The following is a 50,002-nucleotide window of genomic DNA, read 5'->3' on the forward strand; positions in this document are numbered from 1 at the left end:
GCGTGCTGAAACGCGTGCTCGCCGGCGGCCCCGGCGCGGCCGACCAGGGCACGGCGCATGAAGCAGACAACGTTCGACCGGTCGGGCAGATCCGCTGGGCCGTTTAAATCCGGGCGGCACCGGCCGCCCGTTCTGAGACTCTTTTCTTCGGAGCGATCAACCCGATGAGCATCACTGCAATCAACGTGCGTAACCAGTTCAAAGGCAAGGTAAAGGAGATCATCCGCGGGCCGGTCGTGTCCGAGGTCGACGTCGAGACGCCGTTCGGCATCGTCACGTCGGTGATCACGACCCGTTCGGTCGACGAGCTCGAACTGAAGGTCGGCGCGGAAGTCGTCGCGCTCGTGAAATCGACCGAAGTATCGATCGCGCGTCTCTGAGCGCGCGTTTCCTGCGCTGGTGCGGCGTCGGCGGGCAGCATGCCCGTTGGCGTCGCCCGGCATCCCGCAGCGCGTTTGCCGCGGTATTCGGCGTCCGGACGAAGTGCTAGGATGGAGCGACACCGATGCCGGAGGCCAACGCATGACCCCCATCCTTTCCCCCGAAGCCATCGAGGCGCTGAAGTGGATCGACCAGTTCGGCGAAAGCCGGCCGGTTCCTGCCGCGTTCGACGACGTCGTCTACGCGTTGCTGAACGAGGGGCTGATCTATCAGGCGGCGGCCGACCGGGTTGACCTGACGGCCGATGGCAAATCCTTTTTGTCCAACGAATACGATTGAGCGTACGGCGCCGGCTGCGCGGGCGGCCTGGCGCTGCGTTGCCCCGGAGCGTGCGATGGAACCGAAAGGCAGCGACCTCGGCGATTTCAGCGAGCCGTACCGCGGCTTCGAGATCGAGGTGAAGACCGAGCAGGTCTGGGACGGCGAGCATGCGCATTACCGCGTGTTGCAGGGCAATGCCGTGCGGATCGACTGGCGGCTCGTCAAGGTCGACGGGATGCTGCTGACCGAACGACGCGTGATCGAGCGGGTGCTCGACGAGGCGCGGCGGGCGGTCGATGCGGAACTGGGCGAGGGGTAGCCCGGGTGCCGGGCAGGTGTCGCCCGTGTTGCGGTAAAATGTCGGGTTGTTTCCGCGCCGCCTGGCCTGTTGCCCGAAATTCATGTCCGTACCGTCCTCGCTTCCTCCCCGCCGCGTATCCGTCGCGCCCATGCTCGACTGGACCGATCGCCATTGCCGGTCGTTCCACCGTACGCTGACGCGTGATACGTGGCTGTATACGGAGATGATCACGACGGGCGCGCTGCTGTTCGGCGATGCCCAGCGGCATCTCGCTTTCACGCCTAACGAATCTCCGGTCGCGCTGCAACTCGGCGGCAGCGAACGCGACGATCTCGCGCGCGCCGCGAAGCTCGGCGAGCAGTGGGGCTACGACGAAATCAACCTGAATTGCGGATGTCCGTCCGAGCGCGTGCAGCGCGGCGCGTTCGGTGCTTGCCTGATGAACGAGCCGCAGCTCGTCGCCGACTGCGTGAAGGCGATGCGCGATGCGGTGTCGGTGCCGGTTACGATCAAGCACCGGATCGGTGTCGACGCGGTCGAGGACTATGCATTCGTGCGCGACTTCGTCGGCACGGTGGCCGAGGCCGGTTGCGAAACGTTCGTCGTGCATGCGCGCAACGCGATCCTGAAGGGGCTGTCGCCGAAGGAGAATCGCGAGATTCCGCCGCTCAAGTACGACTATGCGTATCAGTTGAAGCGCGATTTCCCGTCGCTGGAGATCGTCATCAACGGCGGCATCAAGACGCTCGACGAGGTCGCGCAGCATCTCGAGCATGTCGATGGCGTGATGCTCGGCCGCGAGGCGTATCACAACCCGTACGTGCTTGCGGAGGTCGATGCGCGCTTCTACGGATCGACCGCAGCGGCGCCGACGCGCGAAGCGGCCGAGGCGCAATTGATCGAATACTGCGCAGCCGAACTGAAGCGCGGGACCTACCTCGGCGCGATCGTGCGGCACGCGCTCGGACTGTATCGCGGCATGCCCGGCGCGCGCGGCTGGCGTCGTGTGCTGTCCGACAACAAGAAGCTCGCGCGCGGCGATCTGGGCGTGTTCGACGAGGCACGCGCGTATCTGAACGACGCCGACGAATTTTTCGAAAAAAAGGCTTTGCAAGATTCAAAAGACTTCGTATAATCTTGCTTCTTCGCTGCTGAAACAAAACAGCGGAGAAACAAAGCGGTATCAGTGGTGGCTGTAGCTCAGTTGGTAGAGTCCAGGATTGTGATTCCTGTCGTCGTGGGTTCGAGTCCCATCAGCCACCCCAAAGAATGCATTAACAAAACAGGCGCTTAGGCGCCTGTTTTGCTTTGCGGGGGACAACTCGGGGACACTAGTGTCGATTCGAGCCTCGCCATCTCTAGAGCGTTCTGCTCGCCATCCATCCATTTCGCGTACGTTGTCAGAAACATCTCGATGCTGTGTCCGAGCTGTTTCGCGCAAAAGGCTGGGGTCATTCCGGCCATCAGCATTGCTGTCGCGTAGCTATGTCGCATGTTGTAAGGGCGGCGATAGCGAATTCCGAGTCGTTTCAAAATGGGCGTCCAGAAACTGCGTCGGAATGCGCGCTCATCTTCCCATCGCGTGCTGTACCTCGGATCGTGGAAAATTGCGGTGCCAGCAATCTGAGTGAATGAGCGCTGACGGGTCAACGCGCCAAGCGCCCGGCTGTTCAAGCGGACGGTGCGCGCGACTGCCGTCTTCGTTCGATCCTTGTGCTCGCCGCGCACAAGCGCTTCCGCAACCAAGATTGTCCCGCTCTGCAGATCCACGTTCCGCCACTGTAGGCCGAAAATTTCGGACGTGCGTAGGCCGGTCCAGAACCAGAACTCGATGAGGTTGTGGACTTGCCCGGCGTAAGCGCGTTCAGCTTCACCGATGACCTTTTCCGACTCGTCGCGAGAAAATGGATCGGGCGGGGGCTTCTGGTGCTTGGCGCGAGGCACATCCGCGGCGGGATTCTCAGTCAGCACGTTGTCGGACACTGCAAGGTCGAGCGCCTTTCTCAGTACCGAAACATAGTTGTTGATCGTTTTTCCACTCAGGTCAGGCCGGCCCGCAATCGCTGTCAAGACGTGACTCAACTTCAGTTTGCGAAGTGGAGTCGGCCCGAGCGGACTTTGATTCTTGTCACAGGCCGCGGCTTTCCAAAATCGGATAGCGCTTTCGTATCCGTCTTTCGTCGAGAGTTCGATTCTCTGAGCGGCGAGCCACGTATCGAGCCAACTGCCGACAGTGAGAGCGCTCGGGGCTCCGCTGGTCGGAAAATACTCGACCAGGGTGAACGTTCCGAGTCGGATCCGATCGACAATCTCAGCAATCAGGCGGTGGGCGTACTTCACGTTTGCTGGAGTTGGGGGCATCGGCTTGCCGTTCAGCATCAATGTTTGCCGCTCTCTCTTGCCGTCGAGCGTGAAGTTCAGTCGGATGGACGTCGTGCGAATCTCTACGCCGCCGCTTGTTCTACCCATAGTTGATACCCCTTGATGGAAATGAAGATTCCGCCGTCAGGCGAGCGCCGGTACTCGCGACCGTCGAGCCACTTTCCGTCTTCGATCTTTCGACGGATGGCTTTCTCACTGAGGCCCGTAATCACGGCGGCGAGCGCCACCGTGACGTAGGGGGCGGGCGCAATCAGAGTAGGTGAGTCGATCATGCTACGATCCCTCTGTCTCAAATAAGCGTTGAACCAATGCAGAAGAAATTTGTGATGCGCGGGTACGAGATGAACTGCGAGCCGCGCGTGACCGACGACGGCAAGTACGCCGCCCAGGTCGAGGTAACGAAATTGGGTTTCAGCCGGGAGGCGGCGTTTCGCCAGCTCGGCGAGTTCGCTACGGAAGCCGAAGCGGTCGAGTATGCGAAGAACTTCTCGGTAGAGTGGCTCAGCCGATACGGCTAATCGACAGCTCAGCGACCAACAGCGAAAAGCTCGAGGGAGAGTGCCATGTCACACGGAATCGAATTCGTTCGGAAATGGGACACGACTGGCGACCCAGTTCGCTTTCGCGTTCGGCTTGATGGTAACGATTACGATGGCAGGATCTCTCACAATGCCCTTCTGTATCTGTCTGGCGACGATCCGCTTTCGGTTGACTACAACAGAGCTTTCTCCGAAAACCTGCAGCGGATTCTCGAAATTGCGGGGCGAGTGATACAAAAGAATGCGGCTGATGTAGTTGAATTCAGGATCTCGGAAAGCGACGTCCGGCGCTAGCTCGCATCGCTTTCGGCAAATGGGATGCTCTGCCATGACGAATTCGTTCGGTTGGACATATCTCCGTCGCGACAGCGATTTGGTCTTCCATCACCAGATCGGCAGTAAAACCTTTCAGGTGCAAGTCACTCATGAATGCCTGGGTGATGTGTTCGGCTCGGACGGCACGAGGGAGGGCGACGAAAAGGCGCTATCGACCAATATGTCTCAGATTGCTCGAATAGCGACAGCGAAAGCGCTCGCAGGAGCCGAATCGCCTCTCTTGGTCACGAACTCCGACTTTTGAGGACTCGCTGACGTAATCGGTGATCTTCAGGAGTGTCGCCTCCGTGGGCGCGGGCGGCGTCGATGGTTCGGGCCAGTGCGTTGATGTCGGAATCGTCCAGAGCGCAAGTGCGGTCAGCTTCAACGACCTGCGCTGCGGCTGCGATGAGTGCCGTCACCTTGTCGCCCAGCTGCTGCGCTTCTCTCGCATTGGCAGGTGAGTCGGCCTTCGCGGGAGCTTGCGGGGCGCGGTAGACTACCCGAGTGAGCGTCGCATTGCTCTTGGTCTTCTCGTAGATGGGCTGCCGCGCCTTCCGCACCCGTCTCATTGCCACTGGTGACGCGTGTGTCGACAATGGTCTCGCGGTCAGGGTGAGCACCACTGTCCGCTGCCTCGCTCGCCAGTTCGGGAGCAGGGCTCTTTTCGTTGATGGTCATGATGGTGGTCTCTCAGTAGGTCAGGCCGGAATCTCGGTGAAGTCGAAGAGCTTCAGCTGTTCCGCGCTGAACGCTTCGCAACTCTCGGAGCAGCCGCTATCGGCGTCGGCATCCTTGGGCAGTCGGCGCCTAACGAGCTGCTCTCGAAGGAGGGCACTACGTTCGACGCGTCGGATTCAGAGTGTTTTGGGAATGTGCCGACGCTGACTCGCTGGGCGCGATAGTGTCGAACTCATCGGAGAACGCGGAAGCCGCTGTATCATCAGCTGACCAACAACATCGGGGAAAGACATGGGGAAGCAAGCGACTTCAGCGATTTATTTTGAGCGAGCTCTGTTCGTGATCGCGCCCAGAAATCATGGGAAGAGTACGACGCTCCGCTCTCTCTTCCTCGATCAAAGACTTGGTCGAAATGGGAAGATCCCCGACGAGCTGAAACTAAACGACGATTACTACCTCAGCAACGAGCGACGCCTCTATCTACGGCTGACCTCGCCGCATGAAGCAGACGAGAATCTCGATCACTTTCTGAGCAAGAGCAGTGAGAAAATGCGAGGCCGGGGGCGTTGGAACTTCGCTGGGCCGCTGCATCCCGCCGCGTATAAGAGCATGCCCGACGCTGTCACAACTGTTGACGCGTTCGTCAATTTCTTTCAACCAGAGCGCGTGCGTGTCGCACTGCTTTCCCCGAACCATCAAGGTACTAATGATCTCGAGTGGGACGGAGGTGGAGATCTATCCTCAGATCTGCTCGGTATCGACGGGGTTGAGGTAGTTCGGATCGATGTGCGGCAACGTAACAAGAACGGTCTGCTGTTGGCTGACTTCTTCGACTTCACTTGACGAGATTTGCTGTCGACCCGTGTTTCCCGGGCGGTTGTCTGCTTGCCCGAGCATTGCGAAAGACAACCCATGACCATAGGGCTCCGCCGGCCACTTTGGCGACGAACTGCAGCGCTGCAATCACCGGAAAAATCGCCCCGAAGGCAACAAGCGGGAAGATGATGGAGTCGACAGCGGCACCCGCAACGTTCGCGCCGTTCGCCCGTGTAAGGATCGGAAAGCGACGTGCTAGCTGGAACACAATTGCGCTTGCTACTGCCGCGGCACCGAACGCCGCAAGCGACGCCAATGCGATTTCTTTGGACGCGGGATTGAGCACATAGCTGACTAGGCCTGCCGTTGCTATCAAGGCAAACATCCGCGTCCACAGGGCGCGGCCTCGCCAGTCGAGGTGGAGGCGATCTCGAATCGCGAGATCGAGTCCGATAAGCAAAAACGCAATGATCGGTGTAGCAGCTGGCCCAAAATGGGCGACCAGTAGGTTCGCAACTGCGACCGCCGCGATATAGATCAAAACGTACATAGTTCCTCTGCAGTGAAGAGAGCGCGTTGTGTCGGTTCGGAGCAGCAGTTTATCCTGTCGCTCCAGACCTTGGCTTCGCGCCAGTCATTCGCATTGCGGCCCTGCTTGCGGGCGGCAAAACTCCAAGCCATTGAATCAGCCGTGTACAGCAACTCGCGCACGATCCATGACGATAGCGCCGTCGATTTCAGTCCGAAGCCGTGCAGCCGAAGGTCCGGCCGTATGGTCTTGATCGCCATCAACACTCGTTCGATCGCGCGCGGATCTCCGTTGCGCTTGCACACGGAGCCGACTCCAGCCCATGCGCCATGCTTCAGGCGTCTGCCGTACATCTCGATGTGTCGAACATAGTCCTCGCACGTGTAGCCTTGCAGCACAGGAAGGATGTAGACACCACGGACATCGCACTGTGTCAGGGTATCGTAGCGCTCGATCGTGAGCTGCTGGTGCTGCTCAATCGTCATGCCTGTAATTTTCAGCATGTGTGCTTCGCACATGTAGTCCTGGGCGACTGCCGCGAGTAGGGTGCCATTCATCGCCCATCGTCTGATTTGCTCGGCATATGCGCTAACCGGGTCGACATAGCCGCCGTGCTTGAGAATGGTCGTAAACGCGCCGCTGTCCATAATCCAGTCGCCGACCACGAATCCTGACTTGCGGTTCCGGAGTCGGTTGACGCTGATGAACGCAGCTTCGAAATGCCGAGCATCGGAGGGCTGGTGCAGCCCTGTAAAGAATCGCATGGCAAGAAATGAGCAGAAAAGAAGCGGACGCTATACAAGCCGCCCACAAGAAAAAGCCACGCATCCGAGGCACCGGAATTTGCGCGGCTTGGGGTAGGGTGGTCGTGCTACGATTTCTGGTACGGCGTGAGAGCGCTTCACGAAATTGAAAACCACTACGGGGATTTTTATGCGCTGGTTTACCTATGAGTTACCGCCTGTCGACTTTGGATGGGAGCATGTGCAGACCGTCGAAGAGACGCTGCTCAAGATTGCGGCCGACGACGCAAAAGTCAGGCTGGCAGGCGATGATCTCGAAGACCACTTAACAGTGGATCATTTCCTCCTAGCCTGGTCTAGTGCCAAAGGAGCTGCAGAAGATCACGGTTGGGAGGGTGATTTCCGTCATGATCCGGTGGTGTTCTGGGTCCCGACGACAGACGATTTCTGTTTCGGTTTCGCGTTTAAGCAAGACAACAACGGAACTACGTTCGTGGTGTCGCCATGTGAGCTGCCGCACTTGAATCGACGCTAACCTCCGTCGAGCGCCGGGAGGTTGACGAAGGGATCTGTGCGGCCCTGTTACTCTTCGCGGCGCACATCTGCCGGTGGGCGGCACTGGAGAGGGCCGCGTCCAATCAGATCTGTACCAAGGCCAGGTGGCCAGTCCCGGACGGTACAAACACAGACGAACCAGGCGCAACGATAGCTGCTCATTCAGCGAGCTACGATTCACGCCAAAACAAGCGATGGTGCGATGGAAAATTGGCGGTTAGTAGTGGGCGTACTCCTCGGTCTCGGCGGAGCAGTCCTGATTGCGTTGTTTGGTGCAACCACTGCAGGGACGAAGCCATATGATCCCTCGCTCATGGCTTCCTGGGTTCAGGCGGTTGGCTCCGTTGCAGCAATTGTCGGCGCATACTGGTTCGTGCAAATCTCAGCAAGAGATCAGCGGCGACTGGCTACAAAGGTTCGGGACAGAGAATTGAGCGAACGGCGTTCGTCAATTCAAGCTGTACTTGACGAAGTCTACATAAAATTCATGGAACTTCGCCGATGGTACGAGCTTGAGAACGGCACCTTTCCTCTTGAACTGTCATTCCTATCAGTCGATGAACTTGCGAGCGCGGCGAGCCTATTGGACGACGTACCTTTATTTGACTTCGACTCTGGTGAGTTGGTGAAAGCGATACTTGAGTTGAGGCGCGCATGTCGAACTACAATTGGCTTGTTAGAGCGTCAGGCGCGAAACTTTCGCGATCCGGATGAGGATGAAAGATATCCCGGGCACGTATGTATCGCAGATCAAGTCAATGACGAGGTCGATTACATCGAGACTGTTTATTTCGCCGCGCTAAAGGTGACCGGGGCGGCAGCCGTCGATCGCCCCGCATTGATTCGCGCATTTATGTGGCGGGCTCCAGAAAGCGAGAGCTGACTCTCAGTGATGCCAAGCCGCACTCATGTGCAGTAGGTGCTAGCGCAGCTTGCCGATTCGTCCCAGTGCTGGGTGGTGGCGAGGACCAGTACCGCGACAATGAGCACGCCGAGGCTTTTGAGCCACAGGATCAGAAGCGCTTTCACGACCACACTCCCATCAGCGCTTCGATCGGGGGAGCGACGGCGCCAGCAAGGATGTAGAGTGCGCCGAGCGCGATGAGCGGAACCCACCTCGGTGTCGTTCGCGATACAAGCGATCGCTTGTTTTGGTGAAATGCGGGATGCAGGCTGTTCATTGGTCTTAGAAGTTGTTGTTCGGTCTCGTCAGTGCGCGCCCCACGCGCAGAGAACCGGGCGGAACTAATGCGTGGCCGCCCGTCCTGTCGACCTGCTATGCGAGAGCGCTTTCGCTCCACCGGCATTCCATCGTCAGTGGGCCCAGTACGACATGTCGACGTCGGCGGCCTCTTCGGGCGATTCATCGCCATCGCGATTGACGAAGGTGCCTTCCGCGAGATGGCGAGCAACTGTTTCATCACATCCGCCACGCGAGATGTAGCGTTGTGCACAGCGGTTGAGCCATTCATGTTGATTGAGCACGTGAATCTCCTTGGTGATTGCCCGCCGTAGCAGGCGCGGTTGTTCAGGCGGCGATTGCGCGCGCTGCCGAGAGCAAATCCTCAAGCTCGCGTTCATAGGCGCTCGCGATGCTCAGGTGGTCTCGATTCTGCGCGATCAACACGCGCAGCGTGGCTTGCCTCTCGGCAAATGCGCCCATCAAGATCGCTGCACGCAACGCGGTGCGTTGGTCTGTCGATACCATGATCGTTTCCATCGTCGTTCCCTTTCGTGTTGCGTTGGTCTTCTTTCTGATTAGGAATCCGAAAATAAGGCAACGCTCAACGAATGACACTGGAATTCAATGCCGTCCGATCAACGCTGTCGAAACTCTCAAGGGCGCGCACTCGGCAGGGTGCTGCGCTGGGTTGGTGGGTGCGGAGAATCCGCGACCGAACGCGCGCTCTTGAGAATTTGGTGGGTGTTTCCTTGCGATAATGGATGCGCCGGTCTGAGAGACGGCATCCAAGAACCACCGTTACAAGGAATCACCTATGAGTGAACCGAAAGAAGACAGCACGGCAACGAAGATCCTTGTCGAACTCATCCGAGGCGGATCGGTAAAGCTTCCGCACGTGGACAGCCCGACAAATACTCAAGTAGCGGCAAAACGTGGCGAGGAGGCTGCCGCGTATCTCGTCGCGCTCCACAACGGCCTCAAGGGCATCGTTTGAAGTAGGCCTGCTGCCCTTCAAGATCACCGATGCGCTCTCATTGAAAGCGCATCGGTCATGTGGTGTCGGGCGCTACCCCGTTTCTCGGCTACACCGTTGAGCCGGCCGGTTGCTCCCTGTACTGCGGTCCCGGCGTGCTAGCACTCTTAAAGATCGACCGCCTGAGCGGTGGTGCAGAGGTCATCGCTGCAATGGACGTACTTTAGCGAAACGCGAAATACATGTCTATAGCGAAACGCGAAATTTACAGTGGGAATTTTGTAACAGCGGACAGGGCTCAGCGGCGGGTTAAGTCGGGGATGCTTGGGCAGGGGGGGCGGGTACGGGCATGAAAAAAGCCCCGCTCAGAGGCGGGGCTTGCGCGAACTGCCGTGAGGCCTACTCTGCGTGATTGGGGGCCCCAACGGTGGTGCCGTCGGCGTAGACGACCACGGTCGGGCGAAGCTCGGTTGAGAATTTCCCCTCTTCCAGGCCCATCAGCTTCTTGTCGTCGTCGTCGAACTTGTTGAGCTTTCTCGATCCGGTCCAAGTAACCTGGCTTCCAGGCGCGATAGATTCTTCGATGGTCAGCGTAGTCTTGCCGACGACCTCGCCAAACGTGTTCTTGATGATCAGATCGCCTTTGACGCCTTTAATCGGCTTGTCGCCGGCATTCTTTATTCCGATCTCGACTTGAAAGCGGTCGTCGTATTGGCCGTTCATGAAGTCGGCCGGAACAAATTTTTGACCGAGGAATGCGAGGACAACCGTCTTGCCGAGTTTGGCGGCCGCCGCTGCTTTTTCGTCTTCGATCTGCTTCCTCAAACGCTCTTGCTCGGCGGCTTCTGCTGCCTTCTGCGCTACGAATTTTTTCTGATCGTCGATAGCTTGGCCGACGGTCAGGCCCACCGGCATTGGCTTTCCTCCAAACGCCTCGCCGATCTTGACTCGTGCAAGGTACGTCGCGAGCAATTGCTTGTCGTCGTCGCTAAGGTTCTTCACCTTTTCAGTAAACTCGCCATCGATCTTGGAAAGATCTGTTGGAATGACCGTGTCGGTCGGCTTCGAACATCCGGCGAGTGCTACGGATGCAATCGCCACGAGTGCCAACATACGTACGGATTTCATTATTCCCCCGGTTTAGGTCGTGTAGAAATTTTTGGAAATGATACTACATCGATGATTGCGATCTCCCCGGAGAGGCGCCCGCGATATATGGAGGGAATTGCACTCGCGAGCCATCCCATCTTTCAGATATTAATCATCGGAAACCCCATGGGACTGAGGGTCGGTGGCCGCGCGGAATAGGATGTGCCGCCAGACGGTTCTTCCTCGGGCCAACGAACTTGATGTGTCCCCATTAAGTGTCCTCTGAATTTGGTTGAAAGCCACCCGTAGGGACCGCTACACTACTGTATATATATACAGTATTTAAGACATGGAACAGCGGGGTATGTGTGAGTCGAGAGGCGAGGGCAAATGGACTGCGGTGCCGAGTGGGGGATCTTGTGAGGGTGACGGCATCCAGCAACCCTGAATTGATCGGGGCGATTGCACTCGTGCAAAAACTAAGGAAGGACGGTCGATGGAACGTTTTGCTCGACAGGCTGGCGTTCGGGGTTGCCGCACCGAGCGGGCGGCAGGTGCTAACGGACGAATTCTGTTTTCGCGATGGGTCACTCGATCCCATCGCGAACATCCGCGATGTCAGTACGCGATTTCAGTCGCCGGACGGACGGTCGTCGTTGTCCGCATTGTGAGATTCGGGCGGTCGGGAAAGGAGCCCTTTAATGAAGGCTTCGACTTGCGCGCGCCCCATTGCATCGAGCTGGTCCCATCCCTCGGGTCCGCTATTGCTAGTCGTTGCGACGGCACGATGATCTATGTCGAGCCATCCCAGCGGTTTGCCGGCTGCCTGCTCGATGCGGCGAGCGGTGTCTTTGCGCATGCCGCGTCGCTTGCCAGTCTGGGAATCCTTCGCACCTTCGCGCAGATTCGTGAACTGAGCCGGGCTCATGTTCAGTTTGTTCGCCGCGGCGGTCGCGCTTCCGCACTCCTTCTCCAGCAGCTTGAGGTTATCCCGTCGGATTTCGTCGATGTCCTTCATGGGGCGCATTCAATAGCAAATCGCTAAAGTCGTACATGCGCGAAACGCTATAGACAATACTTTCGCGTTTCGCTAAAGTCTCGCCATGGATCTGAGAACCTATCTTGATGGCGAGCGTGGTCGGCTCGTGAAACTAGCCGAGGCGATTGGGGCGCACACGTCCGATCTCAGCGCATGGGCGAACCGGAAACGGCCGGTGCCGATTCCTTTCGGCTGGCCGATCGAAATTGCGACGTTGGGCGTTGTCGGCAGGCTTGATCTGTTTTCGGCCGATGTCATCCGCAAGGTCTGGCCGGACCTTGCCCAACCGAAGGAGATCGCATGAAGCGACTGTACGCACGTCTGGCCCTCTGGCTGATCCGGCCGGCGCTTCGCCTCGATTGGGAGGTGGAGCACGGCCAAGGAGTTATCGACGTTTCATCGCTTGGATCAAACGCCTCGCATGCGGGGAAAGGCGCTCCTTCCAAGTGAGCGGGTCTTCCGCGTTTCGATTGATCGATTCTCGAGCCTGGATGTTTTGTTCGAACGCTTTCAAAAACGCCTCCGATTGTGGCTTGGTTTGTAGGCTGAGCGCGGTGAGCAATGCGATTTCCAGTGTGTCGACCTTTGCACTCAGGTCCGCCAAGGCGCCGCTTTCGGGAATCATATTCATGGTGATGCGAACCCCGTTGTGTGGTGGTTGAAGAGGTCAGAGGCTTCGATTCTCGCATAGCGGTGGTTCGCATCCAGTTGTGATGTACGCAGTCTAGGGAAAGTGGTGTTCCGGGGCATTCCCGGATGTTTGAATAACGGGGAATAGCAATGAACGTAGTAGCACAACCGATTTCGTTTTCTGGCTCGCGCAGCACGCCGATTGTCGAGCGCCTGTTGCGCGAGGCGATGGCGGATCCGAAGGCTAAGGCCGCGATCCTTGAAGCGACTGGCTGGGATGCATCGATGCCGTCGAAGGTGCTGAGCAACGGCGCCGGCATCACGCTTGAGCACCTGAATACCGTTTTTACGGCGCTCGGCCTGGTCGTGACGACGAAGGGCTACATGGACTATCTGGCGAAGGGGAACGTGATCGGCAGCAACTGCCATTGCGCGCGAGAAGGGTTCGGGGAGTGCGGCGGCCGCTGATCTAGCGGGTGGACCTAGGCAAAAGCGTTTTTGACGGAGAGTGCTTCTGCCTAGGTTTAGCAATCCTAAAAAATTCAAATTTATGGAAACCAACCAGATCAACCATTCGGCCGATACGCGCCAGCGGCATCCGGTCCTGTCCGGCGAGGTGCAGCGCATCGTGCGCGACACCAATCAACACCCGACGTACCCGCGCATGTGCCTGCAATGCGGCGCGTTCGAATCCCTCGACGGCTCCGTGCCGTGCGGCCACTGAGGATCCACAAATGGCAAAGAATTCTATCGACGCATACGGCGCCGCCGGTAAGAGCAATGTCCTGTTCTTCGATCCGGACGCGCTGACGCTGATTACCGATCCGGCGCATCCGCTGTTCGACCGGCGCGCGCTGCTGCCCTTCGACGAGGCAATGGTGCGCAACATTCGCCATCGAGGGGTCCTCGAAACGATCCTGGTCCACAAAGATCCGGAATCGGGCGACGTGATCATCGTTGACGGCCGGCGTCGCGTGATCGCTGCGCGCGAGGCGAACCGCCGCTTGCGTGACGAGGGGCTTCCGCCAGTCATGGTTCCGGCTCTGCCGAAGCGCGGGAAGCAAGCTGAACTGGCCGGGATGATGGTCGCGACGAACGAACATCGCGAGCACGACAGTCCAATCAACCGGGCCGAGAAAATGCAGCGCCTGCGAGATCTCGGGTACTCCGACGAGCAGATCGCCGCGGAATTCCGCATCGAGCCGCCGACAGTCGCGTCGTCGCTGCGGCTGCTTGACTGCACGGCAGCCGTGCGTGATGCGCTCGAGGCCGACCAGATCACGGTGTCGAACGCCCTGAAGCTGGCGAAGCTGCCGCCGGACCAGCAGCGCGAGAAGGTGAAAGAGGTAATCGCGGCGGCCGAGGGCAAGCAAGGGCATGAGCGCTCGCGCGCGCAGAAAGCCGCGCTGACTGGCAACGCTGCTCCGCGGATGCGTACCCGCAAGCAGATCGCCGCTGAGCTGGAGAAGGTGACCGGCGAGCGCGCGGACGCGCTCCGGTGGGTGCTCGGCGTCAGTGGCGATGCGCTGTCCGTCGAAGCGGCTGATCCCCGCCAGTTGTCGATCGACGAGGCTTCATGAGCATCAAGGTCCAAACGATGGTGTGGGACCGCTATCCGGGCGAGGACCATGAGCTGTTGCTCGCCCTGAAGCTTGCCGACTTCTGCGACGACAACGGCGAGCACATCTTCCCGAGCATCGAAACGATGGCCGAAAAGACGCGTCGTTCGGCGCGCGCCGTGCAGTACCAGATCAAGAGCATGGTCGAACGTGGATGGCTGATCCTGGTCGCGAACGCGAGCGGCGGTCGTGGCCGCGCCTGCGAGTACCGCATCAATCCTGAATGGATAAACGGTGCAGAGCTTGCACCCATTTCCGCTGGCTCAAAGGGTGCAAAGGTTGCACCCAATCAAAAGGGTGCAACGGGCAGCAAAAAGGGTGCAACGGACGACGGAAAGGGTGCAATGGGTTTCGCAAAAGGGTGCAATGGGTTGCACCCGATTCACCATGAACCACCACAGGAACCATCAGAGAACCACCAAGGCGCTCGGCGAGCGCCGCGAGTTGCGTTGCATGCCGAGATTCAGGCGATGGAATTGCCCGACTGGCTGGCGTTCGAGGATTGGGACATGTGGTGCGAGCAGCGTGAGGCGAAGCACAAAGACGCGCCTTGGACTCGCCCGGCCGCAACCGTATCGATCCGGAAGCTGACGAAGCTGCGTTCGCTGGGGCAGGACCCGAAGGCATGCATCGAAGAAGCTGTGCTGCGTGGCTGGACGGGCCTGTTTCCGCTGAAAGGCGACGTGGCCGCTACATCGTCGGGCTCCGGCACCACTGTCGCGCCGGATTGGTGGAAGACGGCGTCGGGCATTCGCGAGCGCGGCAAGCAGCTCGGTATCGATGAAAAGCCGAATCAGGTGTTCGAGCAGTTCAAGGCGCGCGTGTTCAAGGTGGCTGGTCCGGGCGAATGGATGGAAGACATGTTGCGGACGGTCAGCCGCGAAAGCGAAGAGCGCTACGAAGCGCTGTACGCGTTTTTCAATGACATTCCGCGCGATCAGGGCGCGCAGCAGGCAGCGGAATGACGGTCGGCGAATGTCGCGAGCGGTTCATGGCGGCAGTGCGGGACGCTCGGGCCGGACGGAATGGCAAGGCGCACGCGCTCATCGCATCAGTGCGCGAACGCTTTGGGGATGCGGCGGCCGAGACGGCGCGCCGTGAATTGAGGAAATACGTGGATAGCGACAGAAAGGCATGACGAAACGAACAACCTGGCCGATGCGGATCGACGGGGGCGCGAAAACGGTCGGAACGGCACGTGTGCGTGAGGAATCGCGGACAAGGATGACCGCGGCGCAGAAGGGAATTTTCGATGTGACGGGTAACCGGCCGCAGGTCGGCGCCGGGTTCGACGACATTGGCGACGGGATCGATGCGCCGCCTGTGCTGACGCCGGCTTACCGCCAGTCCGACGCCAAGACGCGCATGCAGGCACTCGGACGCCTGAAGACTGGCGAGATGAACAAGACCGAGCAGCGCTACGCCGAGCACCTCGAGACTCGGAAACAGGCTGGCGAGATCGCCTGGTATCGCTTCGAGGGCATCAAGTTCAGGCTCGCCGACAACACGTTCTACACGCCGGACTTTGCCGTGATGTTGGGGAACGGCCAGCTCGAAGCGCATGAGGTTAAGGGCCACTGGCAGGACGACGCGCGAGTGAAGGTCAAGGTGGCTGCGGATCAGTACCCGGTGAAGTTCATCGCAGTGAAGGCTGCGCCGGCAAAGTCCGGCGGCGGCTGGCAAACGGAGGAATTCTGATGGCTGACGAAAAGGTGGGAAAGGTAGGGCCGATCTCGAAACAGATCATCGAGTGCGTAAAGGCGAATCCCGGCGCACATGCGAGCGAGGTTGCGCGCTTGCTCGGCATGAGCCAAGGAGGCGGTCCACGCGAGACGATTCGAAATTTGATTTCGAGCGGGTATCTCGTCCGGGGCAAACAGAAGGTCGTTCCGGGCTCCAAGGGCCACGCTGTCTCCCCGCTTCACTACACCGGAAAGCCGTTCGAGATCGGCTACGACTCCACGGGCTCGGAACGGTGGCAGCGGATCCAGCAACGTATCGCGGCAGATATCGAGCGAGAAAGGCGCCTTGCCGAATCCGCAGTATGGGCTGGGAAGGCAATTCGCGCGATGGTCGACGTCGGGCGAGCGTCGGCATGAAGCGGGCAGGGTTCGGGCCGCGAAAGAAGCCTATGGCGCGCGGATCGTGGTCACGGAAGAGCTCGCCGCTACCGGAGCTGGCCCCGCAGCAGGTGGCGAAGAGACGTCGCCTGAGACGACCGACCGTAGCTGAAGGCCTGAAGTATCTGGAGGCCTGTCGCGGCGAGCCGTGTTACCTGCGCGTGCCGGGTCTTTGTCGGCTGAATCCAATCGACGAAACCGTGGTGCCGTGTCACTCGAACCAGTCACGACACGGCAAGGCCGGCAGCCTGAAGGCGAAAAACGAATTCACGGTTCCAGGCTGCGGCGCGTGTCACGCATGGATCGATCAGAACCGCGTCGGCACGCCGAAGCAGGTCAAGTTCGATGTGTGGGATCGGTCATATGAGCAATGGGCGCCGGTTCGCGCTCGAAAGATGGGAGAAACAAATTGCCAGTGAGGATGTGGGTGCATATCCCGCAGGGGATGCGTAGTACGCCGCGTAAGCGCGGCATGGGGGCAATGATCGTCAGCGAGATCACGCGAAAGATCGACGCGACGGTGTTTCGACTGGCGCGCATCCCGACCGTAAAGCGGCAATTGGTGACGGCGGTCGAGGCGGATGTGTTCGTTCCGGAAATGTACCGAGCGCAGATCGCGAAGGGCGATCCCCGCTGGGTCGCTCCCGGCGTGTTCCGCACGAGGGTCTATTGGGTCGACAACCAGAAATCGCGTGTGCTCGGACAGTTCCTTGCGAGCGGTGCGCACGTAATGGATTTGAGGGGCGAGGCATGAGCGAGATCACGATTCACACGAAGCGCACCGATACAACAACGCATCGCACTGTGCTCAACGCCGACGAGATCAAGCGGATCGTCACGCAACGAGTGTGTGAAGCGGCCGACGTGGAGCCGAAACAAGCTGGTGTGAGTGTCGGTGTCCAGTTGTCGAGCCGGATGGGCAACTACGGATCGGAATACGAGGCAATCGTCACCGTGACGGTCGACCATGCTCAGCAATCGGGGGCGGGAGAGGCATGAGCGCACACGCATGCATCTTCTATAGCGACGTGCCCGAGCGACTCGTCATATCGGCGATTCGTCATCGCGACGGGGTGACTGGTGCGGATCTCGTTGCGTTCGATGAGTGCCCGTTCAGCGGTGAGATCACGGAGACGGAGCATGGCACGCAGATTTCGTTTCCGTGGCCGCGCAACAGGACGATGCGACATGCCGTAGGCGACTGGCTCACGCACTACGGCATCAGTTTCGCGGTCGTCATGTGACGAAAGCGCTACAAGAGAATTCCAATCGGATGTTGCTATGACCGCAAAGAACCTAGATGAACGGCTGGAAAACTGGGCCAAGGCTCAACGGTACTGGACCCGAGGCGGATCGTGCCTTGGATCGGCTGAGGGGCGGTATCGTCCTGAGGGCGGCAATGTGAGGTCGGTCGATGCGATGTTGATCGACGAGCTGGACGCAGACAAAGTCGAGCGCGCATGGAGCCGGCTGATGCCTTTCGATCGTGACATTTTGCGCATGCATTACATCCTCAATATGGATCCGCGCGTGATTTGCCGGAAACTTCGCATCCCGCATCGACCGACGAGCACGTTCAACATGGCACTTGCTCATGGGAAGTCAGAGATTGGAAAGGTGCTGGACCGCGGGGAAGAAATGCGAAACGCTTACAAGTATCGAGAGCGCCAGTTTGGGTAAGCTGTATGGCTTCTTAGTGAACGCGACACTTGATAATTGCGACTCCCACTGTGCGTCGACAGATGTGCTGTCAATTCTGAGATAATCGAGTGCCTGGCAATCGCGCCGGGCACACCCAAAACCGAAGAAGAGCGGGAGACCAAATGCTTGACGTAAAGGCCGTTGAACGTGTAATCAATGGGAATGATGGCGATGTGCAGATCATTTCGAACTTTCTTGATGCAGCAACTGACCGGGTACGGATCGCAGCTAGAAAGATTGAAGAAATCGCGACCTTGAAGCAGCCGCTGACGATGGAGCGTCTGAACGAAGCTCGTGATTGCGCTTTGGATATGATTGCGGTCTGGAGTGAGTGGAAGCGTCTCGGCAAATTGATGCAGCAGACTGGAAGCAATGGCTTTATCCACCGTCAGGCCAATGTCGATAGGGAATATCAGGCAGCCATGACTTCGTACAAAGATCTCAAGGAATGGGGATCAGAAGTCTAACTGCCTCTTCGGGTGCCGCAACGACATGTTGAATCTTGGTCTTGTAAACTATGTGTTTGTCGTGTACAGTGCTCACCAGATGACCGATACCGCTTAAGTGCGAGACCTCTCCCAGTGGGGGAGAGGTGCGTCGGTAGAAAAGCCCGCCATTGAGCGGGCTTTTTTTATGCCATTACGCGTTCGGCAAGTACCAGCTAGACAACCCCTCCGTGCTGACAATCCAACTTGACTTACCAGTCGAGTTTGCTGCTGCGCGAGCTGCGTCTCTGACAGTTTCAGTAGTTGCGTTTCCTACATAACTGTACGTCGCGGAAGGCAGATTGTAGGTCACTCCATCTCCGCCAACGATCGTCCGCTTAAATCCTTTTGCGGCCATGTGCGTATGCAGAGCTTCATAGTCATCTGAGGTTGCGCTATGCAGTTCAACTCTCGTAACAAAGTTCGTCATTGTTCAAATCTCCCGTAGCGTTGTTGCCGGCTTACCCCGGCTCAATGATTCTACGATAGCTCTCAGCATTCACCATGACTACGATCCGGGCCGAAACTCTGGCTCGACAGACGGCCGACATGGCGTTGTGCACTGCGCGTTCGAGCACGTCTTAAGCGTGCACAGCCATTTCGTGCTCGGCAGCGAGCGCGAGGAATGCGGAGCGTGACAGCTTACGTGCGCGGGCGACCGCATCGATTTGCTGCACGAGCCGTTCGGGCAGGCTGATATTAAGGCGAACTGCCTTGGAGTTGATCTTCGACAGGTCAATATCGAAGATCATCCAGACGCCGCCTTCGTATTCGGGATTGCGCGCCAGCGATTCCAGCGGCGACGGAGCTGGCACCGGGCCATCGTCATCGTAGAAATGCGCCTCGGCCGCTTCCTGTACGGCAGCGGGAAGATCTTCCCAGGTATCGGCTGCCGCGTGACAGCCAGGGAAGTCGGGAAAGGTGACGCCGTGAGCATGCTTGGCGTCTCCAACGTGGACATAGAGTGGATAGAGCATTCTTCTCTCCTCAAAAACTGCCGGTCATTTCAGGCCGGCTTGTTTCAGGATGCTGCGCACCGTAGCGATCAGCAGGTCTTTCTTCGGGTGTGGCACCGTTACCTTGCCCGGCTTTGTCGGGTGTTTGAACTGATGGTGCGACCCGACGGTATGGACGTGGTACCAGCCATCGGCCTTGATTCGCTTGATGAGTTCGGTGCTGTTCATGTGTGTAATTATACACAATACACACGAATACACAACAAATAATGGCGAAACGCCCGTTGAAGCCTTGCAAGCACCGAGGATGCGGTGCGCTTGTCGCGGACGGCAAGTCATATTGCGAGCGGCACGCTCATGAGGCCGTCAAGTGGAAGCCTGATGTGGTGCGCGGCAATCGCCACGCGCGGGGCTACGGTACTGCGTGGGACAAGATCAGGCAACGCATCCTGCGCCGCGACAGTGGCCTTTGTCAGCCCTGCCTGCAAGCCGGACGCGTGACGGCGGCAACCGCAGTCGACCACGTTATCCCGAAGGTACGAGGCGGAACGGATCGTGACGAGAACCTGCAAGCGATCTGCCGTGACTGCCACGCGACGAAGACGGCGCGCGAGCGGTTGCGGTGACGTGGGAGCGGCCGTGCCGGTCGTTGCCCGCCCGGCGGATGCGCCGGGCGGGGAGGGGGGTGAAAAAGTCTGGGAGACGTCGCCTCCGGGACCGCCCGCCTCGTCAAATTTTTACGCCCGCGAAATTAAAAATTCAGGAGTTGGCCAGTGGGAGGTATCGCGACAGTGCCGGGCCGGGGCAGAAAACCCAAGCCGACCGCCCGGAAAATCGCCGCTGGAAATCCCGGCAAACGCGCTCTGAATAAGGATGAACCGGATTTCGGCTTAGTCTCGAACATTGAGCCGCCGGATTGGATTTCCGGCGAGGCGCGGGACATGTGGGAGCGTGTCGTGCCGCTGCTCTGCGGTCAAAAAATCTTGCAGATGACTGATCTGCACATCGTCGAAATCTTCTGTGCAGCCTATGGAAACTGGCGTACCGCCCAGGAGGATTTGACCCGTAACGGCCCGGTCGTCGACAGTTCGCAAGGTAGCCCGATGAAGAATCCGGCGGCGACCGTTGTGAAGGAAGCGGCGGCGCAAATGGCCAGCTTCGGCGCAATGCTGGGGCTGGACCCGGCGAGCAGGCAGCGTCTGGTTGGCGCAAAGCCGAAGACTCCGGACAACCCTTTCGCGAAGCTGCTCGGCAAATGATTGGAAGACATGGCGACGAATTTCCCGCGCGTAGAGCAGGGGCTCAAGTTCGCGCGGGAAGTCGTTCGAGGCAAGCGAGTCGCTTGCCGGTATGTGCAACTCGCTTGCCAACGCCACCTTGACGACCTTGCGGCGAGTCGAAAGAAGGATTTCCGCTGGAAGTTCGATCCGGCAGCCGCTGAGCGCAAACTCGAACTGATTGAACTGCTGCCGCACACGAAGGGCGAGTGGGCATTCAAGAAGCAGCTTGTAACGTTGGAGCCCTGGCAGAAGTTCGGCCTGATGGCAACGTTCGGCTGGCTCAACAAGCGCACTGGAAAGCGCAGGTTTCGTGAGAGCTACTGGGAGGTGCCGCGGAAGAATGGCAAATCTGTCATTGCGGCAGGTGTCGGCATTGGCATGTTTGTGCTCGACGACGAGTTCGGTGCTGAGGTGTATGCCGGCGCGACGACTGAAAAGCAAGCGTGGGAGGTTTTTCGCCCAGCGCGCCTGATGGTGAAGCGGTCGCCCGAGTTGATCGATGCGGCCGACATCGAGGTGAATGCTTCGAACATGAACAAGCCTGAGGACGGCAGCCGCTTCGAACCGCTGATCGGCAACCCGGGCGACGGCGCGTCGCCGTCATGCTCGATAGTTGACGAGTACCACGAGCACGATACCGCAGCGTTGTACGAAACCATGCTGACCGGCATGGGTGCGCGTCGGCAGCCGCTGATGTTCATCATCACCACTGCGGGCGCAAACATCGAAGGGCCATGCTACGACAAGCGTCGGCAGGTGATCGAAATGCTCGAAGGGACCGTGCCCGATGACGAGCTTTTCGGCTGGATTTGGACGATCGATGAAGGGGACGATTGGACCGATCCGCGAGTGCTGGCGAAAGCCAATCCGAATATTGGAATTTCGGTCTATCAGGAGTATCTGGAGAGCCAGCAGCAACGCGCGATCAAGTCGGCGCGCTTCACGAACACATTCAAGACGAAGCACCTGAACGTCTGGACTTCGGCCAAGGCAGGCTATTTCAACCTCGAAGACTGGCGAGCCTGCGAACACACGTCGTTATCGCTCGATCAGTTCGAGGGGCACGATTGCGTGCTTGCGCTCGACATGGCGCGCAAGCTCGACTTGAACAGCATGGCCCGCCTTCTCTGGCGCGATGTAGATGGGCGGCGGCACTACTTCTGCGTTGCGCCGCGATTCTGGGTGCCCGAGGACACCGTGCGCAACACCGAAAACCGTCGGATGGCGGAGCGGTATCAAGCTTGGGTCAATCAGGGCTTTCTCCTCGAAACGGATGGCGCTGAGATCGACTACCGCGACATTCTGGAAGAGGCGAAGGATGCGAACCGGCAGTGTCCGGTTCAATGCACGCCACTCGATCCGCATGGCGCAACGAACCTGTCGCACCAGCTTGCGGACGAGGGGCTGACGCCGGTCACCATCGTGCAGAACTACACGAACATGTCGGACCCGATGAAGGAACTGGAGGCGGCAATTACGTCGGGCCGGTTCCATCACGACGGCAACCCGATCATGACGTGGTGCATCAGTAACGTCATCGGCAAGAATCTGCCGGGTAACGACGACGTGGTGCGCCCGATCAAGCAGGGCAACGACAACAAAATCGACGGCGCCGTCGCGCTGATCATGGCGGTGGGGCGCGCAATGCTGGCTGATCGCGTCGATTCCGAGTCGATCTACGATCAAGGAGTGGGTGTTTGAATTCAATTGGTATTGCGGCCTGGGTGGCCGGCCTGCTCGGGTTTGCGCTGCTGGTGACAGGCGTGGTGCTGATCAGCCTTCCGATCGGGCTCATCGTTGCGGGAGTCCTGCTGCTGTTGTGGGCGTTCCTTGCGGATCTGGCGGCGGCGCGCGCTGCGCGCGTTGTTGAGTCGAAGGAGTAGCCCGATGTTCTTCAGTAGGCAATTGCTGTCCAACCTCGGTCAGACGCAGATGGGTTCCGGCGGGTGGGTGTCGGCTCTGCTCGGTAGCTCGCGATCGGACTCCGGCCAAGTGGTCACTCCGGCAAGCGCACTGTCACTGACGGTCCTGCAAAACTGCGTAACGCTGCTTTCGGAGAGCATCGCGCAGTTGCCGATCGAGCTGTATGAGCGGTCCGGCGATGACAGGAAGCCGGCGACCGATCACCCGCTCTATTCGATCCTGAAATACGAGCCGAACCCGTGGCAGACGCCCTTTGAGTATCAAGAGCAGTCGCAGGTCGCAGTAGGTCTTCGCGGCAACAGCTACAGCTTCATCGACCGCGATCAGGATGGAGTGATCCAGGGGCTGTATCCGTTGGACAACGAGGCGGTGACGGTCATGAAGGGGGCGGACCTGAAGCCGTTCTATCGAGTCTACGGATCCGATCCGATGCCGCAACGCCTCGTTCACCATGTCCGGTGGATGTCGATCAACGGTTACACGGGGTTGTCTCCCGTCATGCTTCATGCGAACGCGATCGGGCACGCACAGGCGATCCAGCAGTACGCGGGAAAGTCGTTCATGAACGGTACGGTGCTGTCTGGGGTGATCGAGCGACCGAAGGAAAGCCCGGCGCTGAAGGACCAGGCCAGCGTGGATCGAATCACGGATGGCTGGAATGCGAAGTTCGGGGGCTCTGGAAACGCAAAGAAGGTCGCGCTTCTGCAAGAAGGCATGACGTTCAAGCCGCTGTCGATGACGAACGTCGACGCAGCGCTGATCGAAGCGTTGCGCCTTTCGGCGCTCGATATTGCGCGGATCTACAAGATTCCGGCTCACATGGTGAACGAACTGGAGCGGGCCACGTTCAGCAACATCGAGCATCAGGAAATTCAGTTCGTCATCTACACCCTGTTGCCGTGGGTGAAGCGGCACGAGCAGGCGAAGACGCGCGATCTGCTGCTGCCGTCGGAACGTAAGCAGTATTTCATCGAATACAACCTCGCGGGGCTGCTGCGAGGCGACCAGTCGTCGCGCTATGCCGCGTATGCGGTCGGGCGTCAGTGGGGCTGGCTGTCGATTAACGACATTCGCCGGCTTGAGAACATGCCGCCGGTCAAGGGCGGCGACATCTACCTGAGCCCGATGAACATGGTCGACGCGTCGAAGCCGCAGCAGCTTCCTGTCGGCAAAACGGAGCCGACGAAAGCGGCAATCGACGATATTGGGAGGATCCTATCTTGAAACCGCACCTCAGACTGGCAAGTCTGATTTTCAATCAGCCGCAGCTCGTCACGGACCCGATGATGTCGCTCGCTGTGCAGTGGGCGAATCAGGCACTCAACCTGAACATCGTCAACCTGACCGTGAACGGCGTGCAGCCGAAGATCATGGAAGACGACGACTACGACAGCGGCACCCGGATGGCGGCTGCGTCGGATCGCCGGCGCGCGCTGGTCGCCGAGACGGGCATGGACATCATTCCCGTCTCGGGGATCCTGGTGTCGCGCTCGGCGCACATGAATCCGTGCGAGCCGATGACGAGCTATGAGGGCCTGCGATCTGCCGTGCATCAGGCAGTCGCGGACCCGGCAGTCGAGCACATCGTCCTCGACATCGACAGCAACGGCGGCAGTGCAACCGGCGCGTTCGAGTTGGCCGACGACATCCGTGCTGCCTCGCTTGTGAAACCGATCACGGCGATCGTCAACTTCTCGGCCTTCTCGGGCGGCTATCTGATTGCCGCTGCGGCGTCGAATGTGATCGTCAGTCGCACCTCGGGCGTCGGGTCTATTGGCGTGATCGCCAACCATCTCGACGTCTCGAAGCGTGACGAACAGCAGGGGATCAAGGTGACGTCGGTATTTGCCGGGGATCACAAGAACGATCTCACGCCTCATGAACCGCTGAGCGACCAGTCGCTGACGTTCCTCACTAGCATGGTGCAAAACAGCTATACGCAGTTTGTCGACGCGATCGCGAACTTCCGGGGCTTGAGCACGCAAGCGGTGAAGGACACTCAGGCCGGTATCTTCTTCGGCAAGCAAGGCGTCGAAGCTGGGCTTGCGGATAGCGTTGAGACGCCGCAGGCAGCGATCAACCGAATTGCTGCCGAAGTGCGCGCGTCTCGTGCCGACCGTCAAGGCGTGAACGCGAGACGTAGCGTTTCGGCTCGCGCAGCCGCAATGAATATGCGGACCATGATGTAGCCAGTCGCAAAAAATCGGATTGTTCACGATCAACACCGGAGTGCGTTCGCGTCTCGGTTGAGCACTGCCACCTTCGGGTGGCATTTTTTTTGGAGAAGAGTAGTGAATATCAATGAACTTCGCCGCGAACGCGCAGCCATCAACCAGCGAGTGCAGTCGCTGGCACAGATCGAGGCTGGCGGTACGGCGCTTTCGGTCGAGCAGCAAGCTGAATTCGATCAGCTCAGCTCGAAATTCAACGATGTGAGTTCGCAGATCGAGCGCGCAGAAGCTGCGGAGCGTATGGCTGCGGCGGCTGCGGTTCCGGTCGATCCGACGCCGGCCGCAGTCGCTGCACCGGGTGCCGCAGCCGTGCCGGCACAACCGAAGGCGCCGGAAGTGAAAGGCGCAAAGATGGCGCGCATGGTACGCGCGCTCGCAGCGGCCCGAGGTGACGCACAGCTCGCATCGAAGCTGGCGATCGAGCGCGGCTTCGGCGAGGAAGTGGCCATGTCGCTGAACACCCTCACTTCGAGTGCGGGTGGTGTCCTTGTGCCGGAGAACCTGTCGAGCGAGGTCATCGAGCTGTTGCGTCCTAAGTCCGTCGTTCGCAAGCTCGGCGCGCGCACGCTGCCGCTGTCGAACGGCAACATCACCATCCCGCGCCTGAAGGGTGGCGCTATCGTCGGCTACATCGGCGCGGACAGCGATATCCCGACGACGCATCAACAGTTCGACGATCTGAAGCTGACGGCGAAGAAGATGGCCGCGCTAGTGCCCATTGCGAACGATCTCATCAAGTATGCCGGCGTGAATCCGAATGTCGATCAGATCGTGGTCGGCGATCTCACTTCCGCGATCGGTGCGCGCGAAGACAAGGCGTTCATTCGCGACGACGGTACGGCAAACACACCGAAGGGCCTGCGCTTCTGGGCGCTCGCCAGCAACGTCATCACCGCCAGCGACGGTTCGACGCTGCAGAAGATCGAAACGGATCTCGGCAAGGCAATTCTCGCGCTCGAAAACGCCGACGCCAATTTGACGCAGCCCGGCTGGATCATGGCGCCGCGAACGTTCCGGTTCCTCGAAGGCCTGCGCGATGGCAACGGCAACAAGGTCTATCCGGAACTCGCCAACGGCATGCTGAAAGGCTACCCGGTCGGCAAGACGACGCAGGTGCCGATCAATCTCGGCGAAGGTGCGAACGAGTCGGAAATCTATTTCACCGATTTCGGCGACGTGTTCATTGGCGAGGAAGAAACGCTGGAAATCGACTACAGCAAGGAGGCGACCTACAAGGATGCCGACGGCAACATGATCAGCGCGTTCCAGCGCGACCAGACGCTGATCCGCGTGATCGCGAAGAACGACTTCGGCCCGCGCCATGTGGAGTCGATTTCCGTGCTGACCGGCGTGACCTGGGGCGCGTAAGCGGCTCTGCAACTGCGCGGCCCACCCGTTCGTGGGCGGGCCGCATACGGGAGAAAAGGATGAAGGTGGTCAAGTTCAAGCGGCATTACGCGCAGTACACGCCGGGCGACGTCGCCGGGTTCGAGGACGAGCATGCAGACAGGCTCGTCGAGGCGCAGATTGCCCAGGCGCACGGGCCGGAGACGAAGGAGGCGAAAACACCGCCGAAGGCTGAAGTTTCCAAGTCGGCTGCGGCGAAGGGGTAAGCCGGTATGGGCGCTGTTCTCGTCGAATATGTGAACGAGGCTGAGCCGCTTACCTTCGAGGACGTCGCCTCACAATGCCGAATTGATGACGACGATGAGCGTGAGTTCATCGAACAAGTGGTGATTCCCGGTGTGCGCCAAGCGGCCGAAAGCAGGTCGGGCGCGGCGATCCGTAAGGCGCGCTATCTCGAGCGGCTTGGATCTTTCCCGAAAGACGAGATCTCACTGTCCGTCGGGCAAGTCTTCGCTATGGACGCGGTAGCAATTCGTTCCATGTCCGGTGAGCGTTCGACGCTAAGCGAAGCGCAATTCGAGCTAATTCAATTGGGGCGCGAGACGCTTCTTGCGCCGGTTAGCGGTCATTGGCCGGCAGTCGGCGCGCCAACGCTCACATATCGGGCGGGCATTGATCTCGATCGCTTTCCGTCGGTTCGCTCGTGGATGCTTCTTGCGGCGGCTTGGGCATACGAGAACCGGGAACTCTTCTCGTCGGGGCAGTCTGTCGTGGCTATGCCGGGCGGGTTTGCGGACGCGCTTCTTAATCCAATCACCGTTCCCCCGAGGTTCTGATGCGTATTCCACGAATCGGTGACCTTGATCGGCGAGTGCAGCTTCGCGAGCGCCGGGACTATCCCTATCGCGATGCCGAGCTTGCGTCCGAATTTCCGGAGCGAAAGCCGCGCTGGGCGAAGATCGAGCCGGTCGGCGCGGCTGTGTACAGCGGCAGCGTGCAGATCGACGAAAAGGTTACTCACCGAATTTACCTGAGACACCTCGATGGCGTCACGAACGACTACGAGGTGGTGTATCGCGATCGGGTATTCCGAGTGAAACGTGTCGGCGATGTGAATGGTGCACGACGTTTTACGGTTCTCGAAGTGGAGGAACTGGTAAATGGCAGGTAATGCCGATATTGCTTTGCATATCTCCGGCTTTGAGGGATTTGACCGCTCGATCGATTTCGACAAGAGAGAGGTTCGGAAAGGGATGCGCAAGGCCGGCCGCATCGTCGAGCGCCGAGCGAAAGCGCTTGTCGCGATCCGTGGTCGATCAGCGCCGGGGGGGTATCCGGCTCGGCGAACTGGACGGCTTCAGCGGTCGATCAAGACGAAGGTTTCGCGCTCGGGATTCATGGTCAAGGTCATGCCGCAGAAAGTCGCCGGCATGCGCGATTTCTATTCGGCGTTTTTGTACTACGGCGTGCGGCGCAAATCGGGCGTTCGTGGTGGCCGCGGTTCACGCGGTACGTCGAGTTGGCGTATCGAGCCGCGCGGCAACTACATGGTGGATGCGAAGGACGACAGCACGCGCGAGGTTCGTATGCTGCTCGTCGACGTGTACCGCCGCGCACTCACGATCCGCTGAGGTGTCATGAAGCTATCGCCAACGATCGCGCATGTGCGCGAATTCTGTCCGCTGTTCGAGCGGCGAGTGTCCGGAGGCATCGATTGGGGAGCGCTGGAGGAAAGCGCAAAGCTGGAAATGCCCGCGGCGTTCGTCGTGATGACCGGCGACGATCCTGCACCGAACGAGTTGCAGAACGGGACGAGGCAGGAAATTGCCGACGAGTTCGACGTTGTCGTTGCGCTCAAGCAGGGGAACGAGCGGGGCCAGGCGGCGGCCGACGAACTGCATGACGTACGCGCGGCACTGCTGCGCGCGCTCGTCGGATGGATGCCTGACAACTGTTACGAACCGATCGAGTACACGGGGTGCGATCTCGTGTCGACCGACCGGTTTCGCGTTCTCTATCGGTTCGGCTTTTCGGCGGTGTGGACGCTCGGGAGCGACGACGATCCCGAGACCTGGCACGAGGACATGCTGGATCAATTGCCGGCATTGCAGGGCGTCGACATTCACGTCGACGCCATCGACCCGATGGCGGATCCGAATCGGAAAAAGCCCGGCCCGGACGGCCGGATCGAAATGGAGCTCCGTGTTGAGCTAAAGGATGAACGATGACAAAAACCATGCGCGTGAAGCCCGCGGACGGGCGAATCGTTCGTGACCCGTTGCGCGGTGACGATCTGCCGGCCGAAGGGCGCGATGTGCCGCGAAATGTGTACTGGCGCCGCTGCGTGCAGGCGGGCGACGCAATTGAAATTGCTGAAACGGGCGACGCGGACGCGGCCGCGATCGCCGAGTCGGCCGCCGCCGATGTGCCCTATGCAGCGCCGAGCGGCGCTGCTCAAGGCAAGGCAACCAAAGGGAGTAAGGGATGATCAGCTTCAACAATATTCCCGCGGATCTCGCAGTGCCGTTGTTCTACGCTGAAATCGACAACTCGGCGGCGGCAACGGGAGGCAACACGCTGCGCCGACTGATCGTCGGGCAGGCGAACGACGATGCCGTAGTCGACGAGCCATCGCTCACGTTGCTATCGCGCACGAGCGATGCGATTGCATTGGCTGGTGAAGGGTCGATGCTTGCTTCGATGAGCGACATGTGGCGCCGCGGCGACCCTGTTGGCGAAGTGTGGGGGATCGCGGTGAAGGTCGCCGAAGGCGTGGCGGCGAAGAGCACGATCGAACTGATCGGCACGGCGACCGAGACCGGTCTGCTCTCGCTTTACGTCGCTGGTCGACGCGTGCGCGTGACCGTTGCGAGTGGTGCAGTCGCCGCCGATGTTCTGCTGCAGCTGGTGGCCGCCGTCAACGGGACGGCGAATATGCCGGTGCGGGCTGCCATTGCGGGCGTCAAACTGGATCTGACGTGCAAGTGGAAAGGCGATACGGGCAACGACATCGCGGTCGAATTCAATCGGGGCGGCTTGGCCGCGAACGAGCGTTTGCCTGCGGGGCTGACCGCAACGGTTTCGCCGATGACGGGTGGTGCGGGCTCGCCCGAACTGGCTGACATCCTGGCTGTGGTGGGCGACGAAGAATTCGAGTTCGTCTGCCAGCCGTGGACGGATCCGACGTCGCTGGATGCGTTCGCGGAATGGATGAACGACGTTTCGGGTCGCTGGGCGTGGTCGTCGATGTTGTACGGGCATGTCTATTCGGCACGCCGTGGTACGCCGGGCCAACTGGTTGCCGCTGGTCGTCTGCGCAACGATCAGCATATGACGATCAACGGGTTCGAGCCCGACTCGCCGCGTCCGTCGTGGGAACAGGCCGCGGCGTTCGGCGCGCGGCAAGCTGTGTTCATCTCGGCCGATCCGGCGCGGCCGACCCAAACCGGGCTGCTTGTCGGGATCGGCGCGGCTCGACCGGGAAAGCGGTTCATCCTGAACGAGCGCCAGTCGTTGCTGACGAGTGGCATCGCGACGACGAACTCCGCGGATGGTTCGGTGCGAATCGAGCGCGCGGTGACGACGTACCAGCGCAACGCCTACGGGCAGTCGGACAACAGCTATCTCGATTCTGAGACGCTGCATACCACCGGGTACGTAATGCGGTTCCTGCGCCAGAGGATCACGAGCAAGTACGGTCGGCACAAACTGGCCGTCGACGGCACGCGATTCGGGCCGGGCGCCGCGATCGTAACGCCGAAGATCATTCGCGCGGAGTTGATCGCGGCGTACGACGAACTGGAGCTCGCTGGCATCGTCGAAAACGCCGACCTGTTCGCGCAATACCTGATCGTCGAGATCAACAAGTCGAACCCGAACCGTATCGACGTGCTGTTCCCGCCAGACTACATCAACCAGCTGCGCATTTTCGGGCTGTTGAACCAGTTCCGCTTGCAGTATCCGGAAGCGGCGGCGGCCTGACGGCGTCGACGACAGCGCTAACCGAGCGGCCCGCCATCGTGCGGGCCGCTGTCATTTCAGGAGACCGATATGGGTCAGAAGGTCGCCGGGACCGCCTATGTGAAGGCGGATGGCGAGCAGTTTTCAGTGACGGGCGGCGTCGAGTGCCCCCTGTCGGATGTTAAGCGCGAGAGCATTTTGCCGGGCCTCTATAAAGAAGAGGACCGCGTGCCGTACGTGAAGGTCGACGCGGTATTCGAGAAGAGCTTCCCGATCGCGAAAATTCAATCGGCCGACGATATGGTCGTGACGGTGGAATTCAAGAATGGTCGTGTGTACGTGCTGAGCGGCGCCTACATTGTGGGGGAGCCAGCGGCAACGGGCGATGACGGTAAGGCATCGCTGGAATTCAACGGCGTGAAAGGACGGTGGCAATGAAGATTCGATTGAGCAAGCCGATCGACGCCCACGGCGAGACGCTGGACGCGTTGGAACTGCGCGAGCCGACCCCGGCGGACGTACGGGCAATCAAGGCGCTGCCGTATGCGCTAGATCGCGAGGAAAACGTGCACGTACGCCCTGACGTCGTCGCGCAGTACATCGCGCGCCTCGCGAGTATTCCGCCGTCGTCGGTCGATCAAATCGACTTGGTCGACTTCAACTCGATCTGCTGGACGGTCGCGGGTTTTTTCTTGACTCGGGCGTCTCAGACGCCGACGACCTGATTGGTGGCGTCTACGAGCTCGCCCATTTCTGGCGCGTCGATCCGGAGCAGGAAATGACGCGCCCGATTTCGATCATTCTCGAGCATTTTGAACAGGCGAACCGCATTAGTCGTGCGGTCCCGGAGACGTAAGCGTGGCGGACCAATTTCAACTCAAAGCGCTGATTACTGGCGTCGACAAGCTGTCTCCGGCACTCCAGGGTATTCGGAAGAATATCGCGGGCTTCCGGAAGGGGCTGAAGGCGGACGGACTGGGCGAGATCGGGTTTAAGGACGTGGTGGCGGGTGTTGCCATCGCGGCGCCCATTATTGCGGCGACGAAGGCGGCGATCGACTTCGAGTCGTCCATGGCGGACGTGAAGAAGGTCGTCAACTTCGATACGCCCGAGCAGTTCAAGAAGATGTCCGACGACGTGCTTGATCTGTCGAAGCGTTTGCCGATGGCTGCGCGCGACATCGCGAAGATCACGGCGGCTGGCGGCCAGGCAGGCATCGACAAGAGCGAGCTCGCTCAGTTTTCCGAAGACGCTGTGAAGATGGGCGTCGCCTTCGATCAGACGGCGGAAGAATCCGGAGACATGATGGCGAAGTGGCGAACGGCGTTCAAGATGGGGCAGGACGACGTTGTTTCGCTGGCGGACAAGATTAACTATCTCGGGAACACTGGTCCGGCCAATGCACGTCAGATTTCCTCGATCGTGACGCGCATCGGCCCGCTCGGTGCGGTGGCCGGCATGGCGAGCGGTCAGATCGCGGCGATGGGTGCGACGCTGGCCGGCGTTGGCGTACAGGAAGAAGTCGCCGCGACTGGCATGCAGAACTTCATGCTGGCGCTGACGGCCGGCGGCAGTGCATCGAAGAAGCAGCAAGGCATTTTCAAGGCGTTGCGGATGGACGCCAAGGCGGTCGCGGCCGGCATGCAAAAGGATGCGCAGGGGACGATCGTACGCGTCCTGTCGGCGGTGAGCAAGGTCGACAAGGTCAAGCAAACCGCAGTGCTCGAAGGATTGTTCGGTCGCGAGTCGATCAAGGCGATTGCCCCGATGCTGACGAACCTCGATCTGCTCAAGAAGAATTTCGAGAAAGTCGGAAATTCGACGCTGTATGCGGGCTCGATGCAGCAGGAATACGACGCGCGCGCGGCAACGACGGCGAACAACCTGCAGTTGATGTCGAATCGATTTACGGCGATCGGCATTGCTGTCGGCAACGTCGTATTGCCGCCGCTGAACGAGTTTCTTGCGTTCATCGGCCCGATTGCCGACGGTGTCGCTGCGTTCGCGACAGACAATCCGGAACTCGTCAAGGGGTTGCTCGGCGCGGCTGCCGGCCTCATCGCATTGCGTGGCGCCGCGGCGATCGCGACCGTCGCAATGAAGATTTTCACGACGGTGTCGAGCCTCACGCCGCTCGGGCTGGCGGTACGTGTGCTTGCGTTGGCGGCCGGATTTCTGATCGCGAACTGGTCGAAGGTTGAGCCGTTCTTCGAAAAGGTTTGGGCCGGAATCAAGGATGTGTTTTTTAGCTTCCCACTCGTGCAGGTTATCGCGGAGAACTGGGGGCCGATTACCGAATTTATGTCGGCGCTCTGGGGCGCAACGAAGATCGTGATCGGAGCGGCCTGGGAGGGCATCAAGGAGATGTTCTTCAACTTCACGCCGCTGGGCATCGTCATCAAGAACTGGGAGCCGATCGTTACGTGGTTCTCGCAGCTGTGGGACCGGGTGAAGCCCTATATCGAGCCGCTGATGAGCGGTGCGAAGTGGCTCGGCGGAAAGCTTGGCTTCGACGGCGGCAGCGCGTCGACGGGTGACGTGTTGCGCTCAGGCGCGGCGAGTTTGCGAAACTGGACGTTGGCGCAACAAACCGGTGTATCGACAGAGTCGGCGCGTCTCGCGAGCGGCGTACTCGCGCAGCAGGGCGCGGCGAACGCGCGGCTTCAGGGCGATCTGAAAATCCGGTTCGATGGTGCCCCGCCGGGGATGCGCGTCGAGCAGGCGCAGACGAATCAACCGGGCCTGTCCGTGACGCCGAGCGTTGGCTATCGGTCGCTCTCCGGCGTGCCGCAATGAGGTCATCATGAGTTGGCGTGAGAAATTGCGACCGGCGTCGTTCCGTGGCGTGCCGTTCAAGGTTGTCGACGACAAGACGCCGGTCGGGCGCCGCGTCGTTGTGCACGAATATCCGCGGCGGGACAGCAGTTATCCGGAGGACAACGGCAAGAAAACTCGGGAATACACGATGACCGCGTTCGTCATCGGTTCCGATTGCCTCGATCAGCGCGACAAATTGCTCGATGCGCTTGAGCAGGAGGGGCCGGGCGAGCTGATTCATCCGTGGCTCGGCGCGCTGCGCGTCCAGTCCGGCGAGTGCGACATGACGCACGTGAAGGCGGACGGCGGGATGGTCCGCTTTACGCTGGTGTTTCACGACGCCCCGGATCTGAAGTATCCGAACGGTGCGGCGAACACCGGTAAGCAGGCGCTCGACAGCGCGGACGGGCTTCTCGATACCGCGCTGAGCCGCTATCGCGATGCGGTTGCGTTGGTCGATCTGGCGCAGGTGACGGTCGATAGTCTGATGCAGCAGGGCGGTTCGATTTTCGACGTGCTCTATCGATATGCGTCGCCGTTCACGGTGTTGTTCGGCAGCGTGCGGAGCTTCGTCGAAACACTCGTCGAAATGCCGGGCGCGATCGCGGATCGATTCCGTTCCGCATCGGATCCGGCATTTGTCTCGCGCGTGGCCCCCGCCGGTTACGCGGATGCGATTTCCGAAGCGCTCGGCAAGGTGGGGGCGATCTCGACGCTGGATGAGATTCCGCTGCCGCGCGGGCGCGAGGCAAGCAAGTTATTCGGTGCGACGGCCGATCTCGTGCAGGACGTGTTGCTGGTGGACGTCGTGCGCGATGTCGGCGAACTGCCGACCTACTCACCGGCTACGTTGCCGGCGGGCGCGCCGGCGCTGGATGTGCAGATCGCCAATCCGGCGCCCGCTATCGATGTGCCCGTCGCGGATGATCTGCGCGACCTTGCAGAGGTTGTTTCCGAGTCCATGTGGCAGCAGGGAATGACCGCGCCCCGTGAACATTTCCAGGCGTTGACAAACAGCCGCGTGAAGGTCGCGCAGCATTTGACGAAGGTCGCGCGCGAAGGTGTCGGTCTGGTGACGCTAACGCCGCTGGAGGCGGTGCCGGCGCTCGTGCTCGCGTACCGCCGATACGGAGACGCGGCGCGCGGCGACGAGGTTGTGATGCGCAACCGGGTCGCGCATCCCGGCTTCTTGCCGACCGTGCCACTGAAGATTCTTTCTCGATAAATGGCTGACAAATCCAATACCGTGACGTTGACCGTCAACGGGCTCGATTTTGCGGGATGGACCGACGTGCGTATCTCGGCGGGTATCGAACGGCAAGCGCGCGATTTCGAGCTCGCGATCACATGGAAGTGGCCTGGTAGCGGCGACGTGCCGAGGCAAGTCAAGCAGGGCGACCGATGCGAGGTCCGTATCGGGTCCGATCTTGTGCTGACGGGATACGTGTTCTCGACTCCGATCCGGTACGACGCCGTATCGCTTACGTGCGGTATCGCCGGCCGGTCGCTGACAGCTGATCTTGTCGACTGCGGGGCGGACAACAAGCCGTCGCAGTGGCGCGGTCAGGGCGTGGGCCGGATCGTCGAGGCGCTGGCCGCGCCCTACGGCGTGAAAGTCGTCGACGAGTCGGGGGATGCGGGAACGCTGGCCGATCACACGATCGAGCCCGGTGAAACGGTCTTCGATTCGATCGACCGGCTATTGCGGTTGTCGCGGTTGTTGTCGACCGACGACGAGCGCGGGCGCCTGGTCATCGCCGAGCCGGGGAGCGCGGGCAAGGCGTCCGACAAGCTCGAGGTGGGCGTCAACATCAAGGGTGGCGATGCGCCGCTCGATTTTTCTCAAGTGTTCTCCGAGTACGTGTGCAAGGGGCAACGCAGCGGAACCGATGAGGTGTTCGGCATCGCGGTCAGCGAGATCGAGGCGCGTGTGGCGGATCCGAGAATCGCGCGGCATCGGACGATGGTGATGCGTGAGGCCGGCCAGATGACGGCCAATCTCGCGCGGCTACGCGTTGAGTGGGAAAGCGAGAACCGGATCAGCAAGGCGCTGACGACAACCTACGAGGTGCAGGGCTGGCGGCAGTCGAACGGCCAAATCTGGCGACACAACCAGATCGTGCGTGTCGTCGATCCGATTGTCGGTTTCGATCGAGACATGCTGATCGTGGAAATCGAATATTCGCAAAGCAATACGGGCGGGATGGTCACGAAGTTGACGGTCGCCCCGCCGGACGGATTTGCGGCCGAGCCATTGACGAAGCGGAAAAAGGTCAAGGGCAAGAAGAAAGGCAAGGACAACTTTGAATTTCTGCTGCCGGCAGATTGGGAAAAGCAATGAACAAGTTGGGTGCATGGCTGGTTCGCGGGGTCGTGTCGCTCGTGAATTCAGCGTCGAAGATGCAAACGTTGCAGACGCGGTTGATGGCGGGCGGGGTCAAGGATGGGGTTGAGCATTTCGAACCGTATGGGTTCACATCGCATCCGATCGAGGGGGCCGAGACAATCGTCGGTTTTCTCGGCGGCGATTCGTCGCACGGTGTGGCGTTGGTCGTAGCCGATCGCCGGTTTCGCCCGCTGAATCTTAAGCCCGGAGAGGTCGCGATTTTCACGAACGAGGGCGACAGCCTGATTCTGCGCAACGGCCGCATCACCGAGCTGACAACTGGAACGTTCCGGGTCAATGCCTCCGAAAAAATCGAGTTCAATTCGCCGATCGTTGAGGCGTCGGAGCAGGTTGTTGCAAAGGGGCGGTTGACCGCGCAATCCGGCATGGCGGTACTGGCCGGCGAGGCAGGGGAGGAGGCGGCGACGTTCGATGCGCCCATTCGCACGCCCGACGTCATCGTCAACGGCAAGAGCACGGCGCGGCACCGCCACGCAGAGACAGGCGGCATTACGGAAGAAATGCAATGAGCGACGCTCGAGAAGCGATGTTGCAGCGCGCGGTCGAGATCAGCTTGTTCACGTGGCGACGGGCCGAACCGGGCGATTCGCTCGACGACGACGAACGAATGGGATGGTGGGGCGACAGTTTCCCTGACGTCGCAGGTGATCGAATCGGCTCGCGCTTGTGGCTGTCGCGCCGGCAGGTGTTGACCGCGGAAGTGTTGCGCCGTGCCGAGGAATACTGCCGCGAAGCGCTGCAATGGATGCTCGACGACGAAATCGTGACAGCAATCAGCGTCACCGTGAAGCGAGCGACTGGTGTGGGGCGCGCGGCAACCGAGCGAGCGATCGGGGAGATTGTCCTGTCCGATGATCGCGACGGGCCGCTCACCATCAACTACGACGACATGTGGAGAATTTTCGATGACTTTTCCGTTGCCGACGCTTCCTGAACTGATTGAGCGAGTAGGCGGTGATTTGACGTCCAACGCTGACGGGGCGCTCCGGCGTTCAGATCAGCGCGCGCTTGTGCGGGTCCATTCGGGCGCCAGTCACGAAATGCACGGCTATCTGGGATGGACGGCGCGACAAATTCTGCCTGACGAGTGCGACGAGGTAATGCTGTTGCGCCACGCCCGGCTGAGGCTCGCGGTGCCGCGCAAAGATGCTGCTGCCGCGGCTGGCTTGGTAGCTGCCAGCGGGGCTGAAGGGAAAACCATCGACGCGGGCGCCCTGCTGCAGGCCGACGATCAGCGACGCTACGTGGTTGTCGAGACCGCGACGATTCAAGCTGGAGCCGCGAAGGTTCAGGTGCGAGCAGTGGATGCGGGGATCGCAGGCAACATTGGTGCCGGCGTGCGGTTGCGGTTTATTTCACCAGTCGTCGGCGTGTCGGACACCGTCATTGTCGTTGATCCCGGAGTTTCGGGCGGCACGGATCAGGAGTCGGTCGAGCGATTGCGACAACGGGTCATTCGATCCTATCGCCTCGTGCCGGATGGTGGGAACGGAGACGATTACGTGACATGGGCGCTCGAGGTGCCCGGCGTTACGCGGGCGTGGTGCCGGCCGCACTACATGGGGCTCGGCACGGTCGGCGTGTTTTTCATGCGCGACGACGATCTCAACCCCGTTCCGGATGAGCAAGCGTGTGCGACGGTGAAGGCGTATATCGAGCGTCAGCGCCCCGTGACGGCGGAGTTATACGTGCTTGCGCCGAAGCCGCGAGCGATCGATTTCGATATTCGGCTTTCGCCGGATGATGAGGCAACGCGCACTGCTGTCGTGGAAAACCTGTCCGATTTGCTGGAGCGGGAGGGGGCCCTCGGAGTGACCGTACTTGAATCGCATCTCAGGCAGGCGATCAGCGGTGCGCGCGGCGAGCGTGATCACAAGCTGCTGCAACCGATCGGCGACGTTGCACAGCAGCCTAACGAGATTCCTGTAATGGGAGCCGTGAAATGGCAGTGAAGGACGAGGCGGACTATCTGCAGATGCTACGCGCGCTACTACCGTCCGGTCCGGCATGGAGCGATGAACTCGCCCCGCAGGTGCACCGCGTGCTCGCCGGCCTCGCGCCGGAATTCCTGCGCATCGATGCCCGTGCTCGCGTGTTGCTCGACGAGATGGACGCGGCGACGGTGCGCGAGCTAGTGCCCGATTGGGAGCGAATCTGTGCGTTGCCGGACGAATGTCTCGGGCCAGCGCAGTCATTCGAAGAGCGGCAGCGCGAAGTGCGGAACCGATTGCTGGGCGTTGGTGGTCAACGCATCGCGTATTTCGAATCACTCGCACGTGATAACGGCTATCCGGATGCCTGGATCGAGGAGCACCGCGCGCCGCGGTTTGGACGGTCGAGATTCGGCGTTGCTCGCTTTGGCACCTGGGCGCAGCAGTACATCTGGACGATGCACATGGGGCGGCGGCGCAGCGACGGTCGCCGGTGGGGCGTGACCGTTTGGGGTGAGCGGTTCGGGCGCAACCCGAATATCGGCATCGAATGCTACATCCGGCGTCACGCGCCCGCGCATACGTTGGTGATTTTTGACTACGAGGTATAGGGATGGATTATCCAAAGAGCGTGCCGGGTGTCGGCCTTGTGGATGGAAAGTTCGTCGACGAGAATCCCGGCGCCGGTCAGGTCGGGTCGTTGATTCCGTCGAAGTGGGGGAACGATCTGACGGACGAAGTGCTCAACGTGCTGCGTGAAGCGGGGATCAATCCCGATGAAGCGACGACGACCCAATTGCGTGACGCGGTTCTGGCGATCGCTAGGCATTCCGTGTCGGGTTCGATCGCGAGCCAAGCCGAGGCAGAGGCGGGCAAGGACAACACCAAGTTGATGACGCCGCTGCGCGTCGCACAGACGACGGCGAAGAAGCAGGATGCGTTGGGCTATACCCCGGTTCAACAAGGGACAGGGATCGGGCAAGGTCCGAATATCGTAAAGCTCGGCTGGGCGAAGGATGGCAGTGGCGTGCTCGTCACTGTCGACAATACCGACTTCGGCGCCGTCGCACTCGCCAAGCAACTCGTCGGATATGTGACGCAACAGTGGGTGCAGGGATACGCCGTCAGCATGGCAGCTCCGCGGCTTCAGGACCGACCATGGATCGGCCGCGACGGATGGCAGGCCGACCTGGCGCTTCAGAATCGCCGGCCGGGTCAAAACGTGACGACGTACCTGCGGGCCAGAGATGGAGGCGGGCTCGAGATCATCAACAACGCTTACAACAGCGTTCCGTGGAACATGAGTGACGCAGGCGAAACGTGGCAAGCGGGCAGCCTGCATGTGGGTGGGGCCACTCTGCAACCGGACGGCAACCTTCTCTGCAATTTCCGTGGTGCGTGGTTGAACTCGATTCTCGATGACCTCTACGCCCGCTCCGAAAATCGGGCGGTTGCAGGTGCTCGCGTGCAGTGGGATTCGGGCGTGGCCGAGTGGGGAATTATGGACATCGGTATCGGCATCGGCGCGCATACCATCGACATCCCTGCCCCATGGGTAATGATGGGCATGCGCAAGGAGGCGAACAACACGCGTTGCTATTTGCGTGGTGTCGTTCTCCGTAACCAGTAAGGGGGCTTTATGGAATGCACCTACCTGCACAATCATATGATTGCGACGATCAAGAAGTTGTATCCGGGTGCGCTGCACGGCGTTGACTTTCTCGTAGGCCAACCGCTCGATCCGGAAACAGGCGAGCTTACGGGCCTGCCGTGGATCGCAGCGTGGAAGCGGACCGAACCGCAGCCGGACGACAAATCAATCCACAAGAAATTTGCAGCCAACGAGGCAGAGTTTCGGGCGGTTGTCATCCGCGAGCAGCGCGACGCGTGCCTACGCGACTCTGACAATCGTACCGCTGTCCCACCGGACGCTCCGGCTGCTGTGCAGGAGAACGCTGCGCTTTGGGTGGACTATCGTCAGAAGTTGCGCGATATTCCGACGCAGCCGGGGTTCCCGTTCAACGTAGAGTGGCCGGAGGCGCCTCGGGCTTAAGCATGCTCATTGCCGGGCAGGCCGGATATCGTAGCTACGATACAATCCGGCCGACGTGAATTTAAACTGCCCACTGGCCGGTGGCAGAACCAATAAATCTCAAAATGGTAGACCGTGAAGCTTTCCCGAATCCCCGAGCTTGATTTGCTTCGGTTCGTTGCCGCACTTGCTGTCGTATTTTTTCACTATGCATTTCGGGGCTGCGCAGCCGACGACCTGACCATCATGCACTATCCGCCGCTGGAGCCGATTGCGCGATACGGCTTCCTCGGAGTGCACCTGTTTTTTATGATCAGCGGCTTCGTCATCCTCATGACGGCCGGCGAATCGAGCATCAAGAATTTCATTGCGTCGCGTGCAGCGCGTCTATTACCGGCGTTTTGGGTTTGTTGCACGATCACCTTTCTCGTAACGCTCGCAATTGGTGGGGATCGCTTCACGGCGACGTGGTCGCAATACTTCGTGAACATGCTGACGCTCGGCGGCGGATTTGGCGCGGATCCGATCGACGGTGCGTATTGGTCGCTCGGCGCGGAATTGCGGTTCTACCGATTGGTCGCGATCCTGATCATCATCGGTCAGATCGGTCGAACAGAGCGATGGTTGTTCGCGTGGCTGATCGGCACAGTGCTTGTGGAGACATTTCCGTTTATCAAGCTCAAGACCTTCCTGGTGACAGACTACGCGGGCTTCTTCATCGCTGGTGCGGCGTGCTTCCTTATCCGCGCGCATGGGCTGTCGCGATCACGTATCGCGCTTGTTTGTGCAGCGTGGGCACTGTCGCTGTACCACGAGCTTCAGCTTCTGCCGTACTTCAGTGAGCACTTCGGATTGGATTTGAATCCGCTCACGGTCGCTGTCGCGATGACTTCGTTTTTTGCTGTGCTGCTCGCGCTCGCACTTCGGCGCGTTCCAATGCTCACGAGCACGCGATGGGCCTGGTTTGGAGCGGTCAGCTATCCGATGTACCTCGTCCATCAGAACGTCGGCTATATGCTGTTCAACTTGGTGGGCGTGACCGTGCGCAGGGATGAGATGTTTTGGGGTGTTATCGTTGCGACGATCATGTTTGCGTTGGTCTTGCACGTAGTGGTGGAGAAGCCCGTTGCTGGCCCAATGAAGCGCGCGGTGATGCGTGGAATCGACGCGCTTCTAGGCCGCGCGTCTGCGCTGCTTGGACGCCGCGTCCGGCAGTGATGGATGTATCTGCTGGGCGGCCGTGAGTCGGCCGAAAATTGCGCGGAACGTTGCCTCACATGAGGCGACAGCGTTCTGAAGCGAAACTGCGAAGCGTTTCCGCGTGGTATCCAACAAGCCGCCTTCGGGCGGCTTTTTCATTATGAGGAACCGATGCGAGCGAGTCCTACTGAAGTCGCGAGCTACGTCGGTAGCGTTACTGCCGTTGCGTCGTCACTGACGTTGACGGAAATCGGCGTGATCGTTGGCATTTTGACGGCGATTGCGACATTCGGACTGAACGCAATTTTTATGTGGCGGAAGGACTGTCGCGAGCAGCGCGAGTCGGAATTGCGAATCTTGGAAATGGAGAAGCACGATGGCTGAAGTGCCGAAGAAGACGCTTGTGGGTGTTGTGGGGGCTGCTGCGGCAGCCCTTCTTTTTTCCATGGTCCCGAAGTTCGAAGGGCTTGAGCTCATTGCGCGGCCGGACCCGATCGGGATCATCACGGCGTGCAACGGCGACACGAAGGACGTGCACGCCGGCCAGCGCTTCACGCCGGAAGAATGTCGAACACGCCTCGAACAGCGGCTCATCGAGCATGCCGAGCCGGTACTGAAGTGCACGCCGGTCCTGAAGGGCCGCACGTACCAGCTCGCGGCCGCGGTGAGCTTCGCTTATAACGTCGGCGCCGGCGCGTACTGCGCCAGCACGACGGCGAAGCGCTTCAACAGCGGCGATTGGCGAGGCGCATGCCGTGCGATCAACGAATCCGACAACGGGCGTGCGCAGTGGGTGACGGCCGGAGGTCGAGTACTTCCCGGGTTGGTGAAGCGGCGTGCGGAAGAGCGCGCGTTGTGCGAACGGGGGCTGTGATGCTGGTCGATCCTCGATTTTGGCTTGTCGTCGTTGTGACGACGTTCGTCGGTTCGGCCGTGGGCTACTTCAAAGGACATCACGACGCTGATCAATCGACCATCGTCGAAACACAGGCGAAACGAATCCGGAATCTCGTTGGCGAACGTGATGAGAGCGACCGGATCGCTCGCCAACAACAGGGAAATGCCGAAGATGCTGCGAAACAACGTAACCAGGCGCGCGCCGATGCTGCTGCCGCTGCTTCTGCTGCTGACGGCCTGCGCAAGCAAGTCGCCGGGTTCGTCGAGCGCGCGCGGCATTCCGCCGCTTCGTCCGGAAGCCAGGCAACCGGCGACGCCCTCGATCTGCTCGCCGACGTGCTCGTCCGGGCTGATGCGAGAGCGGGAGAGCTGGCAAGAATTGCTGACGAGCGGGGCATTGCCGGCCAGCAGTGTCAGGCCGACTACGACGCGTTGACGTCAAAATAATGAGGTGACTATGAAAGCAGAAGATCCGTTCAAGGGTTCTTTGCCGACCCTGACCAGTTCGGCGACGTCGTTTTTCGAAATCACGCCGAGCGACACGGACCCGCTACCGAAATTACCTCGCGCAATACGCGTCGGCGTGCCCGGCGACGTAATCGCTGTAGGTGGCGATGGTGTAGCTGTCCCGTTTCGGAACTGTGCGGCCGGAGAAGTCCTCGACATTCGGGCGGTGCAGATCAAGGCGACCGGAACGACGGCATCGAATCTGGTGGCGCACGTATGATCGGCCTTGGATTGTCGATTGGCCGCCGACGCTTGCTGAGAGCAGGCAGCGGCTCGGTGCCAGACCCATACGTCAGCGCGCGGTACTGGCGCATCTTCATGCCCGTCCCGAATCCAGTTTCACCGAAGGAATATCTCTCGATCGGGCGCGTTTGGATGTACCGACGTGGTCAGCAACTGACGTACGACGGAGCCAGCACATCGGAAAGCTCGGCATACAGTGATCGTACCGCTGCACTGTCGTTCCGGACGACGCGGATGGAGGATCCGCAGGCGGTCGCGGACGCGTGGACGAGCTTGGTCGCGAACCCGGTCAACCAGTGGATCGAGGTGGACTTCGGCACGGATCGCGAGGTCGACGAAATGGCGTTGCTGCCGCTGACGTTTCGGAACGGCGGCCGCAACCCGCATACCTTTGCGATCCAGTGTTCGAGCGACGGGCATGCGTGGGCGACGGTGTACTTCGCGAGCGGCGTTGACTGGACCGACGGGCAGCCGAAACGCGTGGCGGTCCCGGCGCAACTCGGCCTGGCGGTCGATCTCGATTTCGTGCGGCGCCCGTCGATTCCGGCAGGATGGCGCTTTGCACGCAGCACGACCGCGACGTATTTCGATGCGAAGGGCGCGCAGCAGATTGCGAACGCGAACGAAGCTCGCTTCGACCACGATCCGGCGACGGCGGCCCCGCGCGGGCTGCTGTTGGAAGGTGCGCGGACCAACTACTTCCGTAACTCCGACGCTGTCGAGGCATGGACACTGTTCGACGCGGCAGTATCGACCGATGGCACGCCGGCGGTAGACGACCGGACGTTGGCGCGCGTCGTTACCGAGGACAACGTGCACGCGCTCCACGCGGCGTCGCAAAGCGTCTCCATGGCGGTTGGGCCGGCGACGTTCACCTACTGGCATCGGCTGCGCAAGAAGGGGCGCAGCGCGGTGACGTTGTTCCTGGCCGACAGTGCGACTACTGACTATTGCCGGGCGACATTCGACCTGGCTTCGGGAGCGGTGACGGGGCAGTTGGCGTCCGGCGGTGCGTGGAGCCTCAACGCGGCGACGATCGTTCCGCTGGCCGACGACTGGTGGGAGTGTCGCCTTGTCGGCACCGTGACGACCGCGACGACCGTGCGCGGCACTGCGTACCTGACCGATGGCGACCAGATTACTTATCTTGGCGACGGCGTGTCGGGGGTCTATGCCGGCGGCGGCCAACTGGAGCTTTCCGGCTTCGCAACCAGCAGCATCCCGACCGGCAAGACGGCGGCAACGCGCGCCGTAGATCTGCTGGCGAACACGATGCCGCCGTTTGTGCCTGGCGACGGGACGATGCTACTCGACGCAGCGTTCGTCGGCGTGCTCGGCGGCGGCATGTTCGCGATCTCGCTCGACGATGGGGTGAACAATGGCATCGGCGTCTACAAGACGAATGGGTCCGGGGCGCTGAACATCTACGTCCGGAATGCGATGCCCCTCGGGATCACGGTCGCGGATGGGGAGCGTTTCCGGGTTGCCATCGCGTGGACCGACAACGGCGTGAGCGCGTCGACATCGATCAACGGGCGGGCACCGCTCGCCGTCGCCAACCCGGCGCGAGTTTCGCCGACTGCATTCTCGGTGGCGTCTGCGCGTGGCGGTGGGTTCAGTTCGAACCAGTGGGCCCGCGCAGTCCAGTACTGGCCGTATCAAATCGCCGATGCCGATCTTCCTGACCTGACGAGGCTTTGATGGCGTTCTTTGACTACTACCTGCGGGGTGCCGACGCGCGCAGCGTCTTTGCCTCGCTCGCGCGCGCCGGGTTGTCCATGCGTGTGCCGAACGACGATGAGGTCGCGATTAGCTTCGCTCCGGGTGTGTCTGTGGACTCGATCGGCGTGCTGTCGGATGTATCCGACGACAACGCGGTGTCGCTGTCCGGGTGGCATGCGAACGTGCGGCTCGATCGGCAACTCACCGACGATGAGCGCGAGGCACTGGCCGACGTGCTCATCGACCCGCCAGCGACACCGCGGCGCGTCTGGGCGTAGACTCGAGCGCAATCACCACGACCGCCTTCGGGCGTTTTTTCGACTACGGCCGCCGCGTGCGGCCGCTTTCGTATGGAGTGGATGATGAAACTGACTGATCACTTCGCCGAGCTCGTTGAGCGGGTGCGCCATCCCGCCGCGGCCGGTAGCCCGGCAGCCGGCGACGCCCTCGATTTGCTTGCCGACGTGCTCGGCCGGGCTGACCAGCGCGCGGGCGAGCTGGCAGAATATGCTGACCGCTCCCGCATCGCCGGCCAGCAATGCGAGCGCGACTAGGACGCCCTGATGGCATCCACGCGCTGACGAAGTTCAGTTCTCGGGACCGTCGTCTACGTCGTCTTGGCTGCGGTAGATGGCGCCGGGTTCGTCGATCGGCACTATGTCGTAGCCACATGCCGTCAGGCTGATCTCGAAATCGCTGAATGCCTCGAACAGGTCGAGACCGCACTTCACTACAGTGAATTTCGAATCGAGGGTGTTGGTTGCGACACGCTCATGGAACGCGGCGACAGGATCGGGCATCTCCCCAGCATCGAAGTGCGAGATTCTGAGAAATGGGGTGCGTCCTTCCTTTGTGTACGTCGTGCACATCACAATCTGCACATTCGTGATCACGTGATGGGGCGGAATTTCCGGTGCAATTCGTTTCAGGTAGGCTCGAAATGAACCGGCGGCCTCGCGTTCGTGGGCGTATGCAATCCCATGCCAGTCGTCAGTTGATCTGCGAAACTCTTCCTCGATCGTGGACATGGTCGTCTCCTGTTCTAGAGCGTTCAGGATGCCACAGGCGCATCACTTCATCCCGGCGCGTCGCATCTCGTCTCGCAAGAGGTGCATGAGTCGATACAACGGCCCCTGTGCACCGGCAAGGTCCCCCTTGTTGGCGACGTTCTTGTCGGTGAACGTGTACCAGTCCTCGATACGCTCAAGCGATTTACGTAGCGCACGGATCTCAAGGATGAGCCACCGCCGCACCTGAAGGTCGGTGTACTCGCGCCACAGCGCGCGAAGCTCGGCGTCCGTTGGGGCATCGAACTCTGGCATCGCCGCCTTCATCTTGAAGCGCGGATCCGTGAGGGGCGCTCGATTTCGATCGATCCTGGTCGTCTCGATTGGGTGATATGGGGCCAAGAATACCGATCTCTCGTCATTCGCGAGCCAGCACTCAAATTCACGTTTCGTGAGCTCAATAGGGGTCCTCAGGCGGTTCTTGTCGCCTTGGAACCCGTACTCCCAGATGTAAGCCCACTGCGGCTTGATCACATCGTCATCACTGTATAAAAACACAGTGTATCGCGCGGTAAGACGATTCCGTCAAGTCTCGAAAATGGGGAGCGGGCAACGCTCCGACGGGTGATACGATCAGAGTCGGTTCGAGATAAAGAGGGACAGAATTATGTCGACTGTCGCGACTCTGATGGACACCGCAGTGGCCGACGTTGAACTCCTTCGCTCGCTCGACGCAAATGGGGACGACTTCAGCATCCCGCGTGATGTTGAATTTCTGATGCCGGGCCCGTCTGCGGAGAAGGCGTCGATTGTTGCCGGCTTCATCAACGACTATCAGTACGGTCTGGCCACAGCGGACCAATTGGGAGAGATACATCGCGTCTTGGTTGTGGTCCACATGCCAATCCAGCAGCACAATATCTCGTGCGTTTCGGGTTTCATGGCCTGCGTCAGCTTGCTATATGGGCTCGAGTACGACGGCTGGGATGCGTTGCTCAGAAGCGCCAGTGACGCCAATCTCGGGTGGATCACTTTGGAGGTCGCGCTGCGATGTGCACCAACTACTACGCGCCAGGCGAAGATCCAGGGCTGAACGAGCTGAAGATCGACAACTTCCGCGACCTGTACCGCTGGACGCCGTGGAAGCCCGAGATCTACCAAGACTACGACGCCCCGATCGTCGGCTACGTCGACGGGCAGTTCAAGCCGCTGATCGCTGGTTTCGGATTTTGGCCGCGCGCGCTGCAGAAAGCGAACATCGAGAAGGCGAAGGCGCAGGGGCGGAAGCCGCCGATCATCCGGAGCACGATGAACGTGCGCGACGACAACCTCGGCAAATCACCGCTGTACGGGCCCACTTGGCGTAGCGGCAAGCGATGCTTGATCCCGGCACTATCCGTGGTCGAGCCGTCATATCCCGAGGCCCGGCAAGAAGCGAATGGCGACTGGGTGCTCGGGCCGTGTGTGTGGCAGCGGATCGGTGTGGCCGACCGGCCGACGATAAGTGTCGCTGGCATCTGGCGTACGCTTACGAACCAGGACGGCGCCGAGCACCACGTTATGTCGATGGTCACCGTCAACGCCGACGGCCACCCGCTGATGTCGCGCATGCACAAGCCGGCTGACGAGAAGCGATCGGTTGTGATCCTGCGGCCGGTCGATTATGACGAGTGGCTGCACACGACAAACGTCGAAGCTGCGCGCGCGATGCTGCTGCTTTATCCCGCGGACGAGATGGTCGCGGAACCGGTTAAAGATAAAATCGAGAAAAGATAATAAAGGGAGAAATCGATGGTCTATCGACTCTATAGAAGAAATCCTGTTGTAAAGGGCGACTGGTATTATGCATGCGAATGCAAAAAATGCGGATATTTAATATATATTCTTGATGATTTGTCGAGGGGAGGCAAGAAAGTTAATTTTGTCGGAGACGGCGTATTTAGTATACCTTGCGGCATGTGTACTCACGACGACTTGTATTGTATTGGGGATATCCAGAATGTGCAGTCGAAGGAGGAACGTTCTTCGACCTATCCCGAAAGAGTTGCGATTTCTAAAGCTTCGAGGAAGCCACTCCTAAAGTCGTATCCTCATGCGAAAGTTACCATGGGTGTCGGTTATATCGAGGATCGGCCCAAGGCTGCGGCCCTTGTCGGACGCATTATAACGTCGTGGGCCGACATCGAAGTTCAAATAACGAGGCTGCTCGCGGAGCTGATGGGGGCCAATATTCCCGAAGTATCCGCGGTATTCGGATCATTGCGAAATAGCCGTGCGCAGTCGGATGCCCTCATCGCGGCTGCAGAAGTCGTTCTTAACGACCGTGATTTTGCATTGTTCGCTGCACACATTGCCCGAAAGGCTGCTCTCGAAAAGGAGCGAAATGATCTGGCTCATGGATGTTTTGGCGTATCAGTGAGTATTCCAGATCATATTGTCTGGGTATCTCAGGCAGACTTCCTTGCGTTCAATGCAGCGCACAAAGCGAATCAAAATAAGTTTAATCTTGGCGAAAAACAGTTCGTTTATGAGTTGGGGACATTGGAGAGGATAGCGTCCGAAATAGTGGAATTTTATGATCAGCTTGGTTCATTTACAGGATATTTGTCGGCTCGCCACCGTGGACATGACGGAGAGGAATTTCGAGTAAATAGGTATCAAGAATTGTGCGATCAACCTCACATTAAGGAGGCACTTAAAAATGTGAAAGGAAGAAAGCGTGAGTGAAATAAATTAGGGTGGTGTTTATACGCGGCTGCGAATTTTGCTCATATTTCACTCCAAGCGGCGCAAGTGTGATGGTGGCAGCATCAGCGCTGGAGTGGTGTCTTTACTCTTGGAAGATGGGGAAATCGCGCCCCATCTAACAACGGTGTCCAGCCGCTGCGTGTTCCAATGTTCTGCGGTAAGTTGCTGAAATGCCTGAGGAATGTATAAGGATTGTGATTCCGGTCGTCATGGGTTCGAGTCGCATCACCCGATCGGTTCTCGGATGCGCAAGCCGGAAAACGAGAAGCGGTTGGCTGTAATCCTGCGACCGGCCGACTACGACGAGTGGCTGCACACGAAGAACGCCGAAACGGCGCGCACGATGCTTCGGTTCCATCCGTTTAACGATATGGTTGCCGAGCCCAAATAGCGCGACAGTCCGGGAGAATGCTTAAGATTGATCCCTTTTCACAAGCTTAAATCGAGTTTGAGCTGGCTTTGCTGCCGACGCTGCGGGAGCAGCCGATTGTGAATTCGATTGAGATGACGAAGACTGTGGCGCAGTCGGCGCAGTCGGTGTGGCCGGAGATGGTGAAGTGCCCGAGAACTTCGGCAGCGGAGTACCGATTTGTTGGTTCGAAAGCAACGCAGGGATATTCTGAGCGGCGGTCAAATTGACATTTGCTTCGACCTGGTCAACGGATTGACCGGGTTCGTAGTCAGCTTTGATGCGCGCAGAGTGGAGGCTTTGAGCCATCACTCCCAACTTGAAGGACAATTTGCGCCTTGGGTCGCTCGCAGGGACCGTCGGGTTTTTCAAACCTGTGTACAACTGATGGTGCATCCCCGGCTTGGCGCCAGCAGTGTTGCCGGGATAAGCCGCTGCTGTCAAAGAGTCTGCAAACGCTCTGAGGTCGTGATAGATAGCGTAATAGGAGCGCGAACAGGTATTGCGCCAATCCGCTTCACATGTCCCCGTATTAAATATCTTTTGTGCTGCAGTCAGCAGATCCGTTGTAGTGACGCTCATATCGCAACCGTGAGGATTCTACGTTGTTGTACATTGCACGCGACTAATGCGTGATGTTTTGTCCTTCGAAAGACACGATAAAAGCCGAAGGTACGGGCACGTCCTCGTCAAAGAGACGGTCCAGAAATTCGTTGTACAGCCAAGCTGCCTGGTCGGGAGATATTGCAAATCGAAAGCGAAGCTTGACGCAATGGGCCGAATCAAATGCATCAAGTTGCACTAACCCTGTATGGACCAATCCGTGCTCGCGGACTACATGGCCGGCGACGTCCAAGACGCGAGCAACAGCCTCATCGTCGGTGCCTGCATTCTCAAGGATTCGTTCCGCCGTGCGAAGCATTTCGACGGGGACTCCATCCATATTGGAGAGGTGCATCGTATCCGCCTGAGTTAAAAATCGCCCAATTGTGCGAAAGGCTCCTACTGTCATGCCACCTGGGAGGCACTTTGTGAAGGAGCCAGTGTTCGGCGACCCTACGATCGAATATAGCTCTAAACCGCGCGATGCATATCCCAAGTTAGCCTGAGCCGCAAAGATCTCAAATTCTCGTTGGCTCGTCGACAGGCCCGAATTCGCTAGAACGGCGACTGCGCCGTCTAGGTCGCCACACATGACGTGCAGGAAGCCCCGGAGCTTGGCAGCTTCGGTTGCCATTGCCTCGCTCAACTTATCAATGCGATCGCCGAAGCTCACAGCAAGCTCAGAGCCTTTGGGGATCAGATGGCCGCGTTCGAACGTGGCAGACATCTCTTTGCTTAAGCCGACAAACAGGGTTTGAGGCTGATAGATCATAGTAATAGCTTGTACACCGCCGTGGCCGCCCGCCGAGAGTCGGGCGTACCTTTCGTAGTATCGTTTACGGACGTGTTGCGCGAATGCTTGAATCGACCGCGCCGTTGGAGCAGCAAAGTTGTATCAGGGTAGGCGTCATTTGGTGAAGTCCCCGCCGCTTCAGGTCCATGAACTCCGTACCCTCGTCGGTCGGATAATGGACAGATCCTTGGACGCGTTCGGAGGCGAACTCAACTTTGATGCGATGCCGAATAGTAACAGATGTTTGTGGGGCGGGTGAGTTTGCTTGGCGTGGGTTTTGGCGTAAGTTTCGGATTTGTGGTGCTGTGGGCATGGCAGCGTCATTACTTCGAGGGTAGCCGGTGAAGGCCGCCTGCTTAAGCTCTTGGCCACAATCCGACGATCGCTGGACGCGCTGAGTGTTATGCGAAGCAGCCTTCAAATCCGGTAGACGGCGGGCAATCCGGCGGCGAATGTCGAGGCAGCACGCGCGATGGTGCAGATTTATCCGGCTGACGAAAAGATCGCTGCGCGGCCGCGCATGCGCTCACATTGTTGTCGGCAGCTTCGGCGTCTTGTGGAGCTCGACCCAGTAGCCGTTGAGTTCG

Annotated in this window: 80 protein-coding genes, 1 tRNA gene and 1 pseudogene (2 of these 82 running past the window's edge); 64 read left to right on the forward strand and 18 right to left on the reverse strand. The window is 59.8% G+C overall.

Annotated features, from left to right (window positions below; genetic code table 11):
• The 6 genes from CUJ89_RS08395 to CUJ89_RS08420 all read left to right on the forward strand — a co-directional run.
• Window positions 1-107, forward strand: the 3' end of a protein-coding gene (locus CUJ89_RS08395) for an ATP-binding cassette domain-containing protein (RefSeq protein WP_114176915.1). The gene continues 853 nt to the left of window position 1, outside the view; the window shows 107 of its 960 coding nt (coding positions 854-960); its start codon lies off the left edge, out of view; the stop codon is at window positions 105-107.
• 57 nt (window positions 108-164) lie between these two features.
• On the forward strand, window positions 165-380 hold the full coding sequence (locus CUJ89_RS08400) for a TOBE domain-containing protein (protein WP_006400187.1): 216 nt from the start codon (window positions 165-167) through the stop codon (window positions 378-380).
• A 142-nt stretch (window positions 381-522) separates the two neighbouring features.
• Complete coding sequence (locus tag CUJ89_RS08405; RefSeq protein WP_114176916.1) at window positions 523-720, forward strand: hypothetical protein; 198 nt, start codon at window positions 523-525, stop codon at window positions 718-720.
• Window positions 721-775: 55 nt separating this feature from the next.
• On the forward strand, window positions 776-1,021 hold the full coding sequence (locus tag CUJ89_RS08410) for a hypothetical protein (RefSeq protein ID WP_114176917.1): 246 nt from the start codon (window positions 776-778) through the stop codon (window positions 1,019-1,021).
• A gap of 130 nt (window positions 1,022-1,151) precedes the next feature.
• Complete coding sequence (gene dusA / locus CUJ89_RS08415; protein WP_236654945.1) at window positions 1,152-2,138, forward strand: tRNA dihydrouridine(20/20a) synthase DusA; 987 nt, start codon at window positions 1,152-1,154, stop codon at window positions 2,136-2,138.
• A gap of 54 nt (window positions 2,139-2,192) precedes the next feature.
• Window positions 2,193-2,268 (forward strand) — tRNA-His (locus CUJ89_RS08420).
• Window positions 2,269-2,293: 25 nt separating this feature from the next.
• On the opposite strand, the gene CUJ89_RS08425 is transcribed toward CUJ89_RS08420, so the two are convergent.
• Together CUJ89_RS08425 and CUJ89_RS08430 are read right to left on the reverse strand one after the other, a co-directional pair.
• On the reverse strand, window positions 2,294-3,472 hold the full coding sequence (locus CUJ89_RS08425) for a site-specific integrase (RefSeq protein WP_114176919.1): 1,179 nt from the start codon (window positions 3,470-3,472) through the stop codon (window positions 2,294-2,296).
• Window positions 3,448-3,657, reverse strand: a complete 210-nt coding sequence (locus tag CUJ89_RS08430) for an excisionase (RefSeq protein ID WP_114176920.1) — start codon at window positions 3,655-3,657, stop codon at window positions 3,448-3,450. Before CUJ89_RS08430 ends, CUJ89_RS08425 begins: the two co-directional genes overlap by 25 nt.
• A 36-nt stretch (window positions 3,658-3,693) precedes the next feature.
• Here CUJ89_RS08430 and CUJ89_RS08435 point away from each other — a divergent pair, with 36 nt between their 5' ends.
• The 4 genes from CUJ89_RS08435 to CUJ89_RS08455 all read left to right on the forward strand — a co-directional run bounded on the left by CUJ89_RS08435 (window position 3,694) and on the right by CUJ89_RS08455 (window position 5,763).
• Window positions 3,694-3,903 (forward strand): hypothetical protein, encoded by a 210-nt coding sequence (locus CUJ89_RS08435; RefSeq protein ID WP_114176921.1) that lies wholly within the window; start codon window positions 3,694-3,696, stop codon window positions 3,901-3,903.
• Window positions 3,904-3,948: 45 nt separating this feature from the next.
• A complete protein-coding gene (locus CUJ89_RS39060; RefSeq protein WP_114176922.1) occupies window positions 3,949-4,218 on the forward strand; it encodes a DUF1488 family protein in 270 nt (89 codons plus the stop codon).
• 34 nt (window positions 4,219-4,252) lie between these two features.
• Window positions 4,253-4,504 (forward strand): hypothetical protein, encoded by a 252-nt coding sequence (locus CUJ89_RS08445; protein WP_114176923.1) that lies wholly within the window; start codon window positions 4,253-4,255, stop codon window positions 4,502-4,504.
• Window positions 4,505-5,211: 707 nt separating this feature from the next.
• Window positions 5,212-5,763, forward strand: a complete 552-nt coding sequence (locus tag CUJ89_RS08455; RefSeq protein ID WP_114176925.1) for a hypothetical protein — start codon at window positions 5,212-5,214, stop codon at window positions 5,761-5,763.
• Here the strand turns inward: CUJ89_RS08455 and CUJ89_RS08460 are convergent.
• Both CUJ89_RS08460 and CUJ89_RS08465 read right to left on the reverse strand, forming a co-directional pair.
• Entirely contained in the window at window positions 5,756-6,286 is a 531-nt protein-coding gene (locus tag CUJ89_RS08460; protein WP_114176926.1) for a VUT family protein, read from the reverse strand. The genes CUJ89_RS08455 and CUJ89_RS08460 overlap by 8 nt on opposite strands.
• Window positions 6,274-7,029, reverse strand: coding sequence for a hypothetical protein (locus CUJ89_RS08465; RefSeq protein WP_114176927.1), 756 nt, complete (start codon window positions 7,027-7,029; stop codon window positions 6,274-6,276). Before CUJ89_RS08465 ends, CUJ89_RS08460 begins: the two co-directional genes overlap by 13 nt.
• Before the next feature lie 169 nt (window positions 7,030-7,198).
• Here CUJ89_RS08465 and CUJ89_RS08470 point away from each other — a divergent pair, with 169 nt between their 5' ends.
• Window positions 7,199-7,543: a hypothetical protein gene (locus CUJ89_RS08470; RefSeq protein WP_114176928.1), complete on the forward strand. Its 345-nt coding sequence runs from the start codon at window positions 7,199-7,201 to the stop codon at window positions 7,541-7,543.
• Between the two features lie 243 nt (window positions 7,544-7,786).
• Window positions 7,787-8,446, forward strand: coding sequence for a hypothetical protein (locus CUJ89_RS37660; RefSeq protein WP_152036603.1), 660 nt, complete (start codon window positions 7,787-7,789; stop codon window positions 8,444-8,446).
• 23 nt (window positions 8,447-8,469) lie between these two features.
• Here CUJ89_RS37660 and CUJ89_RS38835 read toward each other — a convergent pair whose 3' ends face one another.
• The 3 genes from CUJ89_RS38835 to CUJ89_RS37665 all read right to left on the reverse strand — a co-directional run bounded on the left by CUJ89_RS38835 (window position 8,470) and on the right by CUJ89_RS37665 (window position 9,283).
• Window positions 8,470-8,592, reverse strand: coding sequence for a hypothetical protein (locus tag CUJ89_RS38835; RefSeq protein WP_265341762.1), 123 nt, complete (start codon window positions 8,590-8,592; stop codon window positions 8,470-8,472).
• Window positions 8,593-8,877: 285 nt separating this feature from the next.
• Complete coding sequence (locus CUJ89_RS08480) at window positions 8,878-9,048, reverse strand: hypothetical protein (protein WP_236654933.1); 171 nt, start codon at window positions 9,046-9,048, stop codon at window positions 8,878-8,880.
• A 43-nt stretch (window positions 9,049-9,091) separates the two neighbouring features.
• Window positions 9,092-9,283 (reverse strand): hypothetical protein, encoded by a 192-nt coding sequence (locus CUJ89_RS37665; RefSeq protein ID WP_161556530.1) that lies wholly within the window; start codon window positions 9,281-9,283, stop codon window positions 9,092-9,094.
• A 277-nt stretch (window positions 9,284-9,560) separates the two neighbouring features.
• Between CUJ89_RS37665 and CUJ89_RS37670 the strand changes: the two genes are divergently transcribed.
• On the forward strand, window positions 9,561-9,740 hold the full coding sequence (locus tag CUJ89_RS37670; protein WP_152036605.1) for a hypothetical protein: 180 nt from the start codon (window positions 9,561-9,563) through the stop codon (window positions 9,738-9,740).
• Window positions 9,741-10,118: 378 nt separating this feature from the next.
• On the opposite strand, the gene CUJ89_RS08490 is transcribed toward CUJ89_RS37670, so the two are convergent.
• Together CUJ89_RS08490 and CUJ89_RS08495 are read right to left on the reverse strand one after the other, a co-directional pair.
• Window positions 10,119-10,832 (reverse strand): hypothetical protein, encoded by a 714-nt coding sequence (locus CUJ89_RS08490; protein WP_152036606.1) that lies wholly within the window; start codon window positions 10,830-10,832, stop codon window positions 10,119-10,121.
• A 607-nt stretch (window positions 10,833-11,439) separates the two neighbouring features.
• Window positions 11,440-11,826 (reverse strand): hypothetical protein, encoded by a 387-nt coding sequence (locus CUJ89_RS08495; protein ID WP_059490924.1) that lies wholly within the window; start codon window positions 11,824-11,826, stop codon window positions 11,440-11,442.
• A gap of 85 nt (window positions 11,827-11,911) precedes the next feature.
• On the opposite strand from CUJ89_RS08495, the gene CUJ89_RS08500 reads away from it, so the two are divergent.
• Window positions 11,912-12,151, forward strand: a complete 240-nt coding sequence (locus tag CUJ89_RS08500) for a Cro/Cl family transcriptional regulator (protein WP_114176932.1) — start codon at window positions 11,912-11,914, stop codon at window positions 12,149-12,151.
• An 81-nt stretch (window positions 12,152-12,232) separates the two neighbouring features.
• Here the strand turns inward: CUJ89_RS08500 and CUJ89_RS08505 are convergent, their stop codons facing one another.
• A complete protein-coding gene (locus CUJ89_RS08505; protein ID WP_114176933.1) occupies window positions 12,233-12,478 on the reverse strand; it encodes a hypothetical protein in 246 nt (81 codons plus the stop codon).
• A 149-nt stretch (window positions 12,479-12,627) separates the two neighbouring features.
• On the opposite strand from CUJ89_RS08505, the gene CUJ89_RS08510 reads away from it, so the two are divergent.
• The 13 genes from CUJ89_RS08510 (at window position 12,628) to CUJ89_RS08560 (ending at window position 18,384) form a co-directional block, all read left to right on the forward strand.
• Window positions 12,628-12,945 carry a hypothetical protein gene (locus CUJ89_RS08510; protein ID WP_063807456.1) on the forward strand — a complete coding sequence of 106 codons (318 nt, stop codon included), beginning with the start codon at window positions 12,628-12,630 and terminating at the stop codon, window positions 12,943-12,945.
• An 82-nt stretch (window positions 12,946-13,027) separates the two neighbouring features.
• Entirely contained in the window at window positions 13,028-13,201 is a 174-nt protein-coding gene (locus CUJ89_RS37965) for a hypothetical protein (RefSeq protein WP_161556531.1), read from the forward strand.
• A 10-nt stretch (window positions 13,202-13,211) separates the two neighbouring features.
• Window positions 13,212-14,057, forward strand: a complete 846-nt coding sequence (locus CUJ89_RS08515) for a ParB/RepB/Spo0J family partition protein (protein ID WP_114176934.1) — start codon at window positions 13,212-13,214, stop codon at window positions 14,055-14,057.
• The gene (locus tag CUJ89_RS08520) at window positions 14,054-15,061 is read left to right on the forward strand and encodes a helix-turn-helix domain-containing protein (RefSeq protein WP_114176935.1); all 1,008 of its coding nucleotides are present in this window, start codon (window positions 14,054-14,056) and stop codon (window positions 15,059-15,061) included. The genes CUJ89_RS08515 and CUJ89_RS08520 overlap by 4 nt, the downstream gene beginning before the upstream one ends.
• A complete protein-coding gene (locus CUJ89_RS38225; protein WP_201752289.1) occupies window positions 15,058-15,234 on the forward strand; it encodes a hypothetical protein in 177 nt (58 codons plus the stop codon). Before CUJ89_RS08520 ends, CUJ89_RS38225 begins: the two co-directional genes overlap by 4 nt.
• Complete coding sequence (locus CUJ89_RS08525; RefSeq protein WP_114176936.1) at window positions 15,231-15,794, forward strand: hypothetical protein; 564 nt, start codon at window positions 15,231-15,233, stop codon at window positions 15,792-15,794. Before CUJ89_RS38225 ends, CUJ89_RS08525 begins: the two co-directional genes overlap by 4 nt.
• Window positions 15,794-16,195: a hypothetical protein gene (locus tag CUJ89_RS08530; protein WP_114176937.1), complete on the forward strand. Its 402-nt coding sequence runs from the start codon at window positions 15,794-15,796 to the stop codon at window positions 16,193-16,195. Before CUJ89_RS08525 ends, CUJ89_RS08530 begins: the two co-directional genes overlap by 1 nt.
• Window positions 16,192-16,635, forward strand: a complete 444-nt coding sequence (locus tag CUJ89_RS08535) for a nuclease domain-containing protein (protein WP_114176938.1) — start codon at window positions 16,192-16,194, stop codon at window positions 16,633-16,635. The genes CUJ89_RS08530 and CUJ89_RS08535 overlap by 4 nt, the downstream gene beginning before the upstream one ends.
• 62 nt (window positions 16,636-16,697) lie before the next feature.
• Entirely contained in the window at window positions 16,698-16,970 is a 273-nt protein-coding gene (locus CUJ89_RS08540; protein ID WP_321970385.1) for a hypothetical protein, read from the forward strand.
• The gene (locus tag CUJ89_RS08545) at window positions 16,967-17,215 is read left to right on the forward strand and encodes a hypothetical protein (protein ID WP_114176940.1); all 249 of its coding nucleotides are present in this window, start codon (window positions 16,967-16,969) and stop codon (window positions 17,213-17,215) included. Before CUJ89_RS08540 ends, CUJ89_RS08545 begins: the two co-directional genes overlap by 4 nt.
• The gene (locus CUJ89_RS08550; RefSeq protein WP_114176941.1) at window positions 17,212-17,460 is read left to right on the forward strand and encodes a phage portal protein; all 249 of its coding nucleotides are present in this window, start codon (window positions 17,212-17,214) and stop codon (window positions 17,458-17,460) included. The genes CUJ89_RS08545 and CUJ89_RS08550 overlap by 4 nt, the downstream gene beginning before the upstream one ends.
• Before the next feature lie 37 nt (window positions 17,461-17,497).
• Complete coding sequence (locus tag CUJ89_RS08555; RefSeq protein WP_114176942.1) at window positions 17,498-17,896, forward strand: hypothetical protein; 399 nt, start codon at window positions 17,498-17,500, stop codon at window positions 17,894-17,896.
• 143 nt (window positions 17,897-18,039) lie between these two features.
• Window positions 18,040-18,384: a hypothetical protein gene (locus CUJ89_RS08560; RefSeq protein WP_152036607.1), complete on the forward strand. Its 345-nt coding sequence runs from the start codon at window positions 18,040-18,042 to the stop codon at window positions 18,382-18,384.
• Between the two features lie 172 nt (window positions 18,385-18,556).
• On the opposite strand, the gene ghoS is transcribed toward CUJ89_RS08560, so the two are convergent.
• From ghoS to CUJ89_RS08575, 3 genes are all read right to left on the reverse strand, one after another.
• A complete protein-coding gene (gene ghoS, locus CUJ89_RS39065; RefSeq protein WP_114176944.1) occupies window positions 18,557-18,832 on the reverse strand; it encodes a type V toxin-antitoxin system endoribonuclease antitoxin GhoS in 276 nt (91 codons plus the stop codon).
• 151 nt (window positions 18,833-18,983) lie between these two features.
• A complete protein-coding gene (locus CUJ89_RS08570) occupies window positions 18,984-19,379 on the reverse strand; it encodes a type II toxin-antitoxin system HicB family antitoxin (protein ID WP_114176945.1) in 396 nt (131 codons plus the stop codon).
• A gap of 24 nt (window positions 19,380-19,403) precedes the next feature.
• Entirely contained in the window at window positions 19,404-19,586 is a 183-nt protein-coding gene (locus tag CUJ89_RS08575; RefSeq protein ID WP_059771351.1) for a type II toxin-antitoxin system HicA family toxin, read from the reverse strand.
• Between the two features lie 41 nt (window positions 19,587-19,627).
• Between CUJ89_RS08575 and CUJ89_RS08580 the strand changes: the two genes are divergently transcribed.
• The 33 genes and pseudogenes from CUJ89_RS08580 to CUJ89_RS08735 form a co-directional block, all read left to right on the forward strand.
• Window positions 19,628-19,984, forward strand: a complete 357-nt coding sequence (locus tag CUJ89_RS08580; RefSeq protein WP_114176946.1) for an HNH endonuclease — start codon at window positions 19,628-19,630, stop codon at window positions 19,982-19,984.
• A 147-nt stretch (window positions 19,985-20,131) separates the two neighbouring features.
• On the forward strand, window positions 20,132-20,617 hold the full coding sequence (locus CUJ89_RS08585) for a phage terminase small subunit P27 family (RefSeq protein ID WP_114176947.1): 486 nt from the start codon (window positions 20,132-20,134) through the stop codon (window positions 20,615-20,617).
• A gap of 9 nt (window positions 20,618-20,626) precedes the next feature.
• Window positions 20,627-22,339, forward strand: coding sequence for a terminase large subunit (locus CUJ89_RS08590; protein ID WP_114176948.1), 1,713 nt, complete (start codon window positions 20,627-20,629; stop codon window positions 22,337-22,339).
• Window positions 22,336-22,521, forward strand: a complete 186-nt coding sequence (locus CUJ89_RS08595; RefSeq protein ID WP_114176949.1) for a hypothetical protein — start codon at window positions 22,336-22,338, stop codon at window positions 22,519-22,521. Before CUJ89_RS08590 ends, CUJ89_RS08595 begins: the two co-directional genes overlap by 4 nt.
• A gap of 4 nt (window positions 22,522-22,525) precedes the next feature.
• A complete protein-coding gene (locus tag CUJ89_RS08600; protein ID WP_114176950.1) occupies window positions 22,526-23,785 on the forward strand; it encodes a phage portal protein in 1,260 nt (419 codons plus the stop codon).
• The gene (locus tag CUJ89_RS08605) at window positions 23,782-24,750 is read left to right on the forward strand and encodes a S49 family peptidase (protein WP_114176951.1); all 969 of its coding nucleotides are present in this window, start codon (window positions 23,782-23,784) and stop codon (window positions 24,748-24,750) included. The genes CUJ89_RS08600 and CUJ89_RS08605 overlap by 4 nt, the downstream gene beginning before the upstream one ends.
• 102 nt (window positions 24,751-24,852) lie before the next feature.
• A complete protein-coding gene (locus CUJ89_RS08610) occupies window positions 24,853-26,160 on the forward strand; it encodes a phage major capsid protein (RefSeq protein ID WP_114176952.1) in 1,308 nt (435 codons plus the stop codon).
• Window positions 26,161-26,219: 59 nt separating this feature from the next.
• Window positions 26,220-26,405 (forward strand): hypothetical protein, encoded by a 186-nt coding sequence (locus tag CUJ89_RS08615; RefSeq protein WP_114176953.1) that lies wholly within the window; start codon window positions 26,220-26,222, stop codon window positions 26,403-26,405.
• 6 nt (window positions 26,406-26,411) lie between these two features.
• Entirely contained in the window at window positions 26,412-26,975 is a 564-nt protein-coding gene (locus CUJ89_RS08620; protein WP_114176954.1) for a hypothetical protein, read from the forward strand.
• Window positions 26,975-27,310, forward strand: coding sequence for a phage head closure protein (locus CUJ89_RS08625; RefSeq protein WP_114176955.1), 336 nt, complete (start codon window positions 26,975-26,977; stop codon window positions 27,308-27,310). Before CUJ89_RS08620 ends, CUJ89_RS08625 begins: the two co-directional genes overlap by 1 nt.
• A complete protein-coding gene (locus tag CUJ89_RS08630) occupies window positions 27,300-27,770 on the forward strand; it encodes a hypothetical protein (protein WP_114176956.1) in 471 nt (156 codons plus the stop codon). Before CUJ89_RS08625 ends, CUJ89_RS08630 begins: the two co-directional genes overlap by 11 nt.
• 6 nt (window positions 27,771-27,776) lie before the next feature.
• Entirely contained in the window at window positions 27,777-28,367 is a 591-nt protein-coding gene (locus CUJ89_RS08635; protein ID WP_114176957.1) for a hypothetical protein, read from the forward strand.
• Window positions 28,364-28,627 (forward strand): DUF2635 domain-containing protein, encoded by a 264-nt coding sequence (locus CUJ89_RS08640; protein ID WP_236654934.1) that lies wholly within the window; start codon window positions 28,364-28,366, stop codon window positions 28,625-28,627. Before CUJ89_RS08635 ends, CUJ89_RS08640 begins: the two co-directional genes overlap by 4 nt.
• Entirely contained in the window at window positions 28,624-30,120 is a 1,497-nt protein-coding gene (locus tag CUJ89_RS08645; protein WP_114176958.1) for a phage tail sheath subtilisin-like domain-containing protein, read from the forward strand. Before CUJ89_RS08640 ends, CUJ89_RS08645 begins: the two co-directional genes overlap by 4 nt.
• 69 nt (window positions 30,121-30,189) lie before the next feature.
• Window positions 30,190-30,537, forward strand: coding sequence for a phage tail tube protein (locus CUJ89_RS08650; protein ID WP_114176959.1), 348 nt, complete (start codon window positions 30,190-30,192; stop codon window positions 30,535-30,537).
• A gap of 8 nt (window positions 30,538-30,545) precedes the next feature.
• Window positions 30,546-30,824: a phage tail assembly protein gene (locus CUJ89_RS08655; RefSeq protein WP_236654935.1), complete on the forward strand. Its 279-nt coding sequence runs from the start codon at window positions 30,546-30,548 to the stop codon at window positions 30,822-30,824.
• Between the two features lie 133 nt (window positions 30,825-30,957).
• On the forward strand, window positions 30,958-32,895 hold the full coding sequence (locus tag CUJ89_RS08660; RefSeq protein WP_114176961.1) for a phage tail tape measure protein: 1,938 nt from the start codon (window positions 30,958-30,960) through the stop codon (window positions 32,893-32,895).
• A gap of 7 nt (window positions 32,896-32,902) precedes the next feature.
• Window positions 32,903-34,141, forward strand: coding sequence for a DNA circularization protein (locus CUJ89_RS08665; RefSeq protein WP_114176962.1), 1,239 nt, complete (start codon window positions 32,903-32,905; stop codon window positions 34,139-34,141).
• Entirely contained in the window at window positions 34,142-35,257 is a 1,116-nt protein-coding gene (locus CUJ89_RS08670; RefSeq protein WP_114176963.1) for a phage baseplate assembly protein, read from the forward strand. It abuts the gene before it with no gap.
• Window positions 35,254-35,832 carry a phage baseplate assembly protein V gene (locus tag CUJ89_RS08675; protein ID WP_114176964.1) on the forward strand — a complete coding sequence of 193 codons (579 nt, stop codon included), beginning with the start codon at window positions 35,254-35,256 and terminating at the stop codon, window positions 35,830-35,832. Before CUJ89_RS08670 ends, CUJ89_RS08675 begins: the two co-directional genes overlap by 4 nt.
• The gene (locus tag CUJ89_RS08680) at window positions 35,829-36,257 is read left to right on the forward strand and encodes a phage GP46 family protein (protein WP_114176965.1); all 429 of its coding nucleotides are present in this window, start codon (window positions 35,829-35,831) and stop codon (window positions 36,255-36,257) included. The genes CUJ89_RS08675 and CUJ89_RS08680 overlap by 4 nt, the downstream gene beginning before the upstream one ends.
• Window positions 36,229-37,275 carry a baseplate J/gp47 family protein gene (locus tag CUJ89_RS08685; RefSeq protein WP_114176966.1) on the forward strand — a complete coding sequence of 349 codons (1,047 nt, stop codon included), beginning with the start codon at window positions 36,229-36,231 and terminating at the stop codon, window positions 37,273-37,275. The genes CUJ89_RS08680 and CUJ89_RS08685 overlap by 29 nt, the downstream gene beginning before the upstream one ends.
• Complete coding sequence (locus tag CUJ89_RS08690; protein ID WP_114176967.1) at window positions 37,266-37,865, forward strand: YmfQ family protein; 600 nt, start codon at window positions 37,266-37,268, stop codon at window positions 37,863-37,865. Before CUJ89_RS08685 ends, CUJ89_RS08690 begins: the two co-directional genes overlap by 10 nt.
• 2 nt (window positions 37,866-37,867) lie before the next feature.
• Entirely contained in the window at window positions 37,868-38,884 is a 1,017-nt protein-coding gene (locus tag CUJ89_RS08695) for a hypothetical protein (RefSeq protein ID WP_114176968.1), read from the forward strand.
• Between the two features lie 9 nt (window positions 38,885-38,893).
• Window positions 38,894-39,307: a tail fiber assembly protein gene (locus tag CUJ89_RS08700; protein WP_114176969.1), complete on the forward strand. Its 414-nt coding sequence runs from the start codon at window positions 38,894-38,896 to the stop codon at window positions 39,305-39,307.
• Window positions 39,308-39,421: 114 nt separating this feature from the next.
• On the forward strand, window positions 39,422-40,504 hold the full coding sequence (locus CUJ89_RS08705) for an acyltransferase family protein (RefSeq protein WP_236654936.1): 1,083 nt from the start codon (window positions 39,422-39,424) through the stop codon (window positions 40,502-40,504).
• A gap of 153 nt (window positions 40,505-40,657) precedes the next feature.
• The gene (locus CUJ89_RS08710) at window positions 40,658-40,870 is read left to right on the forward strand and encodes an HP1 family phage holin (protein ID WP_114176971.1); all 213 of its coding nucleotides are present in this window, start codon (window positions 40,658-40,660) and stop codon (window positions 40,868-40,870) included.
• Window positions 40,863-41,360 carry a lysozyme gene (locus CUJ89_RS08715; RefSeq protein ID WP_114176972.1) on the forward strand — a complete coding sequence of 166 codons (498 nt, stop codon included), beginning with the start codon at window positions 40,863-40,865 and terminating at the stop codon, window positions 41,358-41,360. Before CUJ89_RS08710 ends, CUJ89_RS08715 begins: the two co-directional genes overlap by 8 nt.
• Complete coding sequence (locus tag CUJ89_RS08720) at window positions 41,357-41,830, forward strand: DUF2514 family protein (protein WP_114176973.1); 474 nt, start codon at window positions 41,357-41,359, stop codon at window positions 41,828-41,830. The genes CUJ89_RS08715 and CUJ89_RS08720 overlap by 4 nt, the downstream gene beginning before the upstream one ends.
• Before the next feature lie 10 nt (window positions 41,831-41,840).
• Window positions 41,841-42,110: a spike base protein, RCAP_Rcc01079 family gene (locus CUJ89_RS37675; protein WP_152036608.1), complete on the forward strand. Its 270-nt coding sequence runs from the start codon at window positions 41,841-41,843 to the stop codon at window positions 42,108-42,110.
• A 98-nt stretch (window positions 42,111-42,208) separates the two neighbouring features.
• Entirely contained in the window at window positions 42,209-43,834 is a 1,626-nt protein-coding gene (locus CUJ89_RS08725) for a phage head spike fiber domain-containing protein (RefSeq protein WP_161556532.1), read from the forward strand.
• On the forward strand, window positions 43,834-44,133 hold the full coding sequence (locus CUJ89_RS08730) for a hypothetical protein (protein WP_114176975.1): 300 nt from the start codon (window positions 43,834-43,836) through the stop codon (window positions 44,131-44,133). Before CUJ89_RS08725 ends, CUJ89_RS08730 begins: the two co-directional genes overlap by 1 nt.
• Window positions 44,134-44,244: 111 nt before the next feature.
• Window positions 44,245-44,409, forward strand: a pseudogene (locus CUJ89_RS08735) (DUF2514 family protein); the annotation flags it as partial.
• Window positions 44,410-44,442: 33 nt separating this feature from the next.
• Here CUJ89_RS08735 and CUJ89_RS08740 read toward each other — a convergent pair.
• Together CUJ89_RS08740 and CUJ89_RS08745 are read right to left on the reverse strand one after the other, a co-directional pair.
• The gene (locus CUJ89_RS08740; RefSeq protein WP_114176976.1) at window positions 44,443-44,883 is read right to left on the reverse strand and encodes a hypothetical protein; all 441 of its coding nucleotides are present in this window, start codon (window positions 44,881-44,883) and stop codon (window positions 44,443-44,445) included.
• Window positions 44,884-44,925: 42 nt separating this feature from the next.
• Entirely contained in the window at window positions 44,926-45,420 is a 495-nt protein-coding gene (locus CUJ89_RS08745; protein ID WP_114176977.1) for a hypothetical protein, read from the reverse strand.
• 130 nt (window positions 45,421-45,550) lie between these two features.
• Here CUJ89_RS08745 and CUJ89_RS08750 point away from each other — a divergent pair, with 130 nt between their 5' ends.
• The 4 genes from CUJ89_RS08750 (at window position 45,551) to CUJ89_RS08760 (ending at window position 48,001) form a co-directional block, all read left to right on the forward strand.
• Window positions 45,551-45,955, forward strand: coding sequence for a ribonuclease E inhibitor RraB (locus tag CUJ89_RS08750; protein ID WP_161556533.1), 405 nt, complete (start codon window positions 45,551-45,553; stop codon window positions 45,953-45,955).
• The gene (locus tag CUJ89_RS08755) at window positions 45,913-46,638 is read left to right on the forward strand and encodes an SOS response-associated peptidase family protein (protein ID WP_114176979.1); all 726 of its coding nucleotides are present in this window, start codon (window positions 45,913-45,915) and stop codon (window positions 46,636-46,638) included. Before CUJ89_RS08750 ends, CUJ89_RS08755 begins: the two co-directional genes overlap by 43 nt.
• A 15-nt stretch (window positions 46,639-46,653) precedes the next feature.
• Window positions 46,654-47,589, forward strand: a complete 936-nt coding sequence (locus CUJ89_RS37680) for a hypothetical protein (protein ID WP_152036609.1) — start codon at window positions 46,654-46,656, stop codon at window positions 47,587-47,589.
• 265 nt (window positions 47,590-47,854) lie between these two features.
• Window positions 47,855-48,001, forward strand: coding sequence for a hypothetical protein (locus CUJ89_RS08760; protein ID WP_321970386.1), 147 nt, complete (start codon window positions 47,855-47,857; stop codon window positions 47,999-48,001).
• Window positions 48,002-48,022: 21 nt separating this feature from the next.
• Here the strand turns inward: CUJ89_RS08760 and CUJ89_RS37685 are convergent, their stop codons facing one another.
• The 3 genes from CUJ89_RS37685 to CUJ89_RS08770 form a co-directional block, all read right to left on the reverse strand.
• Entirely contained in the window at window positions 48,023-48,601 is a 579-nt protein-coding gene (locus CUJ89_RS37685; protein ID WP_152036610.1) for a hypothetical protein, read from the reverse strand.
• 43 nt (window positions 48,602-48,644) lie between these two features.
• Entirely contained in the window at window positions 48,645-49,394 is a 750-nt protein-coding gene (locus CUJ89_RS08765; RefSeq protein WP_114176981.1) for a hypothetical protein, read from the reverse strand.
• 547 nt (window positions 49,395-49,941) lie between these two features.
• Window positions 49,942-50,002 carry the 3' end of a DUF3396 domain-containing protein gene (locus tag CUJ89_RS08770; RefSeq protein WP_114176982.1) on the reverse strand. It continues 1,058 nt past the right edge of the window, so the window shows 61 of its 1,119 coding nt (coding positions 1,059-1,119); its start codon lies beyond the right edge, outside the window — the gene reads right to left on this strand; it ends in the stop codon at window positions 49,942-49,944.

It is taken from the genome of Burkholderia pyrrocinia (assembly GCF_003330765.1).
GTDB classification, from domain to species: domain Bacteria; phylum Pseudomonadota; class Gammaproteobacteria; order Burkholderiales; family Burkholderiaceae; genus Burkholderia; species Burkholderia pyrrocinia_B.

Bases quoted from the DNA above. Each gene is read 5' to 3' on its own strand.
- CUJ89_RS08570 (WP_114176945.1), bottom strand. From the start codon at position 19,379: ATGCTCTATCCACTCTATGTCCACGTTGGAGACGCCAAGCATGCTCAC.
- CUJ89_RS08500 (WP_114176932.1), top strand. From the start codon at position 11,912: ATGGATCTGAGAACCTATCTTGATGGCGAGCGTGGTCGGCTCGTGAAA.
- CUJ89_RS08765 (WP_114176981.1), bottom strand. From the start codon at position 49,394: ATGATCTATCAGCCTCAAACCCTGTTTGTCGGCTTAAGCAAAGAGATG.
- CUJ89_RS08470 (WP_114176928.1), top strand. From the start codon at position 7,199: ATGCGCTGGTTTACCTATGAGTTACCGCCTGTCGACTTTGGATGGGAG.
- CUJ89_RS08750 (WP_161556533.1), top strand. From the start codon at position 45,551: ATGGACACCGCAGTGGCCGACGTTGAACTCCTTCGCTCGCTCGACGCA.
- CUJ89_RS08640 (WP_236654934.1), top strand. From the start codon at position 28,364: ATGACAAAAACCATGCGCGTGAAGCCCGCGGACGGGCGAATCGTTCGT.
- CUJ89_RS08700 (WP_114176969.1), top strand. From the start codon at position 38,894: ATGGAATGCACCTACCTGCACAATCATATGATTGCGACGATCAAGAAG.
- CUJ89_RS08400 (WP_006400187.1), top strand. From the start codon at position 165: ATGAGCATCACTGCAATCAACGTGCGTAACCAGTTCAAAGGCAAGGTA.
- CUJ89_RS08510 (WP_063807456.1), top strand. From the start codon at position 12,628: ATGAACGTAGTAGCACAACCGATTTCGTTTTCTGGCTCGCGCAGCACG.
- CUJ89_RS08455 (WP_114176925.1), top strand. From the start codon at position 5,212: ATGGGGAAGCAAGCGACTTCAGCGATTTATTTTGAGCGAGCTCTGTTC.
- CUJ89_RS37965 (WP_161556531.1), top strand. From the start codon at position 13,028: ATGGAAACCAACCAGATCAACCATTCGGCCGATACGCGCCAGCGGCAT.
- CUJ89_RS08495 (WP_059490924.1), bottom strand. From the start codon at position 11,826: ATGAAGGACATCGACGAAATCCGACGGGATAACCTCAAGCTGCTGGAG.
- CUJ89_RS08620 (WP_114176954.1), top strand. From the start codon at position 26,412: ATGGGCGCTGTTCTCGTCGAATATGTGAACGAGGCTGAGCCGCTTACC.
- CUJ89_RS08465 (WP_114176927.1), bottom strand. From the start codon at position 7,029: ATGCGATTCTTTACAGGGCTGCACCAGCCCTCCGATGCTCGGCATTTC.
- CUJ89_RS08545 (WP_114176940.1), top strand. From the start codon at position 16,967: ATGAGCGAGATCACGATTCACACGAAGCGCACCGATACAACAACGCAT.
- CUJ89_RS37670 (WP_152036605.1), top strand. From the start codon at position 9,561: ATGAGTGAACCGAAAGAAGACAGCACGGCAACGAAGATCCTTGTCGAA.
- CUJ89_RS08520 (WP_114176935.1), top strand. From the start codon at position 14,054: ATGAGCATCAAGGTCCAAACGATGGTGTGGGACCGCTATCCGGGCGAG.
- CUJ89_RS08540 (WP_321970385.1), top strand. From the start codon at position 16,698: ATGATCGTCAGCGAGATCACGCGAAAGATCGACGCGACGGTGTTTCGA.
- CUJ89_RS38225 (WP_201752289.1), top strand. From the start codon at position 15,058: ATGACGGTCGGCGAATGTCGCGAGCGGTTCATGGCGGCAGTGCGGGAC.
- CUJ89_RS08755 (WP_114176979.1), top strand. From the start codon at position 45,913: ATGTGCACCAACTACTACGCGCCAGGCGAAGATCCAGGGCTGAACGAG.
- dusA (WP_236654945.1), top strand. From the start codon at position 1,152: ATGCTCGACTGGACCGATCGCCATTGCCGGTCGTTCCACCGTACGCTG.
- CUJ89_RS08575 (WP_059771351.1), bottom strand. From the start codon at position 19,586: ATGAACAGCACCGAACTCATCAAGCGAATCAAGGCCGATGGCTGGTAC.
- CUJ89_RS08670 (WP_114176963.1), top strand. From the start codon at position 34,142: ATGGCTGACAAATCCAATACCGTGACGTTGACCGTCAACGGGCTCGAT.
- CUJ89_RS08690 (WP_114176967.1), top strand. From the start codon at position 37,266: ATGGCAGTGAAGGACGAGGCGGACTATCTGCAGATGCTACGCGCGCTA.
- CUJ89_RS08695 (WP_114176968.1), top strand. From the start codon at position 37,868: ATGGATTATCCAAAGAGCGTGCCGGGTGTCGGCCTTGTGGATGGAAAG.
- CUJ89_RS08460 (WP_114176926.1), bottom strand. From the start codon at position 6,286: ATGTACGTTTTGATCTATATCGCGGCGGTCGCAGTTGCGAACCTACTG.
- CUJ89_RS08505 (WP_114176933.1), bottom strand. From the start codon at position 12,478: ATGAATATGATTCCCGAAAGCGGCGCCTTGGCGGACCTGAGTGCAAAG.
- CUJ89_RS08760 (WP_321970386.1), top strand. From the start codon at position 47,855: ATGCGCAAGCCGGAAAACGAGAAGCGGTTGGCTGTAATCCTGCGACCG.
- CUJ89_RS08635 (WP_114176957.1), top strand. From the start codon at position 27,777: ATGAAGCTATCGCCAACGATCGCGCATGTGCGCGAATTCTGTCCGCTG.
- CUJ89_RS08715 (WP_114176972.1), top strand. From the start codon at position 40,863: ATGGCTGAAGTGCCGAAGAAGACGCTTGTGGGTGTTGTGGGGGCTGCT.
- CUJ89_RS08550 (WP_114176941.1), top strand. From the start codon at position 17,212: ATGAGCGCACACGCATGCATCTTCTATAGCGACGTGCCCGAGCGACTC.
- CUJ89_RS08645 (WP_114176958.1), top strand. From the start codon at position 28,624: ATGATCAGCTTCAACAATATTCCCGCGGATCTCGCAGTGCCGTTGTTC.
- CUJ89_RS37680 (WP_152036609.1), top strand. From the start codon at position 46,654: ATGGTCTATCGACTCTATAGAAGAAATCCTGTTGTAAAGGGCGACTGG.
- CUJ89_RS37675 (WP_152036608.1), top strand. From the start codon at position 41,841: ATGAAAGCAGAAGATCCGTTCAAGGGTTCTTTGCCGACCCTGACCAGT.
- CUJ89_RS08490 (WP_152036606.1), bottom strand. From the start codon at position 10,832: ATGTTGGCACTCGTGGCGATTGCATCCGTAGCACTCGCCGGATGTTCG.
- CUJ89_RS08710 (WP_114176971.1), top strand. From the start codon at position 40,658: ATGCGAGCGAGTCCTACTGAAGTCGCGAGCTACGTCGGTAGCGTTACT.
- CUJ89_RS08580 (WP_114176946.1), top strand. From the start codon at position 19,628: ATGGCGAAACGCCCGTTGAAGCCTTGCAAGCACCGAGGATGCGGTGCG.
- CUJ89_RS08680 (WP_114176965.1), top strand. From the start codon at position 35,829: ATGAGCGACGCTCGAGAAGCGATGTTGCAGCGCGCGGTCGAGATCAGC.
- CUJ89_RS08665 (WP_114176962.1), top strand. From the start codon at position 32,903: ATGAGTTGGCGTGAGAAATTGCGACCGGCGTCGTTCCGTGGCGTGCCG.
- CUJ89_RS08600 (WP_114176950.1), top strand. From the start codon at position 22,526: ATGTTCTTCAGTAGGCAATTGCTGTCCAACCTCGGTCAGACGCAGATG.
- CUJ89_RS08590 (WP_114176948.1), top strand. From the start codon at position 20,627: ATGGCGACGAATTTCCCGCGCGTAGAGCAGGGGCTCAAGTTCGCGCGG.
- CUJ89_RS08435 (WP_114176921.1), top strand. From the start codon at position 3,694: ATGCAGAAGAAATTTGTGATGCGCGGGTACGAGATGAACTGCGAGCCG.
- CUJ89_RS08410 (WP_114176917.1), top strand. From the start codon at position 776: ATGGAACCGAAAGGCAGCGACCTCGGCGATTTCAGCGAGCCGTACCGC.
- CUJ89_RS08650 (WP_114176959.1), top strand. From the start codon at position 30,190: ATGGGTCAGAAGGTCGCCGGGACCGCCTATGTGAAGGCGGATGGCGAG.
- CUJ89_RS08405 (WP_114176916.1), top strand. From the start codon at position 523: ATGACCCCCATCCTTTCCCCCGAAGCCATCGAGGCGCTGAAGTGGATC.
- CUJ89_RS08535 (WP_114176938.1), top strand. From the start codon at position 16,192: ATGAAGCGGGCAGGGTTCGGGCCGCGAAAGAAGCCTATGGCGCGCGGA.
- CUJ89_RS08685 (WP_114176966.1), top strand. From the start codon at position 36,229: ATGACTTTTCCGTTGCCGACGCTTCCTGAACTGATTGAGCGAGTAGGC.
- CUJ89_RS37665 (WP_161556530.1), bottom strand. From the start codon at position 9,283: ATGGAAACGATCATGGTATCGACAGACCAACGCACCGCGTTGCGTGCA.
- CUJ89_RS08560 (WP_152036607.1), top strand. From the start codon at position 18,040: ATGCTTGACGTAAAGGCCGTTGAACGTGTAATCAATGGGAATGATGGC.
- CUJ89_RS08525 (WP_114176936.1), top strand. From the start codon at position 15,231: ATGACGAAACGAACAACCTGGCCGATGCGGATCGACGGGGGCGCGAAA.
- ghoS (WP_114176944.1), bottom strand. From the start codon at position 18,832: ATGACGAACTTTGTTACGAGAGTTGAACTGCATAGCGCAACCTCAGAT.
- CUJ89_RS08515 (WP_114176934.1), top strand. From the start codon at position 13,212: ATGGCAAAGAATTCTATCGACGCATACGGCGCCGCCGGTAAGAGCAAT.
- CUJ89_RS08625 (WP_114176955.1), top strand. From the start codon at position 26,975: ATGCGTATTCCACGAATCGGTGACCTTGATCGGCGAGTGCAGCTTCGC.
- CUJ89_RS08615 (WP_114176953.1), top strand. From the start codon at position 26,220: ATGAAGGTGGTCAAGTTCAAGCGGCATTACGCGCAGTACACGCCGGGC.
- CUJ89_RS08555 (WP_114176942.1), top strand. From the start codon at position 17,498: ATGACCGCAAAGAACCTAGATGAACGGCTGGAAAACTGGGCCAAGGCT.
- CUJ89_RS08725 (WP_161556532.1), top strand. From the start codon at position 42,209: ATGCCCGTCCCGAATCCAGTTTCACCGAAGGAATATCTCTCGATCGGG.
- CUJ89_RS08630 (WP_114176956.1), top strand. From the start codon at position 27,300: ATGGCAGGTAATGCCGATATTGCTTTGCATATCTCCGGCTTTGAGGGA.
- CUJ89_RS08730 (WP_114176975.1), top strand. From the start codon at position 43,834: ATGGCGTTCTTTGACTACTACCTGCGGGGTGCCGACGCGCGCAGCGTC.
- CUJ89_RS08740 (WP_114176976.1), bottom strand. From the start codon at position 44,883: ATGTCCACGATCGAGGAAGAGTTTCGCAGATCAACTGACGACTGGCAT.
- CUJ89_RS08445 (WP_114176923.1), top strand. From the start codon at position 4,253: ATGACGAATTCGTTCGGTTGGACATATCTCCGTCGCGACAGCGATTTG.
- CUJ89_RS08675 (WP_114176964.1), top strand. From the start codon at position 35,254: ATGAACAAGTTGGGTGCATGGCTGGTTCGCGGGGTCGTGTCGCTCGTG.
- CUJ89_RS08430 (WP_114176920.1), bottom strand. From the start codon at position 3,657: ATGATCGACTCACCTACTCTGATTGCGCCCGCCCCCTACGTCACGGTG.
- CUJ89_RS08425 (WP_114176919.1), bottom strand. From the start codon at position 3,472: ATGGGTAGAACAAGCGGCGGCGTAGAGATTCGCACGACGTCCATCCGA.
- CUJ89_RS37685 (WP_152036610.1), bottom strand. From the start codon at position 48,601: ATGAGCGTCACTACAACGGATCTGCTGACTGCAGCACAAAAGATATTT.
- CUJ89_RS39060 (WP_114176922.1), top strand. From the start codon at position 3,949: ATGTCACACGGAATCGAATTCGTTCGGAAATGGGACACGACTGGCGAC.
- CUJ89_RS08530 (WP_114176937.1), top strand. From the start codon at position 15,794: ATGGCTGACGAAAAGGTGGGAAAGGTAGGGCCGATCTCGAAACAGATC.